We start from the raw sequence: 55692 nt of genomic DNA, 5'->3' as shown, positions 1-55692 counted from the left end.
CCAGCGCCGTGGTGGTCCTCCCCACTCCGTACGGGCGGTCGTCCACCGCGCGGACCGGCTGGACTTCGTACGCGGTCCCGGTCAGGAAGACCTCGTCGGCCCGGGCCAACTCCTCGGGCTGGATGCGCCGTTCGTGAACGGCGATCCCCGACTCCCGTGCCAGGGCTATGACCGTCTGCCGGGTGATGCCGTTCAGGAAGGTGTCCGCGATCGGCGTGTGCAGGGCGCCGTCGACGACCAGGAAGAGGTTGGCTCCGGTGGCCTCGGCCACGTAGCCGCGGAAGTCCAGGAGCAGCGCGTCGTCGTACCCGGCTGCTTCCGCCTCGTCGCGGGCGAGGGTGCCGATGTTGTACAGGGACGCGGCCTTGGCGCGGACCGGGGCCGTGTCGGGCGAAGGGCGCCGCCACCGCGATGTCTTGAGGCGGATCCCCTGATCCTGCGACGCGGCGGAGAAGACATGCGGCCATTCCCAAGCGGCGATGGCCACGTGCACGCGAGCCCCCGTTCCGGACACGCTGATCTGCTCGCTGCCCCGCCACGCCACGGGCCGGACGTACCCGTCGGAGATGCCCTGGCGTCGGACGGTCTCCCGCGCGGCGGCGTCCAACTCGGCGGCGGTGAAGGGGATGCGGAAGTTCAGTTCCTGTGCCGAGGCATGGAGGCGGAGGGCGTGCTCGGCGGATTTGAAGAGCCGGCCGCCGTAGACGCGTACGCCCTCGAAGACGCCGCCGCCGTAGTGGAGCCCGTGGGAGAGGACGTGCAGACGGGCTTCCCTCCACGGGGCGAACGCGCCGTCCAGCCAGATGACGCCGTCCCGGTCGTCGAACGGCACGAGGGTCATGACGCGTCCGTCGCTGGGGCGTAGTCGATGCGGACGGACCGCTCCAGCAGCCGGTGGAACTCCTCGGCCTCGGCGATGTCCGTGTGCCGTGACAGCACGAACGCCGGGTAGCCGGTGAAGTCCGGGTAGGGCCGCACCACGTCGCCGGGGAAGAGCATCTGGACGACGTGGTCGACGCGCGGGTCGTTGCGCAGTTCGTCCAGGCCGTGGATCGCGGTGATCCGCCCGAAGCCGCCGCACGGGACGATGTAGTTGGCCGCGGCACCGACGGGCGCCGGGCTGCCGTCGCCCGTGGACTCGGGCGCGAGCCCGGCCGCGATCCGCAGTGCCTGTGCCGCGAAGTCGACGCCGGTCACGTGGGAGGCGATGTAGTGGGACACCCCGGAGCCGCCGATGCGGGCGCCCAGTTCCAGCAGATACGGCGTCACGCCACCGCGCAGCCGCAGTTCCGTGTGGGTGGGCCCGTCCGTGACGCCGAGGGCCCTGTGCGCGGCGGCCACCTCGCGGCGGATGTCCTCCTGGACGTCCTCGGGCAGGGCGGCGGGAGCACGGTAGACGCTCTCCTCGAAGTGGGGCCCCTCGGGGTCGCCCTTGTAGCCGATGCTCAGGATCCGGACCTCGCCGCCGTGGGCGAGGGACTCGACGGCGAACTCGGGTCCGTCCAGGTACTCCTCGACGACCAGGCCGTCCACTCCGCCGAGCTTGGTCGCACAGATCTGCCGGACCTCCTCCACGACGGCCTCGAGGGTCTCGGGGGTCTCGGCCTTGGTGACGCCGAGACTGGAGAACCCGGTCGCGGGCTTCACGACGACCGGGAACGTCAGCTCCTTCGCCGCCTCCCACTCGCCGGGGCCGTTCAGGCGCACGAAGCGCGGCACGTTGAGGCCCGCCTCCGACAGCCGTTCCCGCATGAGGCGCTTGTCCTGTGCGCCGAGCGCGGCGTCGCGGCCGATGCCGGGCAGCCCGAGGAGTTCGGCGGCCTCGGCGACGAACGGCACGGCCGGGTCGTAGAGGGTGACGATGCCCTGGAAGGGGTTCGTCCCGTGGTGCTTGCGCAGGGTCTCCAGGGCGCCGGCCCTGTCCGCGTCGAGGTCCAGGGGCAGGACGTCCACCACCGCGGGCGGCAGGGCTCCGGAGACCGGCTCGTCGGGCCGCGGGACCAGTACGAGGTCGATGCCCGCCCGCTCGGCGCTCTCGAAGACCCAGGGCAGTGAGGTGCGCTGGTACACCAGCACGACGGTCGGGTTGTTCGTTGTCATCGCGGTGTTCCTTGCGTGGTGTGGACTGCGTCCCGCTCGGGTGCCACCCGTTCGGGCCGGGCGGGGCGGGGCCGGCCCACCGTGAGCCACACCCCGGCGGCGCAGAGGAAGATCAGGACGAGTACGAGCGGTCCGGGCGCCTCGGCCCAGCCCAGCGCCCACTCTCCCAGGCGCACCAGGAACGGTACGACGAGAGCGAGGGCCGAGGTGAACAGCGGCCCCTTGCGCAGGATCAGTTCGTGCGAGATGAGGAAGACGGGTGCGGTGAGGACCGCACCGAGGATCGCGATGCCGCCCCAGTCGGCCGGGCTGATATCGCCGAGCGGGACGAACACCACGGTCGCCAGCCCCAGCATGACCGTGCCCGCCCCGGTGATGGCGGGCAGCGAGGCCAGCGGGGGGAGGTCCGCCATGCGTTGCCGGTAGACGTACCCGTAGAGGGCGTAGGTGAAGGTGCCGCCGAGCGCCAGGAGCACCCCGCTCAGCAGGGTGCCCGAGCTTCCCGAGCCGCCGCCGTCACTCGCGGCCCCGTCGGCCAGCGCATAGCCGCAGGCCGCTGCCACGGCCAGCACCGTGCCCAGGATCTTGCGGCGCGTGGACGGTTCGCGAAAGGCGGCGATCCCGATCACGAAGGTGATGCACGGCAGCAGAGAGACGATCAGGCCGACACGGGAGGCTCCGATACGGCTGGTGCCGAGCAGCGTCCCCGAGTAGTACGCGAAGAAGCCGAGGAACGCCAGCAGCAGTACGCTCCGGTGGCGTGCGGCCCCTGCCCGGATGCCGGGCCAGGTGCGCGGGAACAGCGCGGCGACCGCCGTGATGACCACGAAACTGGCTGCCGTGCGCCCCGCCGCCACCGCCAGTACGGGAGCGCCGGTGACCAGATGCCCGGCGACGAGCCAGCCGGCGGCGAGCAGGGTGATCATCAGCGCCGAGAGGGCGGGCACCACAAGGCGCCCGCCCCCACGGCCGGTCGCGGAGGCGCCCGTCACCATTCCGCCTGTCCGAACGTCAGGGGCGGCAGCCGGTCCAGCCCCTGCTTGGCGCGCAGCAGTGCCCGCTGGTCCTCGGTGAAGCCGTAGCGCTGCCCCTTCTCACCGGCCGGGAGGTAGCGGCGGACCAGGGTCTTGGCCGCCGTCCGGTACGCGTCGTCGGTGGTGACCTCCGCCTCCAGCTTCTCGACCGTGGAGACGAAGTCCCGCAGCGCGTCGAGTGCCTTGGCCCGGTCCATGTGCAGGAGGCCGCCGTTGGCCGGGGAGCCGGTCAGCGCTCCGCGCTCGCGCAACCACGAGTAGAGGAACACTCCGGTGCCCGAGTCGAAGTTGCGCGTCGCGTCGTCCGCCTGCGGGTAGCGGAAGACCCGCTCCAGCAGGACCATGTCGATCTGCTCGTCGGCGAACGGGACGACGCCGCTCTCCGCGCAGGCGAGCACCGTCTTCGCATCGACCTTGATCTCTTCCAGCAGCCCGACGAACCAGTTCATCTTCAGTGAGATGTGCTGGTCGAACGGCCAGAGCCCCTGGTAGTGCATCGAGTCGTGCAGATAGCCCCAGATGGCGCGGGCCTCGAAGCAGACGTCGGCGTCCAGGCCCGTGGAGGCCCGGGGCAGCGACTCGGGGGTCAGGACGGCGGCTGCCCCCGGCAGCGCGTACGTCTCGTGGATCTTGCGCATCTTGTTGTAGAAGAACATGGCGTAGGGCTGCTCGGTGATCTTGTCGTGAGCGGCCACGTTCTCCGGGAAGAACACCAGGCAGTTGCCGTGCGAGAAGCCTGCGCTGCCGGTGATCAGGATCAGCGACTGGCAGTTGTTCTTGGGATGCGGAAACGAGTTCGCGAGTTCCGGCAGCGCGTCGGGTTCCTTGCGCAGGGCGAAGAAGCACTCCAGGCGCTTGCCCACGGGCGGCGCGCTGTTGGTGCTCTGCAGCGGCGCGAGGAAGAAGACGGCGGAGCCGTTCGCAGGGGCCCGGAGGGCGTCCCGCGAGCGGGCGAAGTGCGGACGGGTGTCGAGTCCGGCCGCGAGCCAGCCGTCGATGTCCGCCGCCAGCGCCTCTGCCTGGTCGTCCCGTTCCTGCCGCCGGTACCAGGCGCAGGCCTCGTCCCGGATCCGGGTGAGGAGACGGCGGTCGTCCTCGCCGGGCTCCGGAACCGTGCCGTCGTCGGCCTGGCGCCCCCGGAAACGGTCGACCCCCGGTATCAGCGATGCCGACAGCTCGGCGGCCTCGGAGAGAAGGTGTCCCGGTATCGGGGCGGTCGTGGTCGCCGTGGTCACAGTGCCGCCTGCACGGCGAGCGGCTTCGGGGTCTCCGCACCTGACACCGACGCCAGGACCTGGTGGATGGTGAAGACCATGGGTACGGGACCGAAGTCCCGCACCACGCGCAGGCCGTGGCGCTCGGCGGCGACGATCGTCGTGATGCAGCCCTCGAACCGCCCCTCGGCGCAGTCGATGGCCGCCCGGGAATTGCTGAGCACCTCGTGGACCTGCGCGTCGGCGGGCACGAGCCCCTTCGGCGCGGGATGCGAGGCGACGGTGGCGGGCGTTGCCGTGCCGCTGGTGGCGAGCACCATGTTGTGCGTCGGCATGACGAAGCTGTCGATCATGTGGAGCCGGTGCAGATTCCCGAACACCAGGGTGTGCAGCGCGGGATAGACGGCGCAGACGGTCAGTGCGTGGCGCCCGTCGTCAGGCACGGCTTCGAGTGCGGTCTCGATCGAGGAGTGCAGCTCCACGGTCCCCTCGACGCCGCGCCTGCGCAGCCACTCGTGGGAGGCGGCCTCCAGATTGGTGCCGTGCGGACCAAGGGTGTGCAAATGGTGGACGTGTTCCGGTCCGGCTTTTCCGTGCATCAAGGCCCCCGTTGCAGTTATGACGGCCTGAGTCGGTATCTCCTCACGGCCGGAAAGGGATCAAAGCAAACTCCCCATCGTCAGATCAAATGGTTTGGCCGGTGATTCCGGATGCTGGGATTGCGTGATCGGGCGTCGCCGCCCCCGGGGAGCCGGACCGGGTGAAGTCGGCGCGAGAGGAAGGGAGTTGGGCCGGTCCGGAGGGGAGCGGGGTGTCAGCCGGAGGTCCGGCGCCTGCGAGCGGCGGCGGCGTCGCGCCCGCACGCATACGCCAGCGGGCAGATGAGCTCCTCGACATCCGGCAGCCAGATGTTCAGCGCCGAGGGGCGCCGCACCCACTGCACCGGGCCGCGCCCGCCGATCCGCGTCGGCGGCGCCGCCACATACCCGCCCACACCCCGTGCCGCGAGGTCGAGCGTGCTCGCAGCCCAACCCAGGTGCCGTACGAGGTCGGGGACCTTGGCCGCCGCGCCCGGCTGCACGAAGAACAGCATCCGGCCGTCCGGGGTGGACGCCACCGGGCCCAGCGACAGCTCCAGCCGCTCCATCCGCGCCAGCGCCAGGCAGCCGGCGGACTCGGGAACGTCCAGTGCGTCGAACGTACGGCCCGTGGGCAGCAGGATCGACGCCAGCGGCTGCTTCGACCAGAGCCGCCGCGCCACGACCCCGCTGCTCGTGGCCTGCGCCGCCCAGTCGGGGCGGGCCGGATGCCCGCCCGGCGACGGGCAGTTGAAGTCCCCGCACGAACAGCGTTCCATTCCGCGGACGATCTCGAGCCATGTGCCGGGGAACACGTCCCACTGCCGCTCTTTCACATAGACCGCCGCGACGTCGAGGAGCAGGTCGCCGCGCTGCCGGGGGAAGCGGGGTGCGCCGTCGCCCACTTCCGCCCCGGCAGCCGTGATCGCAACCGCTCCCGGATCCGTACTCGCGCCCACGCCCGCGCCCAGGCCCGAGTTCACGCCCGTGTTCATGCCCACGCCGATGCCGGTCACGCGGCCGGTGCCGGTGACTCCCATGGTCTCGTCCACGTTCATGACAACTCCCGCTGCGCCGGGGAGTTACGGCTCTGCGGGGGTTGACCGGCGCATACGTTCCGGGGGGTGGGGCGCACAGAAGCACGCATGGGGGCGCGCGCGAGAGGGGTCCGCGAAGAGCGGGTACGGGGAAGTGCGGCGCTTTGCGCATCACCGGACATCCGGAAGGCCCCGCTCAGTTCGTGAGAATCCGTTTGGATAACCGAACGGCAGAAATATCACGAATTTACGAGATAACGGCAGGGAAGAGAACGGTAGCGTCGATGAAGGGGGTAGTGCCATGGCCGCCAGGCCACTCGTAGCGCGTCAGCCCAACGAACGACTCCAGGCGCTGATCCAGGAAGCCGCATGCTCCAACGCCGGCCTGGCACGCAGGGTCAACATGTGCGGTGCCGAACACGGGCTCGACCTGCGCTACGACAAGACGTCCGTCGCGCGCTGGCTGCGAGGTCAGCAGCCACGGGGCCGCGCCCCCGCCATCATCGCCGAGGCACTGGGCCGCAAGCTCGGGCGTACGGTCACCATCGACGAGATCGGCATGGCCAACGGCAAGAACCTCGCCTCCGGCGTCGGCCTGCAGTTCTCGCCCACGGTCGCCGGTGCGATCGAGCAGGTCTGCGAGTTGTGGCGGAGCGACGTCGGGCGCCGGGACTTCCTCTCCGGCTCCTCGGTCGCCGCCTCCGCGCTCGTCGAACCCAGCCGCGACTGGCTCATCACCGAGACGGATCCGCAAGTGGCGCGCACCGCGGGGGCGCGTGTCGGGCGGACCGACGTGGAAGCCGTACGTTCCATGACCGAGGCGCTCGTCGACCTCGACCACCGCTTCGGCAGCGGGCACGTACGGCCGGTGGTCGTGCACTACCTCAACAGCGTCGTCGCCGGACTGATCAGCGGCTCCTACCGCGAGAGCGTCGGCCGCGGCCTCTTCGCGGCCGTCGCCCGCCTGACCGAACTCGCCGGCTACATGGCCGTCGACACCGGCCAGCCCGGCCTCGCCCAGCGCTACTACATCCAGGCGCTGCGCCTGGCCCAGGCGGCGGGGGACCGCGGCTACGGCGGCTACGTGCTCGCGGCGAGCATGAGCCATCTCGCCGCAGCGCTCGGCAACCCGCGGGAGATCGCCCAACTCGCGCGCGCCGCCCAGGAAGGCGCGCGCGGGCACGTCACGCCGCGGGCCCAGGCCATGTTCCTCGCGGCCGAGGCGCGCGGGCATGCGCTCCTCGGGGACGTGAGCGCGTTCCAGGCCGTGGCCATGCGGGCCGAGTCGGCGATGGAGAAGGCCGATGGCTCGTCGGCGGAGGGCACGGGCGACGACCCGGTGTGGATCGCGCACTTCGACCACGCCTATCTGGCCGACGAGTTGGCGCACTGCCACCGCGACCTCGGCCAGGCCGAGGCCGCGGGGCGCAGGGCGCAGGAGGCGCTCGCCGGACACCCGGAGACGCGCGCACGACGGCGCGCCATCGGGCTGGCGCTGCTCGCCTCGGCCCAAGTGCAGCAGAGGGATGTCGAGTTGGCGTGCACCACGGGTACGCAGGCGCTCGAACTCCTCTCCGGGCTGCGCTCCAACCGCGGCACGGAATATCTGGAGGATCTGCAGCAGCGGCTCGCCCCGTTCAAGGACGAGCCGGTGGTACGGGAGTTCGGGGCCAGGCTGGACACGGTCGCGGCCTGACGCGGCCGCGACCGCGTGCAGGGAGAAAGACATCCGCCCACCCGCCCTTCACAGGGGCGGGTGGGCGGAGCCATGCGCGATGAACGGGGACGGATCCCCGTACGAGTCCGGGCTCAGGCGGTCGGCTCGGGCGTGGTGAAGTAGAGCGCGAAGGCGGCGATGATCTCCTCCTCGGTGATCTTGCCGTCCCCGTTGTCGTCGAGCGCGGCGGCCACCATGGCGCACACGTCCGACGGGACCCCGAGTGACCGCACCACGCGCTCGGCCTCCTCGGGGGTGATGACTCCGTCGCCGTCGGTGTCGGCGATCCGGATCACCGACCGCAGGAAGGGTCTGGCGATCTCGGCGAACCGCTTGGCGTTGTCGCTGAGGCGCTTGACCGCCCCGTTGACGAACTCCTCCCGCGTGACGTGCTGATCGCCGTCCGTGTCGGCGATCGCCGCCATCCCCTGCCAGAACGCCTCCGCCCCCTCGTAGAGGGCCTGCCCCTTCATCGAGCGGGCTGTCACGTCGAACTCCGCCAGCACGGCGGCAGCGGCGGCGTTGAAGTCCTCGCGGGAGATGTAGCCGTTGCCGTCCTGGTCGAAGGTGGCGAAGCGGCGGGCGATCTTTGCTTGGTATTCAGCGGGATCCACGGTCGGCCTCACGTTTGCGTCGGGTACCGGGGTCAGATAGTACGTACGTCCTGGCCGGAGGCGAAGTTCAGAAACGTGTGCCATGCATCAGCCGAAAAGTGGAGCCGTGGACCGTCCGGATCCTTGGAGTCACGGACGGCTACGGCTGCACCGGCGAGCTGAGTGAACTCGACACACTCGCCGCCCTGGCCGCTGCTGTAACTGGACTTACGCCACTCGGCGCCTCCGAGCGGGGCGCACTCGATGCAGTCCCCGCCCTGGGGGCTGCTGTGACTCGACTTGCGCCATCTGGTGCTCATAGCTCCTCCAGGAGTGAGGCAATAAGCTCCGCCGAGTCTCCTGGTGAGAGAGCGGCGGCCCGCAGAAGATCGTATCGGAACGCCGCCTGCTTGAACTCGTCCGGATGAGCCATGACTTGCGCGCTGCCCACCCCCTCGCTGTAGACGAAGTCGGCTCCCTCATCCATGTCGAGAAGGGTGAACGAACCGTCCAGCGAGGCTGGGAAACCTGCGCTGAAGGGCAGCACCTGAATGACCATCTTTGGGTCAAAGCGGTAATCCAACAGGCGTTGGAGTTGAGCCCGCATTGCCTCGTTGTCAGCGGGACGCCTACGCAGTGCGGCCTCATCCAGGACGACCCAGATGTCGGGTGCCTTTGGGCCGGTCAGGATGTGCTGGCGCTCCATGCGCGCCGCGACCAATCCGTCGAGATCGCGATGACGGCTCGTGCGCATGACGGCACGGGCGTAGTCCTCGGTCTGCAGGAGCCCGTAGAGCGTCTGCGCCTGGTAGGTACGGATCGCCGTCGCGGCTGCTTCGAACTCGACGTACTCGCGGAACCACGACGGCAGAGCCAGTCGGGCCACCAGCGGCCACAGCCGCCCGAACGAGCCGTCCGTCTCGAAGATCTTGTCGCAGCCGTCGGCGAACTCGTCCGTCGGGAAGCGCTTCGCCGTCTCGATGTAGCCCACCAGCGCACCCGAGCAGTACAGCTTTCCGCCGAGGTCCTTCTGCGTCATCTCCGTCTTCTCGCGGTGGCGGCGCACCTCCGAGCCGAAGAACGCAAGGGGGGACTTGGACGGATCGAGGTCGGTCGTGTTCGGCATGGCGGTCCCCCTTGGCGTACGGCACTGCAACAGTGGCCGCTGTCAGCGACCATCGTGTAGCCGAGAGTAGCCATCAGCGCCGACAGTGGTGATGTGAATCACGAAACCGAACGTGGCCTGCACATCAGCAGGTTGCCTCTGCCTCACAGCCCGCTCGCCGCGGCGCAGGCCCGCCGGCATGTCCGGGAGGTGCTCACGACCTGGGGGCTCGGCGGAGGGGAACTGGCCGAGACGGTCGAGCTGGTGGCGAGCGAGCTGGTCACCAACGCCGTACGGCACGCCGTGTGCCCGTGCGGCTGTACACGCGGGGTGATCGCGCTGGCGCTGTGGTGCGGGGACGGGCGGCTGCGGGTGGAGGTCGGGGATCCGGCGCGGACGCCGCCGAGGTGGCCGGAGGGCGTACCGGACACGGAGGGCTGCGGAGGGCGCGGCCTGGCGATCGTGGCCGCGCTGGGGAAGGAGTGGGGCTGCTACGAGCGGCCGGTGCGCGGGAAGGTCGTCTGGTGCGAGTTCGCGGCGAGCGAGGGCTGGGCGAAGGGCGAGGCGTACGCGGAGGGCGAGGGCTACGCGGAGAGCGGGCGCGCGGTCTCGTCGAGCGCGGAGTCGACGTCCGAATAGACCTCGAAGAGGCGGCGGACGCCGAGGGCGGCGAGGACACGGTTCACGTGGGAGCCGTCCTCCGCGCCTCGCGCGGGAAGGATCAGCCGCAGCCGGCCCTGGCAGGAGCGCATCAGTCTGCGGGAGGCGATGAGAACCCCGACGCCGCTGGAGTCGCAGAAGCGGACTCCGGAGAGGTCGAGCACGAGGCTGCGGCGGCCGTCGGCCACCGCCTCGTGCACGTGCTGGCGTACTGAGGGTGAGGTCACCAAGTCCATCTCGCCCGAGATGCTCAGTACCGCCCAGTCGCCTTGCTCGGCTTCCATCACCTTCAACGTCACGCGCCCGACGTCCCTTCGCTTGCGATCGCTATGCGGAAGCAGCCCTTCCGACTGCGGCTGCCCGACCGTTCCCCCCTGAAACTCACGACTCGCCCGTCGCTCGTCATGACCCTATGCGCAATCGGGAACACCAGTCTCAGAAGCGACGAGCAAAGTGACCGGATCTATATCAGCTTCGGTCGCCTCCGGGGCCACATTGCCCAAAGCACGTGCGATATGCGTAGAGCCCACTACATTCGATGGGAACGACGGCACAGGGATGGGGGCCGGATGGCGAACGACGCATCTCCCCGTTGGGACCGGAAGATGCAACAGCGACTGGTGCGCGGCGAGGCGGCCGCGCTCGGTGAGCTGTACGACCGGTTCGCCTCCCTTGTTCACGGCCTCGCCTATCGCGTGCTCGACGACGAGGACGCCGCCGACCGCGTCACCCGCGACATCTTCGTCCGGATCTGGGAGCACCCGGAGGAGTACGACGCCAACCAGGGCCCGCTGCGCTCGTGGATCGCCTCCATCGCCCACCGGCAGGCTGTGCGGCGGCTGCGCGAGACCGAGGCGCAGCACATGGGGGAGGGCGTGGCGCCCGACCGTATGGAGAAGAAGGTCAGGGCTGCGTCCGCCGCGGCGCGGGCCGACTACATCAGGAACTCCATGCCCGCGTCGCTGCGCGCCGCGCTGGAGTTGGCCTACTTCAAGCACCTCGACTACCGGCAGACCGCCGCCGATCTGGGCGTCACCGAGGACGAGGCCCGGCGGCGACTGCGACTGGGCCTGCAGTTGCTGTCCACGGCGCATCAGACGTCGGGGCACGCGCCGTCGCGGTCGCCCGGTCCGGGGAGCGCGCTGTGAGCGGCCCGTTCGGCCCCGACCGGCCCGATGAGCCGGAAAGCGGCTCCGCGGAGGAACGTCCACGCATACCACCGCCGCGGGCGGCGGCCGAGGACCGAGGTCCCCTGCCCGACCCGGAGTCGGTGATGCCGCCCGCGCCGCCCTCCCTGCCCCAGCCGACCCCGCTGCCGGTTCCGCCTGAGCCGGAGGTGCCTGCTCAGAAGGCCACTCCGGTGATTCCGTTCGACCACAAGATCCTCAAATCGCTGCTGGGCGCGTGGGCCCTGTCCGCGTGCTCCGTCGAGGAGGCCGCGGCCGTCGAGGCGCATCTGACGGACTGCGCGATGTGCGCCGACGAAGCCGTACGGCTGCGCGATGCGGTCGGCCTCCTGCACAAGGAGGACAACCTCGACCTCGACCCCATGCTGCGCACCCGCACACTGGCGGGGTGCCTGGGGCGGCGGCCGGCGCGTATCCCGGTGCCGGAATGGGCGGCGCCGTACGACGCGGAGACCGCGCGGCTGGACGCGCTGCTCAACGACATGGGCGAGTCGGAATGGCGAACTCCGGTGCGGCTGCGCTGGTACGAGGGCAGTCGCGGCGCCGAGCGCGAGGCCACGGTCGCCGCGGTGCTCGCGCATCTGATGGCGGTCGACGGAGCGGTGGCGGTGGCTCTGGGACTGGCCGATCCGCTGAGCGGGCTCGGGGAGTTCGCCGGACCCGGGTCCCCGCCCGCGTCACCGACCTCCCGCACCGAGGCGTACTGGCGGTCGGAGATGCCGGAACCGCCGGGCTCGGTGCGCGACCTGTGGCGCGACCAGGCCCGTGCGATGGTCCGCACGGTCGGCTTCGCGGGCGGCCCGGCCGCCGAACAGCAGGTGCCGTACGGGGAGTTCGGGCTGCCGCTGCGCGACTCCTTCCTGGACCGCGCCTTCGAGTGCTGGATGCACGCCTGGGACATAGCCGAGGCCGTGGACTACCCGTACGAGCCCCCGGCCGCGGCGCATCTGCACCTGATGATCGACCTGGCGGTGCGGCTGCTGCCGGAGACGCTCGCCGGGCGGCGCCGGGTCGGGCTCGCCGGTCCGGTGCACCGGCTGGGAGCGGCGGGAAAGCCGGGCCGCACCCTCCACTTGGAGGTGGAGGGCAAGGGCGGCGGCCACTGGTTCATCCCGCTGGACTCGCCGGGCGCGGCGGCCACACCGGAGGAGGAAGTGGCGCGGGTGGCGCTGGACGCCACGGAGTTCTGCCAGCTCGCGGCCGGGCACATCCTGCCCGAGGACGCGGCGGCGGGGCAGGATGGCGACCGGGAGGCGATCCGCGAGGTTCTCTCCGCCGCGGCGGCGCTGTCCCGTCTGTGACGCCGCATCCTGAGGCGGTCGTGCGGGACCGGCCGTGCGGAACCGGTCGTGCCGGGCGCGGACGGCCGTGCGGGAAGCGGTGACGTTGGGCGAGACGACCGGGCGAAGACGGCCGGGCGAAGCTGGACGGGCGAACCGGTCGCGTCAGGCGGCGGCTGTGCGGAACCGGTCGGTCAGGCGGTGGCCGTGCGGAACCGTCGGGTCAGGCGAAGACGACCGTGCGCGTGCCGTTGAGGAGAACACGGTGCTCGCTGTGCCACTTGACCGCGCGGGCCAGCGCCTGGCACTCCACATCGCGGCCGATCGCCACGAGCTGATCGGGCGTGACCCAGTGCCCCACCCGCTCGACCTCCTGCTCGATGATCGGGCCCTCGTCGAGGTCCGCGGTCACATAGTGCGCGGTGGCGCCGATCAGCTTCACGCCGCGGGCGTGCGCCTGGTGGTAGGGCTTCGCGCCCTTGAAGCTCGGCAGGAACGAGTGGTGGATGTTGATGATCCGCCCCGACAGGGCCTTGCACAGATCGTCCGAGAGCACCTGCATGTAGCGGGCGAGCACGACCAGCTCGACGCCCTCGTCCTCGACGATCCGCAGCAGCTCCGCCTCCGCGTCCGCCTTGTTCTCCCTCGTCACCGGGATGTGGTGGAAGGGGATGCCGTAGCCGGCGACGAGTTCGGCGAAGTCGGTGTGGTTGGAGACCACGGCCGCGATCTCCACGGGCAGCGCGCCGATCCGCGTACGGAACAGCAGATCGTTCAGGCAGTGCCCGAACTTGCTGACCATGAGGACGACCCGCATCCTCTCCTCGGGCCGGTGGATCTGCCAGTCCATCCCGAAGCGGTCGCCGATCGCGGCGAAACTGGCCCGCAGCTTCTCCAGCGTCACAGGCTGCTCGGCGGAGAAGTGCACCCGCATGAAGAACAGTCCCGTGTCATGGTCGCCGAACTGCTGGCTGTCCTCGATGTTGCAGCCCGTCATGAAGAGATAGCTCGACACGGCGTGCACGATGCCCTGTTTGTCCGGGCAGGAGAGCGTGAGGACGTACTGCTCGGGGTCGCGCGGGGCGGCGGCGGACTGGGACTCGTTCATGACCCCATAGCGTCGCACACCTGCGCCGCTCACCTGCACCGAGCCTGCTCCGGGACCGTTCCGCGAGCGTTCCGCGGGCCCGAACCGGAGGGCGGGTGCCGGGGGTGGGTGCCGAGGTCGGCGGGGGACGTCCCGCGCCGTGCCTCTAGACGGCCTCGGAGGCGATCTCGCGCTTCATGATCGCGAGTACGTCGAGCGTGAGCGGCGGTGTGTCCGGGTCCTCGCCGTCGTTGGTGGCGAGCCGTACGTGCGCCTCGCGGGCGGCTCGTACGGCCTCGGTCCACCCGTGGTGCGCGATGTACGCGCTCACAGGTGCGTCCGGGCCCACCTGGTGCATGATCCGCAGAACCCGCAGCACGGCGACGTCCACGAGGGCAGCCTCCTGCGAGTCCCGGAAGATGGTGCCGACGTATTTCTCGCCGGACCAGTTGTCCAGCCAGGTGTCCTCGACGAGCCGGTAGACGGCGTCGGTGACATCTCCATAGCCTTCGCGGCCGGCGAGCCAGCATTCCTGCTGGAAAACGGGGTCCGAGAGCATGTGCAGCGCGGAGCGCACATTGCTGCGCCAGCGCCACCACGGCATGTCGTTGAGTGGCATGCCGCCCATGGTGGTCGAGCGACGGCCGCGACGGGAAGACCTCTCCTTACCTTGCACAGTTCCCGATCGTACGTTCTTCACAAGTGGCTCGTGCACGGACCCTCGCTGTTCACTCCTGGGTTACGGGGCGTTGGCCGGACGTCACTCTTCCGTTATGAGGCGGGCGGAAGGGTTGTGCGGTATGACCGGACGGCGACGCTCCCCTTCCTCGCGCCCCAATCACCCCCCACGCCCCTCTCGTCCCTCCCGCAACGTCAAAGCTGCCGCGATCACCTCGGTCGCCACACTGGCGGCGGCTGCGGCGCTGCTGGCCGGATGCGGCTCGCTGTCCGGGGTCGCGCGCACGGCCAAGGACCCGATCGTGATCATGACGATGGCCCCGGAAGGGACCAAAGCCACCAACATGCCGGGCATGCCCGCAATGGCCCAGGCGTATGCGCGCTGGGTCAACAAGCGTGGCGGACTCGGTGGGCGCGAACTCAAGGTCATCGGCTGCAACGACCGCAACGAGTCGGTGAACGCGGGCCGTTGCGCACGACGGGCCGCCGCGGAGAACGTCGTCGCGGTCGTCGGCTCGTACAGCCAGCACGGCCGGTCCTTCATGCCGCAGCTCGAAGCCTCCGGAATCCCTTACATCGGTGGCTACGGAATAGCGGACGAAGAGTTCAACAGCCCGCTCTCGTACCCCGTCAACGGCGGGGTGGCCACGCTGCTCGCGGGCAACGGCCGCCAGCTCGCCCGTAGTTGTGACCAGGTCTCGCTCGTCCGGCCCGACACGATCGCGGGCGACCAGATGCCGTCCCTGATGAACGCGGGCCTGGAGCAGGCCGACCGGGATGCCGCCCACGACGTACGGGCGCCCGAGGACGCGACCGACTACACCCCGCAGGCCGAGCGCGCCCTGGCACGCGCGGGCGCCGACCCCGCTCTGTTCGGGACCGCGGACTACGCCGCGACATCGGACAGGGCGTGCGTCACCGCGGCGCTCGGGGACCGCACCGACAGCTTCTTCGACTCCTTCCGCCGCATCCAGGACGACAAGGGGAAGGTCACGATCGCCTCGGTGCTCGGCAGCGTGCAGCAGTCCCTGGTGACGCGGACCGGCGGCAGGTCGAGCCCGCTGGAGGGGGCTTACGTCACCGGGTGGTACCCGGCGGCGAGCGACGCGCGCTGGGAGCCGATGCGCCAGGTCATCAACGAGCACGCGTTCGGCGACAACCGCATCGACCCGGCGGACCCCGGCGTGCAGACGACCTGGATCGCGTACACGGTGCTGAAGGCGGCGATCGAGTCGCTGGACGGCCGCGAGGTCACGGCCAAGTCCGTACGCCGCGCGCTGGACGGCACCCTCGGCAACGGCGGCGTGGACACCGGCGGGCTGACGCCCAAGCTGAGTTGGCGGTACGAGGACATGCTCGCCGTGCGGGGCTTCCCGCGGATCACGAACGCGCGGGTCACCTACCAAGTGGTGCGCGGAGGGCAGCTGGTGCCGGTCGGGGGCGGCTCGGTGGACGTCGCGAAGACGCTGGAGGAGCGGGCGGAACCGGGCGAGTACGGAGGCTGAACGGCTCCACGGCAAGAGGAGTTGAGCGGTCCGGCCGCCTGCGAGCTGAACAGCAGCGCGGGCACGGTGGTTGAACTCCGATGGGGCGTCGGGTTGAACGGTCCGATGGTGCATCGGGGTTGAACGGCCGCGGGGACTACGGGGGTTGAACGGCCGCGGGGACTACGGGGGTTGAACGGCCTGGGGGCTGCGAGGGCTGAACGACCCGGCGAACCCCTGGGGTTGAACGGCTCGGCGCGTGCCGGGGGCTCAACGACGGCCCGGGGCGGCACCGTACGGCGGTGCCGCCCCGCGCCGTCTTCGGACCTAGGTCAGAGCTGGGTGACCTGGCGCTTGGTGAGGGCGTACTTCTCGGCGATGGAGTTCCAGAGCTGGGACGCCTGCTTCTTGGCGGTGGTGGCGTCCCCGCTGGCCCGGTTGCCGGCGGCCGTGTGGCCCGTGACCCGTGCCTTGCCGCCCGGGCAGGACTTCTTGCGGCCCTTGGCGACCTGATCCGCCCAGGCCGCGTAGTGGTTGTCGGCGGCGGCCGATGCCTTCCAGGCGCTCGTCAGCGAGGACGTGAGCGACGCGTGGTCGGGGAGCTTGTCGACGGAGATCTTGCCCAGGCGGGTCACGAGGCTGTTGCGCTGGCCCGCGGCGGAGCGGAGGTCCTGCGCGGCCTGGCCGAGGTTCCGGCACGACTTGATGCTCTCGACGGACCTGATGACGGTGGCGCGGCTGTTGTTGCTGTCGGAGAGGAGCCCGTCGAGCTCCTTGGCCTGGGACTCTGCCGGATCGGCCGCCGGTGAGGACTTGTTGCCGCCGTCACCGGCGTCGCTCGCCTGCGCGGTCTTCTCGGTGTCGTCCTTGCTGTCACCACCGCCGCTGAGTGCGGCACCGGCCGCGAGACCCGCGACGGTGCAGCCCGCGATGACGATGCCGATCAGGGCGAGCGGGGACAGCCGGCGGCGGCCGTGGCCCTCGGGCTCGTAGGAGTCGGGCGCGGGCGGCTGGTTGCCGTAGCCCTGGCCGCCGTAGCCCTGCTGGGTCGCGTACGGCGGCTGGGCGCCGGGCGGCTGCGCGCCCTGCGGCGGTTCGGCGAAGCGCGGCAGGTGCTGGGTGGCGGCGGGCGGCTCGGAGCCGGACCCGGCCGGGGTCGCGTCGCGGAACAGTCCGTCGAAGTCGGCGAGCGGCTGCCGGTCACCGGGCAGGCCGGGGCGGATGCCGAACGGTGCGGCCATGGGCGGGGCGGGGGCCCCGGCGGGGTCCTGCGGGGGCTGCGCGTGCGGCTGGGGCCGCTGCGCCGGGTCCGGGCCGGAGGCGCCGGGGACCGGGGGGATGAACTGAGTGGCCTCCGCGTCGGAATTGCCGCCGCCCTGGTGCTGGAGGGGCCGCCGGCCGAGGAACGTCGTGGATTCCGACGGTGCCTCGGCAGGCAGAGCGCCGCCGCCCGATATGGGCGGTATGTACTGCGTGGCGTCCGTGCCGGACACCGCGCCGCCGCCGGGCTGAGGCGGCATCTGCTGCGCCTGTTGCGGCGGGAAGGGCGTTCCCTCGGCGGGCAGGGGGAGCGGCTGCCCCAGCGGTGCGGACTGCCCGAGCGGTACGGGCAGGCCGGGCTGGGCGGCCAGTCCGGGCTGGGCGGCCAGTCCGGGCTGGGAGGGCAGGCCGGGCGGCGGGGTCGGCTGTGCGGGCTGCGTCCAGGCGCCGGGTTGCGCGGGCGTGGGCTGGTCGAACGGCGTGGGCTGGTCGAACGGCGTGGGCGCCCCGACTCCGGCGGGCGGAGCTGCGGGCGCCGACGGGTCGTGCTGCGGCGCCCAGGCGTTGGACTGCGGTGCGGCCGGACCATGCGGCGTGGCCGGGCTGTGCGGTGCGACGGGGCCGCCGTGCGGTGCGACCGGGCCGTGCGGCGCCTGCGAGGCGGGCGGGGCTTGCGGGTCGTGCGGCGCCTCCGCGGAGTCCGGGCCCCAGGGCTGACCCCATGGCTGCCCGGTCGCGGGCGAAGCCTGCTGCTCCGGCACCCACGGATCGCCACCGTTCGCGGGCAGCACGACGCCCTCATGGGCGTGCCGGGCCGCAGGGAGCTGCGACTCGTTCCCCTGTCCGCTGTGCGTCACCGGGACTCCTCATGCCTCATGGCGGAACGTGCCTACGGAAGCGTCGGTTCACGCTACCGGGTCGCTCGGGCGCTCTGCCACGGCCCCGTTCGCGCCACGGGTCCAGGCCTGTGGTGGTGCTGTGAGAGGTCGGTGCAGGGGGCTCCATGCGTGCTGCTCCGGGGCGTGGGACCCGGGTTTCGCCCGTCGATGAACCGGCCCGCGCGTCCCGGCCCGTGACGAAGAACTCCCTACCGCGCCTGTCTTCGGACTCCCCGGCGCGTGCGCTGCCGACCCCGGCGGAGCCCCGGGCCCCGAACTCCCCGCTGCCCGGCCGGTGTCCGGGCTCCGCCCTGCCCGGCCCGCGCTTCGGGTGCTGTGCCGGCCCGGCCCGTACGGCCGCGGTGCGCTCCGGGGTGGCTCCGCGGCCCCCGCTCAATGCGGTTGCGGGAGCGTTCCCATCCATGGCGAAATGTGGCTTCTGCTCGCTGCCGCGCGTACGGCACGCCACGTACGGCACGCCACGTACGGCACGCCACGTACGGCTTGTCACGAACGGCAGGGAGCAGCCACCCGGAGGCCAGTGACGGAGACATGCGCGATGAGCGATCACGGAAGCGTGCGGCGGGACGAGCAGTGGACCGAGTCGGGCGTACGGCTGCGCAGGGCCGGTTCCCGACCCGGGCGGTGGAACTGGCTGTTCCTGCCCGGCGGTCCCGGGCTGGGCTCCGAATCCGTGGCAGGCCTGGCGGAGGCGGCCGGGGTGCCGGGGACGGCCTGGCTCGTCGACCTGCCCGGCGACGGGTCGAACCGCGACGTGTCCGAGGTACCGGCCGAGCCGTACGCGCGCTGGCCCGGTGTCCTCGTCGAGGCGGCGCGGGCGCTGGACGATGTCGTCATGGTGGGCCACTCGACAGGAGGCATGTACCTGCTGTCCGTGCCGGAGCTCGAACCGCATCTTGCGGGCCTGGTCCTGGTCAGCAGCGCGCCGCACGCGGGCTGGCTGCCGGCATTCGCCGAGTACGCGGCGCGGCATCCGATCCCCGGGATCGACGAGGCGACCCGGCAGTACGAGCGGGAGCCCGGAGATCCGAACCTGCGGCGACTCGCTCTTGCCTCCGCGCCGTGGAACTTCACCGCGCCTTTCGTCCCGGAGGGACGCGCGTTGCTGTCGCGCTGCTCCTACAACCATGCCGCGGTGGCGTGGTCGGGCGAGCACTTCGACGACGAGTACCGCGCACGATGGGCACCCGCGTCGCTGCCCGTCCTGATCGTCAGCGGCGCCGAGGACCGGATCGTCGACCAGAGCCTGTGGCAGGACGAGCCCGCGTTCACCACGTCCAACATCCTCCGACGCAGGATCGGTTCGGCGGGGCACTTCCCCTGGGTCGAGAACCCGGCGGCCGTCCGTGCGGCGTTCGCCGACCTGACCGGGCGGCTCGGCGGCCCGGCGTAGACACCGCGCCTCCGGGCCTTCGCGATGCCGGGCCTCCGCGATGCCTCCGCGCCTGAGCTGCGCCTCCGCGATGCCGTGCCTCCGCCGCCGCGGCGGCACGGACGCACGCCCGACGGCTCCGAGGCAGGGCGCGGACGTGCGCGGCGTACTCCGGTCAGGGACCCGATCGAGGCATGCCGCCCATCCCGTCCCGCCACGTCAGGTCGCCGAGTAGCGTTCCCGCAGCTGGTACTTCAGGACCTTGCGCAGCGTCTCGTTGCGCGGCAGTGCGTCCACGATCTCCAGCTGCTCCGGGAGCTTGTGCACCGACAGCCCCTGGTCGCCCAGGTAAGAGGTGACGGCCTCCAGTGTGAGCGGCTCAGCGCCCTTGGGCTGCTCGACCACCGCACAGACCCGCTCCCCTCGCGCCGCGTCCGGCAGCCCGATCACGGTCACGTCGCCGACGGCCGGATGCTGGTAGAGGAGTTCCTCGATCTCCTTGGCCGAGATGTTCTCGCCCTTGCGGATGATGACGTCCTTCAGCCGCCCGGTGAGGACGAGATGGCCGTCCTCCCGTACGCGCCCGAGGTCGCCCGTGAGGAAGAAGCCGTCCGCGTCGAACGCGGCCGCCGTCTGGTCCGGGTCGGTGTAGCCGCGGCAGACCGCCTCGCCGCGAAGCCGCACCTCGCCGTCGACGACACGGATCTCCATCGCGGCGGGCGGACGCCCCTCGGTGTGCGCGAGTTGCTCCTCGGTGTCGTCCGGCGACCCCATGGTGATCATCGGCGCCTCGGTCATGCCGTAGCCGTGGGTCAGCCGGCAGCGCAGCTCGGTGACCACCTCGTGGTACAGCTCCGGGGGCTTCGGCGCTCCACCGCCCGCCAGCAGGCGCAGCGACGGGATGAGGGGGCGGGCGGGGTCCTTGCGCTGCTCGGCGAGGAACATCGCGTAGAAGGCGGTGGATCCGCCCGCGACCGTCACGCCGTGGCGCCGGTAGGCGTCGAGTGACGCCGGGAGCGCGAACTGCTCCAGGAGGACGGCCGGGAAGCCGTACAGGAGCATCATCACCAGGTAGTCGGGGCCGCCGATGTGCGCGTACGGGAAGGCGATCGAGCCGACGTCCGTGGTGCGCAGCCGCAGCGCGTGGGCGAGGCAGGAGCCTCCGGCGATCAGGCTGCGGTCGGTGTGCAGGACGCCCTTGGGGTCGGACGTGGTGCCCGACGTCCAGTAGATCCAGCGGACGTCGGTCCCGGAGGCCGGGGGCTGGGGCAGGAGTGCGGGATCGGTCTCGGGGAGCGCGTCGTACGCCTCCAGGACGCGGGGTGCGTCGGGGAGGCGGCGGGCCATCTCGGTGTAGTCGAATCCGCGCCAGGTGCCCGGCACCGCGAAGAACTCCGCCTTCGCCGTGCGCAGCGCGAACCCCACCTCACGGTCGCGGTAGACGGGGATGACCGGGCTCTGTACGGCGCCCAGGCGGGCGAGGGACAGCGAGAGCACGACGGTCTCGATACGGGTGGGGAGCTGCCAGGCGAACGAGGTGCCGGGCCGTACGCCCAGTTCGTACAGCCCGGCGGCCACCCTCTCCGCGCGGTCCCGCAGTCCGCCGAAGGTGAGCCTCCTGTCGTCCTCCACCGAGGTTCCGGCCTGGAGGAGGGCGGGTGCGTCGGGTGTGAGAACGGCGCGCCGTTCGACCAGCTCCCAGAGGGTTGCGCAGGCGGCCAGTTCGTGTGCGGTGGCCGTGGCCCGTTCGTGTGCGGTGGGCGTCGCGTCGTCGTGTGCGGTGGCTGTGGCGTCGTCCATGGACACTCCCCAGATCTGATGGACCGTCAGACCGCGTAGCCCGGAAGCGTACGGGTGTGCGCCTTGTCGGTCCAGAGGTCCGGGGCTAGCCTCGGTTTCTGACGGGTCATCAGAAATGTCCATCAGAAGCGAGGGGAGACGGCGATGGAGCTACCGCGGATCGTCAGCGTCGACGACCATGTGATCGAGCCCGCGCACCTCTTCGAGACCTGGCTCCCGGCCAGGTACCGCGACCGCGGCCCGAAGCCCTTGACCGCCGGCATCGGCGAACTGGCGTACATCGGCGGGAAATACGTCATCACCATGGACCCAGAGGGGCCGCCCACCGACTGGTGGATCTACGAGGACCTCAAATTCCCGTACAAGCGCAACATCGCCGCCGTCGGCTTCGACCGCGACGACATGACCCTCGAAGGCATCACCCGCGAAGAGATGCGGCGCGGCTGCTGGGACCCCGAGGCACGGCTCGCCGACATGGACCTCAACCACGTCGAGGCCTCGCTCTGCTTCCCCACCTTCCCCCGCTTCTGCGGACAGACCTTCGCCGAAGCGAGCGACAAGGAGGTCGCGCTCGCCTGCGTGCGCGCCTACAACGACTGGATGGTCGAGGAGTGGTGCGGCGACAGCGGCGGGCGGCTCATCCCGCTCTGCATCATCCCGCTCTGGGACATCGACCTCGCCGTCGCCGAGATCCGCCGCAACGCAGCCCGGGGCGTACGCGCCGTGACCTTCAGCGAGATCCCCACCCACCTCGGACTGCCCTCGATCCACTCCGGCCACTGGGACCCCTTCTTCGCCGTCTGCGAAGAGACCGGGACCGTGGTCAACATGCACATCGGGTCCTCGTCGCAGATGCCCGCCGCATCCCCGGACGCACCGCCCGCCGTCCAGGCGTCACTCAGCTTCAACAACGCCATGGCCTCGATGATGGACTTCCTCTTCAGCGGCGTCCTGGTCAAGTTCCCCCGGCTCAAACTCGCCTACAGCGAAGGGCAGATGGGCTGGATCCCCTACGCCCTGGAACGCGCCGACGACGTCTGGGAGGAACACCGGGCCTGGGGCGGGGTGCGCGACCTCATCCCCGAACCGCCGTCCACCTACTACTACCGCCAGATCTTCTGCTGCTTCTTCCGCGACAAGCACGGCGTCGCCTCGCTCGACGCGGTCGGACGCGACAACGCCACCTTCGAGACCGACTACCCGCACGTCGACTCGACCTTCCCGCACACCAAGGAGGTCGCACTCGACCATGTGAAAGGGCTCGACGACGAGACCGTCTACAAACTGATGCGCGGCAACGCGATCCGGATGCTCGGCCTCGACCTCGACCGGAACCGCCCCGCCGGAAAGCGGTGAGCGGCGCGTGGACCTGGCGTACAGCGAAGAGGAGGAAGCCTTCCGGCACCAACTCCGGGCCTGGCTCGGAAAGGCGCTGCCGGGGCTCCCGCCGAAGCCCGACCCGGCCGACTGGCCGGGCCGCAGGGCGTACGACCTGGGCTGGCAACGGGCGCTGTACGACGCCGGATACGCCGGACTCCACTGGCCGGCCGACGCGGGCGGACGCGGCGCCACCCCCACCCAGCACCTGATCTTCCTGGAGGAGACCGAGCGGGCCGGAGCACCGTACGTCGGAGCGAACTTCGTCGGCCTCCTCCACGCCGGGCCCACCATCGCCGCGGAGGGAACGGAGGAACAGCGGCAGCGCTGGCTGCCGCCCATCCTGCGCGGCGAGGAAGTCTGGTGCCAGGGCTTCAGCGAGCCCGGCGCCGGATCGGACCTCGCGGCACTGCGCACCCGCGCCGTACGCGACGGCGACACCTACGTGGTGACCGGTTCAAAGATCTGGACCTCGCACGCCGAAGTCGCCGACTGGTGCGAACTCCTCGTCCGCACCGACCCGGACGCGCCCCGGCACCGCGGCATCACCTGGCTCGCGATGCCCATGGACGCGGACGGGGTGACCGTACGGCCGCTGCGCACCCTGGCCGGGTCGACCGAGTTCGCCGAGGTCTTCCTCGACGAGGTGCGGGTCCCCGTCCCCTGCCGGATCGGCGCGGAGAACGACGGGTGGCGGGTCACCATGGTGACGCTCTCCTTCGAGCGCGGGACCGCCTTCGTCGGCGAGGTCGTCGCCTGCCGGCGGGTACTGGAGGAACTGGCGCGCACGGCACGGGCGAACGGACGGTGGGACGACGCCGTACTGCGACGCCGCCTGGGTCGGCTCGCGGCCGAATTCGCGGCCCTGTGGCGGCTGACGCAGTGGAACGTGAGCGCGGCCGAGGGCACGGGCGGGGTACCAGGGGTCGGCGGCTCGGTCTTCAAACTCCGCTACTCGCAGGCACGCCAGGAGCTGTACGACGCGGCGGCCGAGGTGCTGGGAGCGGCCGACGCGCTGGACGCCGGACACCCTTGGGTCGCCGACCGGCTCTCCTCGCTCTCGTACACGATCGCCGCGGGCACCTCGCAGATCCAGCAGAACATCGTCGCCGAGCGGATCCTCGGCATGCCGAAGGGGCGGTGAGCGCGGTGGACTTCCGGCTCACGGAGGACCAGGAGGCACTGCGCAAGGGGTTCCGCGAGCTGCTGGCACGCCGGTTCCCGCGGGAGCGGCTGAGGGCCGCCGCCGATCACGCGCCGTCGTGGGGGGCGGGGCTGGACCGGGGACTGTGGCGGGCCCTGGGCGAAGCGGGCCTCTTCGTGCTGCGGTTGGAGGAGGACGGGAGCGACGGCGGGCCGGACGGGGTGGGGGTGGGGCTGCCGGAGGCGGTGCTCGTCTTCGAGGAGGCGGGACGCGCGCTGCTGCCAGGGCCATTGGTCGCGACGCACCTGGCGGTGACCCATCTGTTGGGCGTGGGCGTGGGCTCGGATGCGGGCGCGGGCTTGGGCGTGAGCGCGGGCGCGGGCTTGGGCGCGGGCTTGGGCGTGGATGCGGGCGTGGGTGCGTGGGCGGCCGATTCCGGGATCGGGGCCGCGGGTTCGGCAGGGCGTGCGGACTCGGCCGGGGGCGCGCGTTCGTCCGGGGGCGCGGGTTCGTCCGATTCCGGGGCCGGGCGTATTGGTGGGGCCGCCGGTGGGATCGCCGGTGTGGAGGCTGCCGGTGCGGTCGTGGCCGCGGCCCGCGGCGAGGCCGTGGTGACCGCCCTCGACGTACGCGGCGCACGCGGCGGCGGTACGGCGCCGACCGCACTGATCGAGCACCTGTCATCGGCCGACGCCGTACTGGTCGTGGGCGAAGACGACACGGACGTACGGATGGCCGCAGTCGGCGAGTTCGCGACGAGCGGGCACGGCGCGCCCGATGCGCCCGTCGCGCGCGATGCGCATGGGGCCGTCGGCGAGACGGGGGCGCTGCACACCGTCGATCCCGCAACACCACTGCACCGGGTGGCCCTTGCCCCGCGGCGACGGGGAGGCGTGGCGGCCCGTGCCGAACGGAGTGCTGCGACGCAGCAGGCTCCCGCGCCGCGCAGCGCGGTGCTGCGGCGCGAGGCAGCCCTCCTCACGGCGGCCCAGCAACTCGGGAGCGCGTCGTGCACGGTCGGGACGGCCGTCCGCTACGCGGGCGAGCGGGAACAGTTCGGCCGGCCCATCGGAGCCTTCCAGGCCGTCAAACACCTCTGCGCGCAGATGCTGGTGCGGGCCGAGATCGCCCGTAGCGCCGTCTACGCGGCAGCCGTCACAGGCGACGCGTACGACATCGCGGCAGCCAAACTGCTCGCCGACGACGCCGCCGTACGCAACGCGCGCGACTGCCTCCAGGTGCACGGCGGCATGGGATTCACATGGGAAGCGGATGTCCATCTGCATCTCAAGCGCGCATGGGTGCGATCCGGCCAATGGCAGTCGGCGGCCGAGGCGGAGGAACTTCTTGCCGACAGCCTTGTCGGCAGAAGAATGTCCCGCCAGAAGGCGCCATCAACGGAATGTCCGAATGATTCGCATGAGTTCGGCTGAGTTCAGCCAGGAATGTCACTGAGCGTTGATATGGGGTTGTGTCCTATACGTGACTCGTCACAGGGGGGAGTCGCGGCACTGCTCCGGTACGCTGCGTCGGGTGCGAGTAGTTCTGATGCGCAACCATCCCGGTGTGGCCAGTGTGGCGATCCCGGGGTGCCGAATGTGCGCCGCTCGCGCCAGGTGGGGGCATGGAAAGCCCCTGCTGTGGAGTCCCCGAAACGCAAGCCGCACAGTATGCAGCACGCGTACTCCGTTGCGTCGGAATATGCCTGAAGCGCTTGTTGGGGTGACTGTACGTCAACCATGCTGTTCTTCTGCGGGATCACGGAGTGTGATCTCCTGGAGACGCGAGGCGATGTGTCCGCCGGTTCGGATGGTGTGAGCGGTGCAGGTGCTTCAGGTTCAGCTCGAGGTGCGGCCCGATCCCGCGGAAGTGGCGCGGGCCCGCCGGTGGGCCCGTTCGCGGCTCGCCGTGTCCGGAATAGCGCCGGATGAGCCTCTGGCCGAGACGCTGGTCCTGTTGATCTCGGAGCTGGTCACCAACGCCGTGGTGCACACCGGCTGTCCGGCGGTGCTGCGGATGCAACTGCCCGACTGCGCGGCGAACGGATCCGGCGTCGGCCCGGCAGGTCCGGACGTCCCCGGCGCCCGCACGGAACAGGGCCCCGGACCGGTGCGCGAGACCGTACGGGTCGAGGTCGCCGACCGCAGCGCCTGCGCACCGAAGCCGCGTCATGCGGAGGGCGACGACACCAACGGGCGAGGCCTGGAACTGGTCACCGGCCTGGCCGATCGCTGGGGCTGGTGCCCGGAGGCCGGCGGCAAGAGCATCTGGTGCGAGATCGACCGCGGGGAGCCGTGGGTGGGGCCGCAGCGCACGGGGTACGCGGACACGGCGGCGAACCCGGACGGGGAGTCGTCCGTTCCGCCGCTGGGTCAGTCCGTGGTGCGGCCGGTGGCACAGGCGCTGGGACACGTGCTCGGAGCCTGGGGTCAGTGCGCCGCGGGACCTTCGATGAGCTCGCGGCCCCTGGCCAGCCACTGACCCGCTACCGATCCGACGTCGGCCCGGCGTCCGCCCGACGTCGGCACGCTACCGATCCGGTGCCCATCGGGTGCAGACCGGCTGGCGACCGGGTGCTGACCGGCTGTTGATGACGTCGGGCCCGCGTGGCCGGGCGGTGACCGACGGTGGCTTCCGGCCGTTGTGTGCGGCGGAGAGGCCGCTCCGCCGCACAGGTTCGGGCAAAAAGTCGAGTCCGGCGAGAATCGAGTGCGGCAAAAACGGGCATAGTTCGCAAAGTCCAGACCAGGTGTTGACGTCCAGTGGTCACGTGATCACCCTTGTGGGGAACGATTCGTCGCGAGGGGACGTCGAGGGCGAACCGGCCTCCCGGCCGTGGTCCTCGGCGAGTGCGGGTCGTGGTCCGGTGCGGGCCGCTCGCCGCTCAGTGGCGCGGCGCCTGGGCGCTGGAGCCGGGTGGCGGTCGCTGTGCCGTGCTCGGGGCGCGCACGAGCGCACCGCCACCCGACCGGCCCGGGTCGCGCCATCACGGACCCTGCCATGTCGGCCGCGGCAATCCGAAGGTCAGCTGAGGCGCCGGTCCAAGGTCGTCGGAGGTCTGCGGCGTCCGAGGTGGTCGGAGGCGGTCGGAGGCGGTCGGAGTTCCGTGGCGATCCGAGGCTGCCGTAGGGACCGTGGCGAGCGGAGGCTCTCGGAGAAACCGTGGTGATCCGAGGTTGTCGGAAGACCGTGGTGATCCGAGGTTGTCGGAAGACCGTACCGATCCGCAGCTGTCGGGAGATCGTGGCGATCCGCGGCGGTCAGAGAATCGCCACGGGCGCGACCGGGGTTCCGGTTCCGCCCACGAACGGCTCGGGCATCGCCGACAGCAGGAACGCGTACCGCCTCTCCTCGGCGCAGGCTTCCGAAAGTTCCTCCAGATTCCAGTTCTGGCCCTGCAACATGCCCATGTCGACCAGGTGGAGGGCGTGCACGCCGAGCCAGAGATTCTCGATCTCCGGCGGGAAGATCTCGAAGGTGAGGGTGTCGTTCGCGACGGCGGCGGCATCGCGGGCGTGGAACCACTCGGGGCAGCGGATCGACAGGCCGGGTGACGGAAAGGCGTACCCGTGCTTGTCGCCCGACAGATACTGTCGCATCTGCCCGGTCCGTACGAGCGCGATGTCGCCCGAGCGGACACGCGTACCGGCCAACTCCTCGGCGGCTTCGAGGTCTTCGGGGGTGACCGCGTGGCCCCCGTCCAGGCGGTCGGTGCCGCGGGCGCGGGCAACGTCGAGAAGGACACCGCGCGACGCGATGTGCCGCGCCTTCTCGATGCCGCTGAACGACGACCGGCCGTGGCTGGTGATCGATCCGGCCGGGCGCCCGTTGTAGATCCTGCCCGCGTACGAGACATGGGTCAGCGCGTCCCAGTGCGTGGCGGTCTGGAGCGCCATCGTCACGGTGTCATCGCTGGTGGCAACCGTTCCGGGGCCGAAGATCTCCTGATTGACGGCGATCATGGTGTGAAGCGGATTGGTCCGGCCCGGGATCACGCCGGTCTGCACGCCGTCCTGCTGGAGCGGCAGCGCGAGGGGGATGCGGCGACCGGAGCGCACGGTGCCGGCGGCGGCGCGGACCACCTCGTCGGTGATCAGGTTGAGCGTGCCGATCTCGTCGCCCTCGCCCCAGCGCCCCCAGTTGTTCACGCGCTTGGCGATGTCGTGGAACTCCGGCGGCAGTGCCATGGATCCCCGCCTTCCTCGCCGTCCGGGCCGCGCGGCCGTCGGCATTCCTGAAGTGCCGAATCCCGTATGGGCTCGGCATTCCTGAAGTGCCGAATCCCGTACGGGGCTTGTGCTTGTGCCCCGCCTCTGCCAAAAATCTAACGGTCCGTCAGAAACTCCGGAAGGGGCGCGGCGTGGGGAACTTCCTGGCAGGCAAGGTCATCGCCGTCACGGGTGCTGGTCGCGGCATCGGACGGGCCGTCGCCCTCGCGTGCGCGGCCGAGGGGGCGAAGGTCGTCGTCAACGACTACGGCGTCTCCATCGAGGGCGCGGAGCCGACGAGCGATGTCGCCGAGGCCGTGGTCAAGGAGATCGAGGCCGGGAACTTCGGCACGCGCGGCAACGCGGGCAGCGACACGGGTGGAGCCGTGGGTGGGGCGGCAGACCGGGCCGCGAGCGGGGCGGCAGACAGGGGCTCGGGCGGCCGGGGCGCGGACCGCGACCCGGCAGTGGACGCGGGCAGGTCCGGCGGGTCGCGGGCCGGAGGCGAGGCAGTGGCCGTCGCCGACGACATCTCCACCATGGCCGGCGGAAGGCGCGTGGTGGAGACGGCACTTGCGCGGTACGGACGGATCGACGGCGTCGTGTGCGTCGCCGGGATCCTCCGCGAACGGATGCTCTTCAACATGAGCGAGGAGGAGTGGGACCCGGTGGTCGCCACTCACCTCAAGGGCACGTTCACGGTCTTCCGCGCGGCCTCCGCGGTCATGCGCAAGCAGGGCAGCGGCACACTGATCGGCTTCACCAGCGGCAACCATCAGGGCAGCGTCTCGCAGGCCAACTACTCGGCGGCCAAGGGCGGAATCATCTCCCTGGTCCGCAGCGCGGCACTCGGACTCCACAAGTACGGGGTGACGGCGAACTGCGTGGCACCGGTCGCGCGTACGCGGATGTCGGCGAACGTGCCCATGGAACTGAACGAGATCGGCGACCCCGAGGACGTCGCGGCGCTCGTCGTCTATCTCCTCAGCGACCGGGCGAGGGAAGAGAGGATCACCGGTCAGGTCTACACGATCGCCGGTCCCAAGATCGCGGTCTGGGCGCAGCCGAGGGAGTTGCGGTCCGCCTACGCGGACGGCTCCTGGACCCCCGAACGGATCGCGGACTTCCTTCCGGGATCGGTCGGAACCGACCCCATGCCGATGCTCGCCCAGTTGGAGGCGATGGCGCAGGCCGCCGCGGCCGCGAAGGCGAAGGCGGAGGCGGAGGCGACGGCGGCGGTGGCGGTGGAGAAGGCGGTCGTGGTGGAGAAGGCGGTCGCGGTGGAGAAGCAGGCGACACCGGAACACGCGGCGACACCGGAGAAGGGGGACAACCCCCGCCCGCCGCACGGGGTATGAGGGGAGAACGCCGTGGACTTCAGCTTCGGGCCCGATGACGAACGATTCCGCGCAGAGGCACGCGCCTGGCTCGACGCGCATCTCGTCGGCGACTTCGCCGACCTCGCGGATCCGGCCCGGACGGGCGAACTCACCGGCACGGCCGGGGGCACGGTCGCCACTGAGGTCATGTCCGCCGGTGCCACGCCCCCCAGGGCCCCCACCCCCACCCCCTCCGCCCCTGCCCCCTCCCTCGCCTCTTCAGCCCTCCCGTCCGCCCGGCTCCAGCGCACCGCATGGGAGCGTGAGCTCGGTGCCGATGGCTGGATCGGTCTCGGCTGGGACCGTGGCCACGGCGACTGGGGCAACCGCGCCGCCACCCTGACCCAACAGGTCGTCTGGGCCGAGGAGTACGCCCGCGCCGCAGCCCCGTCCCGGGTCGGCCACATCGGCGAGAACCTGCTCGCGCCCACCCTCATCGCCTTCGGCGACCAGGCTCAGCGAGACCGCTTCCTCCCACCCATTGCCCGCGGCGAAGAGCTGTGGTGCCAGGGGTACAGCGAACCGGGTGCGGGCTCCGACCTGGCCGGCCTCCGCACGGCTGCCGTACGCGACAAGGCCGACGGCACCTACCGCATCACCGGCCAAAAGATCTGGACCTCCCTTGCCCAGTACGCCGACTGGTGCTTCGTCCTCGCCCGGACGGAACCCGGGTCACAGCGTCATCGCGGTCTCTCCTTCCTTCTCGTGCCGATGGATCAGCCGGGCCGGATCGAGGTCCGGCCGATCCGTCAGATGTCCGGCGCCGCCGAGTTCAACGAGGTGTTCTTCGACGGGGCGGTGGCCGACGCCGAACACATCGTCGGCGGCCCGGGCAACGGATGGCACGTCGCCATGGGCCTCCTCGCCGTGGAGCGCGGGGTGTCGACCCTCGTCCAGCAGATCGGCTTCGCCGAGGAGTTGGACCGGGTCATCTCGTTGGCCGTCGGGACCGGAGCCGCGGAGGACCCGGTCCTGCGGGACCGGCTGGTACGCCAGTGGGCCGAGCTCCGCACCATGCGCTGGAACGCCCTGCGCACCCTCGGCACCGACCCGGGCACCGGCACCACCCCCCGCACCAACGGCACCAACCCCCGTACCAACCCCGGCACTCATGGCACCAGCCCCCACACGGCCACCGGGCCACGCACCGCCCCCGACCCCGGCGCCCCCAACGTCGCCAAGCTGCTGTGGGGCGGCTGGCACCAGCGGCTCGGTGAACTGGCCATGCAGGCACGGGGCGGGGAGTCGGCGTTCGGACCGGCGGACTGGGCCGCCGACCGCCCGTACGAACTGGACCCCCTGCAGCACCTGTTCCTCTTCTCCCGCGCCGACACCATCTACGGCGGCTCGGACGAGATCCAGCGCACCATCATCGCCGAGCGGGTGCTCGGCCTGCCGAAGGAACCCCGATGACGACGACGTATCAGCACTGGATCGGCGGCGCCTGGCGTGCTCCGGTCTCCGGCCACTACTCCGTCATCAACCCGGCGACCGAGGAGGCCGTCGGCCAGGCACCCGAGGCGTCGGACACCGACGTCGCCGATGCCGTCGCCGCCGCACGCGCCGCGTACGAGGAGTGGTCGCGCACCGAGCCCCGCGAGCGGGCGGCCGTGCTCGACCGCGTCGCCGACCTGCTGACCGAGCGCGGCAAGGACCTGGTGCCGCTCCTGCAGGCCGAGACGGGCTCCACCCTGCGCGTCGCCTCGACCATGCAAGTGCCCACCGCCGCCGACCGGTTCAGGCGCTACGCACGCGGCGCCCTGGAGCCGGGCACCATCCCGCTCGCACCTCAGCCCGTCCGGGCGAGCCCACTCGCGCCGGGCGGACTCATCGGCGCCGCGGCCGTACGCCGCCCCGTGGGTGTCGTCGGATGCATCACCTCCTACAACTTTCCGATCGTCAATCTCGCGGGCAAGGTCGCGCCCGCTCTGGCCATGGGCAATACGGTCGTCGCCAAGCCGGCCCCGCAGGACCCGCTGGGCTGCCTGGAGCTGGGCCCGCTGCTCCAGGAGGCCGGGCTGCCCGCGGGCGCGTTCAACGTCGTCACCGGCTCGGGCGCTACTGCCGGTGAGGCGCTGGTCGCCCACCCGGATGTCGACATGATCAGCTTCACCGGATCCAGCGCTGTGGGAAGGCGGATTGCCACGTCCGCGGGGGAGACGATGAAGCGCACCCTGATGGAGCTCGGTGGCAAGGGTGCGGCCATCGTGCTGGGGGATGCCGACGAGAGAGTGGTCAAGTCGGCGATCTCGGCAGTCGGTTCGACATGGTCGTTCCACAGCGGCCAGATCTGCACGGCGCCGACCCGCGTCCTCGTCCATCGATCGTTGTACGAGAAGGTCGTTGCCGCTCTTGAACACTACGCGGCGGCACTGACCGTCGGGGACCCTGTGGATAACTCCACGGTCGTCGGCCCGTTGATCTCCGCCGCCCAGCGCGACCGCGTCGAGGCGTACATCGCCGGAGCCCTCGACCAGGGCGCCCGCCTCGTCGCGGGCGGGAAACGCCCGGGGACGAAGACCGGTTTCTACGTCGCTCCTACCCTCCTCGCGGACGTCGCCCCCACCATGACCGTCGCGCAGGAGGAGTTGTTCGGCCCGGTCGTCGTCGCGATGCCCTTCGACGACGAGGAGGAGGCGGTGCGGATCGCCAACGGCACCCCGTACGGCCTCTACGACTACGTCTTCAGCGCCGACGCGGGCCGCGCCTGGGCCCTCGCCGCCCGCCTGCGCAGCGGCAATGTCGGCATCAACACCGTTCAGCGCCATCCCGAGACGCCGTTCGGCGGCTTCAAGGAGAGCGGAGTGGGCCGCGACGGCGGCTCGTTCGGCCTGCACGCCTACAGCGAGCTCCAGTCCGTCGTCTGGCCTTCCTGAGGCCGCAGACGCGGGGGAGCCGAGGACGCGGAAGAGGAAGGGAACGGCAGCCATGAGAGGTGTCATCTTCGACGGCCGGCAACCGCAGGTCGTCGACGACCTGGAGGTACGCGACCCGGGGCCCGGCGAGGTGCTGGTCGGCGTCCGCGCGGCCGGGCTCTGCCACAGCGACCTGTCCGTCGTCGACGGAACGATCCCCTTCCCCGTGCCCGTCGTGCTCGGTCACGAGGGTGCGGGCGTCGTCGAGGCGGTCGGTCCGGGCGTGCGGCACGTGGTGCCCGGCGACCACGTCGCCCTGTCCACCCTCGCCAACTGCGGTGCCTGCCCCGACTGCGACCGCGGCCGACCCACCATGTGCCGGTCCTCCATCGGACGGCCGGGCCGGCCCTTCTCCCGTGCGGGGAAGCCTTTGTTCAACTTCGCCTCCAACTCGGCCTTCGCCGAGCGGACGGTCGTCAAGGCGGTCCAGGCGGTCAAGATCCATCCGGACATCCCGTTCAGCTCGGCCGCCCTCATCGGATGCGGTGTGCTGACCGGTGTCGGGGCTGCCCTCAACCGGGCGCGGATCGCGGACGGCGACAGCGTCGTCGTCATCGGCGCGGGCGGCATCGGGCTCAACGTCGTCCAAGGCGCGCGGCTCGCGGGCGCGCTGACGATCGTCGCCGTGGACGCCAACCCGGCGAAGGAGGCGGTGGCGCGGCAGTTCGGGGCGACGCACTTCGTCGACGCCTCCGCCGTCCCCGACACCTCCGCCGCCGTGAAGGAGGTCCTGCCCACGGGCGCGGACCATGCCTTCGAGTGCGTCGGCAGCACCCGGCTCATCCGGCAGGCCGTCGATCTCCTCGACCGGCACGGCCAGGCGGTGCTGCTCGGCGTCCCGCCGGCCACCGCCGAGGCTTCGTTCCTCGTCTCGTCGATGTACCTGGACAAGTCGATCCTCGGCTGCCGCTACGGTTCGTCCCGCCCGCAGCACGACATCGCCCTCTACGCCGAGCTGTACCGGGCAGGACGCCTGTTGCTGGACGAACTCGTCACCGACACCTATCCGGTGGAGGATTTCGCCAAGGCCGCGGACGACGCGCACCATGGCCGGGTGGCCCGCGGTGTGCTGACGTTCGGGTCCTGAGACGGCCCGGGTCCCGAACGTACGGGCGTCAACTCCCCCCGGCCGCACGGAACGTACGCCGGTACGCCATCGGTGAGACGCCGAGCGCCGCCTGTACGTGCTGCCGCAGTGACGCCGCCGATCCGAAGCCGCACTCCCGGGCCACCCGGTCCACCGCCAGGTCCGTGTCCTCCAGCAAGTGCCGGGCACGTTCGATCCGTTGTGCCACTATCCACTGTCCGGGGCTGACGCCGACCTCCTCCCGGAACCGCCGGGTGAAGGTCCGTACGCTCATCGCCTCCTGCCGGGCCAGGTCCTGGAGCTGGATGGGCCGGTCGAGGCGCTCCAGTGCCCAGGCGCGGGCGGTGGCCGTCGTGGCCACCTGGGGTTCCGGAACCGGGCGCCGGATGTACTGCGCCTGCCCGCCGTCGCGGTGGGGCGGCACCACGCTGCGGCGCGCGACCTCGTTCGCGACCGATGTGCCGTGGTCCAGCCGCACGATGTGCAGGCAGAGGTCGATCCCCGAGGCGACGCCGGCGGAGGTGAGCACGTCGCCGTCGTCGACGAACAGCACGTCCGGGTCGACGTCGATCTTCGGGAAGAGCCGCTGGAAGTGGTCGGCGTTGCGCCAGTGGGTGGTGGCGGGCCGCCCGTCGAGGAGCCCGGCCGCGCCAAGCACATAGGAGCCGGTGCAGATCGACACCATGCGGGTGCCCGGGCGTACATGCGCGAGGGCGGCGGCCAGCGGCTCCGTCAGCGTGCCCTCCTCGTACACCGGACCCAGCTCGAAGGAGGACGGGATCACGACCGTGTCGGCCTCCGCCAGGGCGTCCGGGCCCAGGCCGACGGTGATCGAGAAGTCGGCGTCCGTACGGACCGGTCCCGGGGTGAGCGCGCAGGTGACGACCTCGTAGAGGGGCCAGCCCCCGGGGGACCGGGTCTTTCCGAAGATCCGGTACGGGATGCCGAGTTCGAACGGGATGACCCCGTCCAGGGTGAGCACGACGACGCGGTGGAGGCGCTCGGCCGCGGCACGTGCGCCCGGCGCCGTACGCGGGGCTCTCGCCATGGTGACCTCCTGCTTTCTCGCCCGGCCCTCGCACCGCATGGATCCGGTCCCCAGGGCACGGACCCGGCCCGGCCCACGGCGTGCATGGCCCGATCCTAGCGAACCATGACCTTCGGGCCACTCGAACGATCGATCGGGGCCACCGATGCTGGTCCGGTGACTCAAACGCCTCGGATCCCCGCACGCCCCGGGCAGCGCGACCCGCACGCCCCCGCCCGGCGCACGCCGCGCGTCCACCGCGCCTGGTGGGTCGTGGTCGCCGCGTTCGTCGCACTCGTCGGTGCGGCCTCGTTCCGCGCGGCGCCGGGCGTGCTGATCGACCCGCTGCACGCGGAGTTCGGCTGGTCACGCGGCACGATCTCGGGTGCCGTCTCGCTCAACCTCGTGCTGTACGGGCTGACCGCGCCGTTCGCCGCCGCCCTGATGGAGCGCTTCGGCATGCGCAAGGTCGTCGCCTCCGCGCTGCTGCTCGTCGCCGCGGGCAGCGGACTGACGGTCTTCATGGACGCGAGCTGGCAGCTCATCCTGTGCTGGGGTGTCCTGGTCGGTCTCGGCACCGGTTCCATGGCGCTGGCGTTCGTCGCGACCGTCGTCAACCGCTGGTTCGTCGCCCGCCGCGGCCTGGTGACGGGTGTGCTCACGGCGGGCAGCGCGGCCGGACAGCTCGTCTTCCTGCCGCTGGTCGCCTGGGCCGCCGAACGCTACGACTGGCGTACGGCGACGCTCGCCGTCACCTTCGCGGCCCTCGCCGTCGTCCCCCTCGTCCTCTGGCTGCTGCGCGACCACCCGCGGGACGTGGGCACCACGCGCTACGGCGAAGGGCCCGAGGAAGCCGCGGCAACAGGCGCCGTGGCCGGAGGCGGCGCCGTACAGGAGGCGGTGCCGATGACGGCGGGCGGCGCGGCGGCCCGCGCCCTCGGCGCCCTGCGCTCGGCCGCCCGCACGAAGACCTTCTGGCTGCTCGCCGGCACGTTCGCCATCTGCGGGGCGTCCACCAACGGCCTGATCCAGACGCACTTCGTGCCCGCCGCGCACGACCACGGCATGCCGGTCACGGCGGCCGCCGGGCTGCTCGCGGTCATCGGCGTCTTCGACCTGGTGGGAACGGTCGCCTCGGGCTGGTTCACCGACCGGTACGACTCGCGCCGCCTGCTCGCCGTCTACTACGGCCTGCGCGGTGTCTCCCTGATGTTCCTGCCGATACTGCTCGCGGACACGGTCCACCCGCCGATGCTGTTCTTCATCGTCTTCTACGGCCTGGACTGGGTGGCCACGGTGCCGCCGACGGTCGCGCTGTGCCGCGAGCACTTCGGCGACGACGGCGCGATCGTCTTCGGCTGGGTGCTGGCGTCCCACCAGGTCGGTGCGGGCCTCGTCGCCCTGACGACGGGGGTGATCCGGGATGTCACGGGCTCCTACGACACGGCCTGGTACACCTCGGGGGCGCTGTGCGCCGCTGCCGCCCTGATGGCTCTGGTGATCCGCCGCCGGCCGGAGGCGGTGCGGACGGAACCGGTACCGGCGGTCCCGGCCTGAGAGCGGTGAAGCCCGCCGTAGCCGTCAACTCGGCGGCGGTGCCTCACCCTTCGCTCAGGGACGGTCAGCCGCTGAAACCTCCGAAGATCCCCCGGTGGAAGAGCAGCGGTCCCGCCGCCGCTGCCGCTTCGTCCGTGCCGAGGGCCTCGACGCGGCCCACGACGATCAGATGGTCGCCGCCGGTGTGGACGGCGTGGACCGTGCAGTCGATCCATGCCGGTACGCCGTTCAGGCGCGGCGAGCCCGTCACCGGCGCGGCGTCGTGGGCCACGCCCGCGAACTTGTCGGGCCTGCGCTCGCTGCTGACCGCGAAGTCCCTGCACAGCCCGCCCTGTTCGGCGCCCATGATGTTTACGCAGAAGACACCGGCGCGGGCGATCCGCGGCCAGGTCGTGGACGTTCTGCCGACCATGAAGGCGATCAGCGGAGGATCGAGGGAGAGCGAGGCGAAGGACTGGCAGGCGAAGCCCGCAGGGCCCTCGCCCGGCGGGAGACCGCCTCGCGCGTTGGCAGCCGTAGTGCTGACGGCCGCAGCGTTGCCGTCCGTTGCGCGGCCGCCCGCAGGGTTGCCGCCCGCAGCGGTGTCGCCCCTCGTGCCGGGTGCCGTGATGACCGTGACGCCGCTCGCGAAGTGGCCGAGCACGCGCCGGAATTCGGCCGGGTCGACGGGCAGCCGCTCGTCCTCCCGCACGGCTCGCAGATCGGGCCGGGGGAGCGGGTCGACCGGATGACGCGCGGCCGACACCGGCGAGCCGACCGAGCGCAGATAGCGCACGGCGGTGGCCGCCATGCCTGCGTGTCCCATCATGCGGTCCATTGAAGCTGATGACCCGTCAGTTTTCTAGTCCGTTGCCCAGGGGAACGGGGCGAGGTCCGGCTCGACCCAGCCGGTCCGGGCCTCCGGGCGGGCCAGCGTCCCGGAGCGATAGAAGCGGCCGAGCAGACGCTTGTCGAGCAGTGCGGGGTTCCGGCCGACGAGGTCGGGGAAGGACCGCGTGTCCTCCTCGGCCGCGTGGTGCGCGACCAGTTCCACCCAGGCCCTGCTGACCGTGGCGTTGTACTTCTGCGGGGCGCCCGCATAGCGCGCAGTCCGCCGGATGCCGTCGCTGATCAGGTCGATCGCCGCGGGCATCCCGACGTGGTGGACGGCCAGCCAGGTCAGCCGGATGTGCTCGCGGTGGCCGAAGTGCTCGGCGGAGGCCATGACATCGGCCATCAGCTCGCCGAAGACGGGATCGGAGCCTTCCACGGGCCTGCTGTTCTCGTGCGCGCGCACGGGGTCCGGGTCACCGGGGCTCGGGGCACCGGGGTTCGGGGGTCCGGGGTTCGGGAGGCTTGAGTTCGGGTGGTCGGGGTTCGTACGTTCCGTGGTCATGAAGTCACCTCCGACAGGGCCCGGATGACGGCGTGGAAACCGGCGACCGCCTCGGCGGGCAGCCGGCCGATCGCCCGCTCCTCCAGCCCGGTCACCGTCCGCCGGATCGTGTCCGCGGTGAGCCGGCCCGACGGTGTCAGCTCGATGACGACGACCCGGCGGTCGCCCGCGCGGGTGCCGCGCGTGATGTGGCCGCGCCGCTCCAGCCGGTCCAGCACGCTGGTCAGCGTCGTGGGGCGGGTGCCCGCCGCGGCGCCGAGCCGGGAGACGGTCCGGCCCCGGCCGTCGGAGAGGATCGCCAGGGCGTTGATCTCCGAGGCGGTCAGATCGAGATCGACCAGCTCCGCGGCGAGGACCTGCAGCGTCGCATGGGTGGCGCGCTGCAGGGCGAGCAGCGGAGAGCCCTCGGCGGCATCAGGTGCGAGTTCGCGTTCGGATGCGGGTTCAGGTATCACGTTTTCGGAATATACGAGATCGTAGTACCTGGAGGGAAGGGGATACCGCGGGGCGGCATGTCAGGGGTGCGCGCTTTCGCGCGGGAACATCAGGTGCTCCGGGTCCCTCGCGTTGCGTCGTGCGCGCATCACTCCGCTGCACGACCATCTCTTGGACAGCACGACGAAGCCGTCAGCGTCCGCGGGACGCGGGACGACCTGTCATGGCGATGCCGGTGCCTGGCACCAGGGCGGCGATGACCTCGTGTCCCCGCCGCAGCCATGACAGCCCGGACATGACGGTCAGGCGCTGCTCGCCGGCTCTCGACCGGCTCTCGTCCGGCAGTCGACGCCAGTCCGGTCGTCCGTCAGATATGCGTCCACCTTCAAGCCGCTGCGGCCAGAGCTTCTTCGAACTGTCCCGATGTCAGGGGCCGGAGAGAAGCGTCTGTGTCCACATGGCGTCGGTTCACGCGTGCACCGCGTGCACCGCGTGCACCGCGTGCACCGAGCGACCCCGGGCCCTCACGGCATCACGGATGCGGGAACCTCTCCTCAGCGCCCCCGATACACCGGTGAGCGGCGTTCGACGAACGCCGCCACGCCCTCCTGCGCATCGGCCGTCGTCATGTTGATCTCCTGAGCCGTCGCCTCCGCGTCGAACGCGCCGCCGCGGTCGGTGTCGAGCGAGGCGTTCACCAGCCGCTTCGTGAGCGCGAGCGCGCGCGTCGGCCCCACGGCCAGGCGCTCGGCCCATGCGCGAGCGGTCTTCTCCAACTCCCCATCGGCCACTACCCGGTTGACCATTCCCAGCCGCTCCGCGTGCGAGGCGGACACGGAGTCACCGAAGAACATCAGCTCCTTGGCCCGCTGCGGCCCGACGAGCCGGGGCAGCAGATACGCACCGCCGCCGTCCGGTACGAGCCCCCGGCGCACGAACACCTCGATGAACCGCGCCGATTCCACGGCGAGTACGAGATCGCAAGCCAGCGCGAGATGGGCGCCCAGGCCCGCGGCAGTGCCGTTGACCGCGGCGATCACCGGCTTCTCGCAGTCCAGGACCGCGGCGACGAGTCGCTGCGCACCGCGCCGGATCGTACGGGCGACGTCGCCCGCGACCCGCTCGCCCGCGACCCGCTCGTCCGCCGCCCGCTCTCCGGCGCTCGCGGGGCCGCCGCGCAGGTCGGCCCCGGCGCAGAACCCCTTCCCCGTACCGGTGATGACGACGGCTCGTACGTCCGGGTCGGCGGAGGCCGCGTCGAGCAGGGAGATGATGCGTTCCCGCTGGTCCCAGGTGACGGCGTTCATCGCCTCGGGGCGGTTCAGCGTGATCCACGAGACGCCGTTGTCAGTGGTGTGAAGTACCAATGTCTCCAAGGACTTCTCGGGGGAGGCAGTCATGCTGGAGCTCCTTGTCGTCGTGCCGTGTCTTTCCCGCGCGGGGGGCGGGAAAGACACGGCGCACCGGTCGCCGCGCGCGATGCCGCGTGGCCGGTGCGGCGCATGGTGGCGCGGTGTCGCCGGTGCGGCGCATGGTGGCGCGGTGTCGCCGGGCGCGGACCGTGGTGGCGCGGTGCGTGGTGGCGCGGCGTGTTGTGGCGCGGTGCGCCCGCGCTGCCGGGCGGGCGGTGGACGTCGGCTTTACGCCGTCGGCGTGCGCGTGGTTCACCGGCACACGGCCAGCGCGTCGAGAGCCACCGCGCCCTGGCCCCGGTCCAGGACGACCAGAGGGTTGATGTCCAACTCGGCCAGGTCGTCGCCCAGTTCGAGAGCCATCCGCTGGACTCGCAGCACGACTTCGACCAGCGCGTCGACGTCCGCGGGCGGCCCGCCGCGCACGCCCTCCAGCAGGGCGTGGCCGCGGAGTTCGCGCAGCATCGCGCGGGCCTGGTCCTCGCCGAACGGCGGCACGCGCACGGCGGCGTCCCGCAGCACCTCGACGAGGACGCCGCCCAGGCCGACCGTCACCGTGGGCCCGAAGAGGCTGTCGTGCGTGACGCCCACGACCATCTCCACGCCCCGCTCGATCATCTGGCAGACGAGCACCCCGTCCAGCTTGATCCCCTCCTGGCGCGCGATGTCGGTCAGCTCGCGATAGGAGTCCCTGACCTGACTCGCCGAGGTCAGTCCGATCCGGACGAGGCCGAGTTCGGTCTTGTGGGCGAGCCGGGCGGCCGAGGCCTTCATCACGACCGGGTAGCCGACGAGTCCCGCGGCCCGTACGGCGGCGGCCGCGCTGGTCACCAACTGCTCGCGGGGCACACGGATCCCGTACGCCCGCAGAAGCTGCTTCGCCGCGTGCTCGCTCAACTGCTCGCCGGGGCGCAGGAGGTCGCGCGCCTTGCGGGCCGACGGGGACGGGGTGCGGGGCGCGTCGTCGAAGGGGGAGCGGTAGCCGGAGACGAACCGGTGGTGGCCCAGGTAGGCCCGGACCGCGGTGATGCAGTTGGCGAACGTACGGAAGGTCGCGACGCGGGAGGAGCCCAGCAGGATGCGGCGGTAGGCGTCCTCCGTGCCGACCGGCGAGCCCCACACCACGCACACCTGCTTGTCCGTGGCCTCCGCCGCGTCCACCAGGTCTTGGGCCAGCTTGTCGCTCATGGGCGGGAAGGGCCCGGTGATGGGGCAGACGAGGACACCCACGGCGGGGTCGGCGAGGATCGCGTCGATGATCTTCCGACCGCGCCAGTCGCCGACCGGATGGCCGCCGCTGTCGACGGGGTTGGAGACGCCGAGGTAGTCGGGTATCCACTGGTGGAGTTCGGTCTGCTTCTCCGAGGAGAGGTCCGGCAGATGCAGGCCGGCTGCCGCGGCTAGGTCCGCGAAGTGGGCTCCCGTGCCGCCGGAGATCGAATAGACGGCCACGCCGTCCGCGCGCGGAGGGCGCGCCCGCGCCAGGAGCGCGGAGGTGTCCTGGAGTTCGTCGAGTCCGTTCACCCGGATCACGCCGAACTGCCGCATCGCCGCGTCCACCACCTCGTCGGCACCGGTGAGTTTGCCGGTGTGGGAGGCGGCCGTCCTGGCGCCGGTCTCGGTGCGGCCGACCTTGACGGCCACCACGGGCACCTTGTTCCGCGCGGCCCGGTCGGCGGCCAGAAGGAAATCCCGGCCGTCCTTGAGCCCTTCCACATACGCGGCGATGGCGCCGACCTCGGGCTGCGAGGCGAAGTACGAGATGAAGTCGGCCGTTTCGAGGTCGGCCTCGTTGCCGGTGGGTGCCCAGTGGGAGAGCCGTATGCCCAGTTCCTGGAGGGCGAAGACGGGTCGCCCCTGGTGGCCGGACTGCGTGATGAGGGCGATGGCGGGGCCTTCGAGGTCGTCGCGGAACTCCTCGAACGCGTTGAGGTTGGTGTTGGGGCCGAGCAGCCGGAGCCCTGAGCGCTGTACGGCGTCCGCGAGCCGCGCCTGCGCGATGGCGCCCTCGCCACCGGTCTCGGCGAAGCCGGAGGCGAATGCCACCGCGAACTTCACCTTGGCGGTGGCGAGTTCCGCGATCACGGGAAGCGGGTCGGCGACGAGGAGGACCGCGAGGTCGACCGGTTCGGGCAGGTCGGCGACGGAAGGGAGGCAGGGCAGGCCGAAGACGGTGGAGCGGCCGGGGTTCACGGGGTGCAGGCGTGCCCCGACCCGCTCGGACCAGTCGATCAGCCGGCGGGTGATGCCCGTGTTGGGACGCCCTTCGCTGTCGGACGCGCCCACGACGACCATGGACGCGGGCCGGAAGAACCGGTCCAGGTCGGGTACGGGCGCGTGCAGCGGACGCCCGCTGACATCCCTGTCCTCGCCGGGATCCGCGGTACCGCGTACCGTGGCTCCGGAGTGCTCGCCGCAGGCCACTACGCGCGCCGGGCGGGAGTGAGTGGTGAGGGTGCCGTGAGTCGAACCAAGCATCGTTCTCGCCCCGCTCCTGCTCAATGGCCGATGGGTTCGCGCAACAACTGACGCACTGTCAGGTTACTGAACTGACAACCCGTCAGGAACAGCTCGGAGCGAGAAACCCGAGCGAGAAACCCGAGCGAGAAGCCCGAGCGGAAACCGGAGCGACGGGAAACCGGAGCGAGCAGCCGGAGCGAGAAGGCCGCGTCGACCGCGCCGTCATGCCCCGGGGGCGACCGAGGTCAGATCCAGATCCAGTCCGTCGGCGTGGCCGCCGTCCAGCCGGAGCGCGGCGCCGACCGACAGGGGAAGCTCGTCGATGCCCAGCAGTCCCGTCGTGAGACGGGTGGTGAGCCGGTGCCACTGGGCTGCGTGCCGCAGCATCGCGTGATCGCTGCCCCTGATCTCGAAACGGCACACCGGCGCCCCCGCGGCCCTGGCGCGCTCGGCGAGGGCGCGGGAGAGCCAGGGCTCCGTCACACGGTCCCGGTCCGAGTGCAGGATCACCGTGGGGACACCGGCCAGGTGCTCGACCGGTTCGTCCGCCGGACACCAGGGCGCGAGGGCGATCACCGAGCGGACCCGGGGATGGTCCGCGACGCGCAGGGCGGCCCGGCCGCCCATGGAGTGGCCGACCAGGACGACGGGCACCGGACCGCAGCGGCGCGCGATCTCCTCCAGGGCGTCGAGCGCATCGCGCACCGCGTCGGCGCGATCGCCGTTCCAGCCGCGATGCCGGTAGCGGACCAGACCGGTTGCGACGCCGTGCCGGTCCGCCGCGGACCGCACCCCGTGGACGAACGGCAGCATGCGCAGAGCCGGAAGATTCCATCGCGACGGGCGGCCGAGACCGTCCTCACGTCCGCCGTGCAGAAAGAGGACGACCGCTTCCTCGCGACCGCCCGTACTCTTCATGGCGAGTGCCTGATGGTCCATGCTCACGTCCCGTCCGTCCTCTGCAAGCGTGCCGTGGTTCGACGTCTTTCCGGAAATCCCCGCATCACGACACATCGTCCGCCATCCCCCTCCCGCGAAGCCGGACGGCCCCCGCCCATGGCGCGGGAACCGTCCGGCGGTATTCGGGGGCCTTCCGTCGACGAGAGCCCGACGCGCCCTTATCCGGGCATGAGGACGGTGTCGATGATGTGCACGGTCGCATTGGAGGTCCGGACGTTGCCGCAGACGACGTCGGCGGCGTCGTTGACCTTGTAGGACTTGCCCGAACCGGCGGTGGTCAGCCTGGTCTTGGCCAGCGTCTCGTACGAGCCGTTCTCCAACTTCTTCGGCGTCACCTTCTCGCCCACCACATGGTTGGTAAGGATCTTGGTCAGGGTCGCCTTGTCATTGAGCACCTTGTTCAGGTCCGCCTTGGGGATCTTGGCGAAGGCATCATTGGTGGGGGCGAAAACCGTGATGTTCTCGGCACTGTTCAGCGTGTCGACCAGGCCCGCCTTCTTGACGGCGGTGACCAGGGTGGACAGGGCGGGGTTGTTGGACGCGGCGGTGGCGACCGGGTCCTGGGCCATCCCCTTGAAGCTGCCCGCGCCGCTCTGGGGCACGGTCGAGCACGCGGCGCCGAACGGCTGGTCACCGGCCGGTACCGACCCGTCGGCCTTGGAACCCGCTCCGCCCTCCTCCGACTTGTCGGCGGGTGCGGACGCGGCCGAGTCGGACGCCTTGTCCTTGCTCTCCTCGGAACAGGCGGCCAGAGACAGCGGGAGAACCGCCGCTGTGGTGACGGCAACGGCGATGCGGCGAATTCGGGTCGTGCGCGCGCTGTTCATTCCAAAGTCTCCTGACGTGTCGGCTTCGTGAAAACACCGAAAGGGTGGGAACGGAGGTCACCGCGGTCACCGGCGTTTTCTCCGGTCATGGCGATGGCGCGGCTCCCGCTGAAGATCGGCTCACGCTCACGAGTCGGCTCACGCTGACAAGTCAGCTCACGGTGACGACGACGGAGTGCCGGCCCGTCGCCCCGTCCGGCACGGTCCCGGCCCGTTCCTCGGTCTGCGTCTCACCGGTGCGGTCGGTGGCGCGTACCTCCAGCCGGTGGGAACCGGGCGTGGCCTCCCACTCCCACAGCCACTGCCGCCAGGTGTCCACCCCGGCCTCCTCCGCGAGCCGCGCATCGTGCCACCGGCCCCCGTCGACGCGCACCTCGACGCGGTCGATGCCGCGGTGCTGGGCCCACGCGACACCGGCGACCGGCACTGTTCCGGTCTTGAGGCGCGCGAAGGAACCGGGTGTGTCGATGCGGGACTCCGTCTTGATGGGAGCCTCTCGGGCCCACTTCCGCTTGACCCAGTAGACGTCGTACGCGTCGAACGTGGTCAACTCCAGCTCCCGCAGCCACTTGCAGGCCGAGACGTATCCGTAGAGGCCGGGCACCACCATGCGGACCGGAAAGCCGTGGGTGAACGGCAGCGGTTCGCCGTTCATGCCCAGCGCGAGCATGGCGTCACGGCCGTCCATGACGGTCTCGACGGGGGTGCCGATCGTCATGCCGTCCACGGAACGGGAGACGAGCTGGTCGGCCGGGCCGCCCCGCGACGGCGGTTCGATCCCGGCGTCCTTCAGGAGTGGGGCCAACGGCACGCCGGTCCAGCGCGCGTTGCCGACGTACGGCCCGCCGACCTGGTTGGACACGCACGTCAAGGTGATGTCCCGCTCGACCAGTTCGCGTTCCAGCAGATCGCGGTAGCGGAGTGTCAGGGGGCGGCGTACACCTTGGCCGTGGATCCGCAGCTGCCAGCGTGTGGCGTCGATCTCGGCATCCTCACCGTCCTCGCGGGTTTCGCCCTCGCGCAGCGCACGGCTCCCGAGCGCTTGCTCGAACCTTGCCGTGTCACCGGCCCCTGCCGCGGACGTGGACCTTGGCCGGCCCCCTGCCGCCCCCGTTGCTCGCGCATTGCGCCGTAGGCGCGAGACGAGAGCGGTAGTCGAAGGGCGGCGGGAGTTCGGCCAGGCATGCGGGAACCTCGCCGTGTCACCAGCCCCCGCCGTGTCACCAGCCCCTGTCGCGGGCGCGGGCGCGGGCGCGGGCCTCGGCCGGGCTCCCTGCCGCGACGATGCTCCTGCTTTGCGCCGCAGGCGTGAGACGAGACCGGGCGCGGGTGGAGCCGTTGGACATCCGTGGTGGTGGGGCGGTCTGCCTCGATGGGTTGGGAGTTGTTGCCCGGATGGTGGTCCGGTGGTGGGTGTTTGAGCATCCGGGCGGGCGGGGTCCTGGCTGGGTCGGGTGTCCGGCGGTGCGGTCGTCGTGGGGTTGCGCGGCAGACCGGGCATGGTGTTCTCGCCTGGGGCGTCGGTTGAGCCGGTCCTGGCAACTCGTTGTCGAAGTGCTTGACCGGAGGCAAGTAATTCCACAACGAGAGCGGAAAAGGCACACCGCCCCGAGCCTCCGCCGGAACCTCGTCGTGTCACCGGGCTTTGTCGCGGTCGCGGGCCGTGGCCGTGCCCCTTGCCGCCCCGATGCTCGTTCTTTGCGCCGTAGGCGCGGGACCAGAGCGGTGGTCGAGGGGCGGCGGGAGTTCGGCCGGGCATGCCGGAACCCGCCGTGTCACCAGCCTCTGTCGCGGACGCGGGCCTCGGCCCAGCTCCCTGCGGCCCCCGATGCTCCTCCTTTGCGCCGCAGGCGTGAGACGAGACCGGGCGCGGCGGAGCCGTTGGACATCCGTGTCGGTGGGGCGGTCTGCCTGATTCGGGTGGGGCGTTGACCCGGTGATGGTGCCGGATCGGGGCCCGACCGTGCCCGATCCCCTTCACCGCAGCGCCGAACGACCCTTACGACCGGCGGTCCTTGCCGCCGGTCGCAATCCAGGGGCGGTCCTGAGCCGCGCTGCCCTCCGCCGCGCTGCCCTCCGCCGCGCTGCCCTGCCCTGCCCTGCGCGGCGCGGCGCTCTGCGCCCCTACGCCGACGGGAACGCGACGAGCGCCAGTGGCTGCGTCGTCGGTTGTTCCGAGCCGCCGGCGGGCTCGACCGTGATGCCCATGCCCGAGGCCCCGTGCACCTTCCCTTCCATCAGCGCTGCCGCGGTCGAGTCCCCGGACGGGCCCCCGGAGGAGTCCAGCAGGCCCGCGGACCGCATCCGCTCTCCGTCGTCGAACCAGAGCTGGTAGACCTTGCCGTCGCTCAACTGCGGCATTCCGTGGGCGAAGAACGCCGCCCTGTCCTCGCTGCGCGACATCACGACCGTGCCCCTGGCGCCCCGGCCGAGCCCCGCGGCCCGGCTCACGGCGTCCGGCGCCGACAGCACCCTCGACAGCGCGTCGGTCCGCTCCCGGGCCTGGCGGACCTCGTGGCGGGCGTCCCGCGCCTCCTGGTGCTGCCACAGCGCCACCCCGCCCACCGTGGCCAGGGCCAGAGCGGCCGCGAGCGCGAGGCGCGGCAGCGATCCTGTGGCGAACCGGCCCGGACGGCCGCGCCAGGACCGTACGAGCACGTTCGGCGCTTCCTGGCGGACGGTGGTGATCCGGCGCAGCACCCGTTCCTTCAACTCGGCCGGCGCGACGCGGGCCACCGTGAGGGCCAGCCGGTCGGCCGTCTCCGACAACTCCCGTACCTCCTGCGCGCAGGCCTCGCAGGACCTCACATGGCGCTCGAACGCCGCGCGCTCGTCCGCGGACAGGGCATGTACGGCGTATGCACCGGTCAGCGTGTGCAGTTCGGTGGTGGTCATGCGGTCCCCCCCAGGCAGTCGCGCAGGCGGGTCTTCACGGTGCCCAGCGGTGCGCCGAGCAGCTCCGCGACCTCCCGGTAGGTCAGGCCCCGGTAGTAGGCCAAGGTCACGGACTGGCGCTGCAGTTCGGTGAGCGTCTTCATACAGCGGCGCACCTGCTGCCGCTCCAGGCGCGCTTCGACCTGTTCGCTCACTTCGTCGTAGGCGGGTGCCTGGTCGAGCAGGGCTGCCCGGTGCTCCCGGTTGGCGGAGGCCGTCGTCGACCTGATGCGGTCCACGGCACGGCGGTGCGCCAGGGTCAGGACCCAGTTCATGGCGCTGCCGCGGTCGGGACGGTAGCGGGCGGCGGTTCGCCACAGTTCGACGAACACCTCCTGCGCCACCTCCTCCGACTGGGCCGGGTCACGCAGGATGGTGATCACAAGGCCCAGGACCGGGCCGCTCACGGCGTCGTAGAGCTTCCCGAATGCCTCCTGGTCGCCGCGTGCGACCAGGGAGAACAGCGCGGAAAGGTCCGATGCCTGGGTGGTGGGTGTGGATCCAGCGATCCGCAGCGGTTCGCTCACAGCACTGCCTCCGCATACACGGCAGGGGCCATGTCTTCCTCCGGACTTCACGATGACGAGGGGATTCCGGGAGCAATTCGGGACCGCGGGCCGATCGGATGGGTGGAGGCGGCATCGATCCGGCACCGATGCGCGATGCGCACACCGGTCTTGATGCGCACGCCGGTCTTGATGCGCACGCCGGCTTCACCGTGACCGTTCGTCCCTATGCTGCTCTTCATGGCCGAGGAGCACTTCAAGGACGGAACGCTGTCGGGTGAGGGTGCCTGTCGCGACGGCGAGCGGCACGGGCCGTGGACGTTCTATTTCAAGAACGGCACGGTGAAGGCGCAGGGTGCGTACAACGCCGGGAAACTCGACGGCGAGTGGGTCTGGCACCGCGGGGGCGGCAGCCTCTTGCAGCGGGGCGCGTTCGTGGACGGCATGCAGCACGGCCGGTGGCGCCGCTGGCACGCCACAGGCAGCCTTCTGGACGAGGGCACGTACAACCTCGGCAGGAAAACCGGCGAGTGGATCACCTACGACGAGGCCGGTGAACCGGTGAAGCGGAAAACCCACCGCTGACCCGATCCGGAATTGCGGCCCTGCCGACCGGCCGGGACATCGCATCCGCCGGTCGGTCCCACAACATCGGGCCTCCTCCGCGCCCGCGGGAATTCCCCGACGCGCACGCCAGGACGCGCGCGCCGCGCGCCGAATGTCATACGGCGCCATACGCGGTGCATGAATTACCGTCGCACCCATGGGGCAGCGATGGACCGAAGGGCCGCTGGCCGGTGTCATTCTCGCGCTGGTGCTGACATATTCCGCGCTGTTCAGCGCGGAATGGCTGGATGTTCTCACCGCACTGATCGCACTGGTCGCCTGTCTGGCCGTCGCGCTGCGGCGCCGGCATCCGGTGGCGGCGCTCGCAGTCACCGTGGTCGCGTCCCTGGCCTATGCCGCACTCGTCGACGGAACCGTCTTTCCCGCCGCGCTCACCGTGATGGTGGCCCTGTACGAAGTCGGCCTCCGATGCTCGCTGAAAGTCTCGGTCGCGCTGACCGCAATGACCGTCGCCGTCGTGTATTTCGCCGCGACCTTGATCCCGGACATCGAGCGGTTCCGGCTCGACAACGGAATTCAGCTCGGCTGGTTCGTCGCCGCGAGCGCCGTCGGTCTGGCGATGCGGAATCAGCGCCGGTTCGGGCAGGCCATGGAGGAGCGCGCTCTGCGCGCCGAACAGACCCGCGAAGCGGAGGCGCGTCACCGGGTCGACGAGGAGCGGCTGCGCATCGCCCAGGAATTGCACGACGTCGTGGGCCACAGCATTGCTGTGATCAATGTGCAGTCGGGGGTGGCGGCGCATGTCCTGAACAGCGACCCGCAGGCCGGAAGGGACGCACTGCTGCGCATCAACCGCGCCAGTGCCACCGCACTCTCCGAGATCCGCAGCACCCTGCGCCTGCTGGAGGACGGGCATGAGATCGTGCCACCCCGCCCGGATCTCGGTCTGGGCGACCTCGGCCGCCTCGTCGAGGAGACGCACGCCGGGGGGCTCCCGGCCGCGTACGAGGTCACGGGCACCCCGCGGGATGTGCCCTCCGTCGTCGGGTTCAGCGTCTACCGGCTCGTACAGGAGAGCCTCACCAACATCATCAAGCACGCCGGCCCGGTCCACCGGGTCCGCGTCCGGCTGATCTACGCCCCGGAATCCCTCCGCATCGAGATCACCGACGACGGCGCCGGGGCGTCGTCCGCGGCGGCCGCGGCGAGCGATGGCACCGGCAGAGGCCTGGCGGGCATGCGGCAGCGCATCGAAGCCGTCGGAGGCCGCCTCGAAGCGGGTCCGGGTACGGACGGGGGATTCCGCGTCACGGCGGAGATTCCGGTGGATCCGGCCTGACGGGGCGAGCCTGCATGGGGCGAGCCCGTACGCGGCCTCGGGCCCGCTCCGTATCGCCCTCGCGCCCCGCCGCATGGTCACCCGCCTCTCGCGCCCGGTCCGCCTTCGCCCCAGCGCCCCGCCGCCTACGCCCTCGCGCCCTCGCGGCCCCGCCGCCTACGCCCTCGCGCCCTCGCGGCCCCGCCGCCTACGCCCTCGCGCCCTCGCGGCCCCGCCGCCTTCGCCCTCGCGCCGCAGATGCTCCCGCACCCCCCTCCGCACACGACCTCCGGCCGTCCCGGAGACGCTTCCGGCCACGCGGCCGGATTCGGTGTCCCCGGACGGGGCAGGACCGGAAACGGGAGGTCGCAGCGGTGCGCCGACCGCTCGGCCGCCTCGTCCCGGTGTATCCCGGGCGCATCGCGGCAGCTCGGGTGAGACTTGAATTGGCAGAAAGGCGACGGTCATGGACTGGGAGGACTTCGCGGAGCGCATGGCCGCGATGGCGCGGGATCTGCTCGCGCAGGACTCGGTCGAGGCGACGCTGGAGCGGATCACGGAGTCCGCGGTCGAGAACGTGGAGGGCTGCGAGGCCGCGGGCATCCTGCTCCTCCGGGACAAGCATGTGGAGACGCTGGCCCCCACCGACGGGCTGGTGATCCACTCCGACCAGCTTCAGGAGCGGCTCAGGGAAGGCCCGTGCTTCGACGCCGCCCGCGAGCGCGAGCAGGTGTACCGGATCAAGGACTTCACCGAGCCGCAGGAGCAGTGGCCCGAATACGCTCGGCAGGCGCGTGACCTGGGCATCGGCAGCATGATGGGGTTCCTCCTCTACACCCTCGACGAGGATCTCGGCGCTCTGAACGTGTACTCGCGCAAGCCCGCGGCCTTCACCAAGGGCAGCGAGACGGCCGGCTGGCTGCTCGCGTCGCACGCCGCGGTCGCCTTTTCCAGCGCCCGTACGGCCGACCAGCTTCAGCAGGCGCTCGACACCCGGCACACGATCGGCGAGGCGATGGGCATTCTCAGGGAGCGCTACGACCTCGGGGGGCAGGACGCCTTCCGTCTGATGCGCCGCCTGTCCCAGGAGCGCAACGTCAAGCTCCGGGAGGTCGCCCGGCGGATCTGCGAGACCGGAAGCATCGACGGCGAACCGCCGCCCGGCTAGCCCGCACGCTCACGCGGCCAGGGAACGGGCCTGAAAGGAGCCCGGAGCGAGCCCCGGAAGGGGCCCGGACGAGGCCCGGAAGGGGCCCGGACGAGGCCCGGAAGGGGCCCGGACGAGGCCCGGAAGGGGCGGCCCTCCCGGCACGCTGTCCGGACCGGGAGAGCCTGGCCATCGCGTTCCCCCGGGGGATCGGACGACGGCTTGCGCAGCGGGTACCCAAGAAGTTCCGCCTTACTTGCCCTGTCCGGCTTGTCGCATTCACCGCCGTTATCTTCTCTTCTCTCTCTCCCCCCGAGCCGGCGAGCAGCCCCGAGAGCCGCCCCGCCGCCGGCCCTCAGTGCCCTCGCCCGCGTCGCCGTCGCCGGTCCTCGCGGTCGAGGGCGTCGGCGATCCGGCGGGCGTCGAGGGCGAGTTCGCGCAGCATCCCGCTGATCGGGTTGGTGTAGCCGGTGAAGTGGAGGCCGGGGGTCGCGGGCCGGCGCCCGTGGGTGCGCGGGAGCCCCCGCTCGTCCAGTACGTCCAGGTGCCCGGCCAGTTCCTCCAGGCCGCGCCGGTAGCCCGTGGCCGCGACGACCGCGTCAGGTGTGAGGACCGTGCCGTCCGTGAGGACCACCTTGTCGTGGTCGAACGACGCGACGGCCGCGACCGGTTGGACCTTCCGCTTGCGGACGGCCTTGATCAGGCCCGCGTCCAGAACGGGAATCGCACCCTCCGTGACGCGCGAGGAGAGCCCGGAGTCCGGCCGCGGCAGACCGTACGCGCCGAGGTCGGGCACCGTCATGGGCACCATCCTGCGCGCCGCCCGGTCGACCGCCCGCCGCGGCAGCCGCCGCACCAGAATGCCGGTGCGCTGCGCGGGCCAGCCCAGCACCGTCCGGCGCACGATGTGCGGTGCGGTGCGCACCGCGAGGCGTACGGGGGAGGCGCCGCCCTCGGCCAGGTCGACGGCAATGTCCGCGCCGGTGTTGCCGGTTCCGACGACCAGCACGTCCCGGCCGCTGTACGGCCGGGCGTTCCGGTAGTGGGCCGCGTGCAGCAGTTCCCCGCGGAAGGTGTCGCGTCCCGGCCAGTCGGGGACGTACGGCGTGTGGTTGAAGCCGGTGGCGACCACCACCGCGTCCGCCGCCAGCTCCCGCCCGCCGGTCGCCCGCAGCAGCCAGCGGGTTCCCGTCTCCGCCCCCTCGGCGGGCCGCTCGATCCGGGTCACCTCGACGCCGGTGACGATCTCCAGCCGGTGGTGCTCCGCGTAGTCCTCCAGGTACCGCACCATGTCGTCCCGCCCGATCCAGCGGCCGTAACCGCGGGGTATCGCCAGTCCGGGCAGCGCGGACAGCTTGCGGGTGGTGTGCAGTTCGAGCCGGTCGTAGTGCCCGCGCCACGAGGCGCCCACCGCGCCGGACTTCTCCAGGACGACAGAGCGCAGCCCGCGTTCGCGGAGGGCGGCCGCCATGGCGAGGCCCCCGGGTCCGCCGCCGATCACATAGACGGGAGTGCCGGTTGCGGCGGTCGTGGGCGGCGTAGGGGTTGTGGGCGGCGTGGCGGTCGTGGGCGGCGTGGCGGTCGTGGGGGTGATGTCGGGCATGCGCGTGAGCGTAGGTGCCGGGGTTGTCGTGTGTCGGTCAACCTCATACCGAATCGGTTGCGGATGCATCACGGACCGTGATCGGTGACGGCCTCTTGCGTCCGGCCGCCCCCATCCGCTGAACTGACGTACCGTCAGAAACAAATGAGGGGGTGGCGTCCCGGTGCAGACGATCTGGCTCAGCGGAGCCGAATGGCTCGCCGTGCTGCGCATCGGCCTCGGCCTGTGGTGGCTGGAGAGCTGGCGGCACAAGGACAAGAAGGGCTGGTTCGAACGCGGTACGGGCATCGCCTGGGCAGCGAGCGTCGCCGCCGACCACCGCTGGGCCGTCGTGCGGCGCGGCTTCGAGCGGGTCGTGAAGCCGCGCCCGAAGCTGATGGCGTACGTCGTCGTGTACGCCGAACTCGCCCTCGGCCTCGGCCTGATCCTCGGCTTCCTCACCCCGGTCGCCCTGGTCGGCGGGCTCATCCTCAATCTGCTCTACCTCGTGCTGATGATCCACGACTGGGCCGAGCAGGGCCAGAACGCGATGATGGCGCTCATCTCGCTGGCCGCCCTCTTCGCCATGGCCTGGCAGACCTGGTCGCTCGACGCCGCGCTGGGACTGTTCCGGTGAGCGCCCCGCGGTACGACCTCCCCGAGACCGACGCGTTCACCCAGCCCTACTGGGACGCCGCGACCGAGGGGCTGTTGCTGATCCGCCGCTGCGCCGACTGCGGCGCGGCTCACCACTATCCGCGCGAGTTCTGCCCGCGCTGCTGGAGCGAGAACGTCACCTGGGAGCGGGCGAGCGGACGCGCCACCCTCTACACCTGGTCGGTGGTCCACCGGAACGACCTGCCCCCGTTCGGCCACCGCGTGCCCTACACCCCCGCCGTCGTCGACCTCGCAGAAGGCCCGCGGATGATGACCGAGATCGTCGGCTGTCCGGAGTCCGAGCTGCGGATCGGTATGGACGTCCGCGTGGCCTTCCGTACGGGCGAGGCGGTGTCCGTCCCGGTCTTCCGGCCCGTCTGAACCGAGGTTCCGGCAGGTGAACCCGGCCTCACCGCGCTGCGTTGCCGGGACGGACGAGCGGCGGGAGGTCCTGCGGGCCTCCGTCCGCTCGGTGTCAGGGGAGCCGTAGGCCGCGGAGAGCGGCGTCGAGATCGCGCATGAACTCTCCCGCGCGCCCGCCTCCGGGAGGCGCAGCGGGCAGACGGCCGAGCACCACGGTGACCGCTGTGGGCGCGTGATGACGCGCCCATTCAAGGGTCCCCGCAGTGACGCGCCGGTCTTCCCCGGATCCGGACGCCAACTCCTCTGCTCGTGCCGCATGCGCTGCCGCACCGAGAATGTGCTTCACCTGATGAGCGCTTGCCTTGGGGTGAAGGTACGCAGCGGCGGCCGCATGGCTGGCCGCTCGTGCCGCGTCGACCGCAGCGGGTGAAGCGGCTTCTTGTGCCGCTTTGTACGCCGTCCACGCGCTGTCCCGCAGAGCGCCCGTGCGCCGGCCGCCCCCGGCGAAAGCGTCTGCCGCATCGATGGCGTCACGTGGGCGCGTGTCAGCAGGAAGGCTCTCTTCGAAGATCGGCAGCGCCCTGCGCGCGCAAGCAGCCGCGTAACCCGCGATCTCACGAAGTTCGTGTTCGCTCAGCTCGATCCGGTCCGATTCAGTGGGCACGGCCCCAAGTTCACCATGCTCGGTATCGATCCGGTCACCGCTGCTACGGGAGCCGTCGGCCGCGGCTCTCGGCCACGCGCAGGGCGTCGTGCAGGGACTCTGCCAGGCGGTACGCGACGAAGCGCAGCTCCACCGGACGCGGAGGCTCGGCAGCGGACAGCATCAGGCGGCTGTGCGTCAGGATCTCGGACGCCAGGTCGAGTTGGAGCTCCTCGATGTCGTCCGCCAGATCGGAGATCCGGCCGTCGCCGTCCGAGATGAGATAGCAGGGCTTGCCGTCCGGGCTGGGCCACGGCAGCAGGCGCGGTTCGGTGGGGTGGTTTTCCGTCGTCACAGCCTCAACCCTCACGGCAGTTGCGTACCGTGACCAGGGGAACACGGTGCACAACGGCGGGATGTGGGGAGAGTGGTGAGCGCTGTGGGATCGGGTCAGGAACCGACGCACGCGCGGAGGCATGTGGGCGAGCTGATCAAGAACTTCCGGAAGCGGGCCGCACTCACCCAGAAGGAACTCGCCGAACGGCTGCTCGTCTCGGAGTCGCTGGAAGGCGCCTACGAACGCGCCGAACGCATCCCGAGCCGCGACTACCTCCTCCGCGCCGACCAAGTGCTCGGCGCGCAGGGCGCGTTGGCGTCCTGCGTGGAGATGATGGAGGAGGAGAAGTACCCGCCGGAGTTCGTGGACTGGGTGAAGCTCGAAGCGGACGCTGTGAGCATCGGCGCGTACGAGAGCCTGCTCGTGCCGGGCCTGCTCCAGACGCCCGAGTACATCCGCGCGCTGTACCGCGTGCGCGTTCCGGTCCTGGAAGACGAGGAGATCGAACGGCTCGTGGACGCGCGGCTGGAGCGGCAGACGGTGCTGAGCCGCAAGCCGTTGCCCATCCTCAGCTTTGTGGTCGAGCAGTCGGTTGTGGAGCGGCCCATTGGCGGCGTCGAAGTGCTCAGGAAGCAGTTGTGGCATCTGTTTGAGTGCATGCGCAATATGCACAACGTCACCCTGACGGTGATGCCTACGCGTCGGCACGAACACGCCGGACTGCGTGGTCCTGTGGCTCTCTTGAGCACTGCCGAAGGGCGGAACTTGGCGTATGCAGAGGGACAGGGCGGAGGTACCTTGATCTCGAAGCCGGAGGAAGTCAATCTGTTGTTCGAGCGCTACAGCACCCTCCGAGCTCAGGCCCTCACGCCGTGGGAGTCTGTGGACTTGATCGAGAGGACCGCGAGCGCGCTATGAACTCCGAACTGGCCTGGTTCAGGAGCAGTTACAGCGACAACGAAGGCGGCAACTGCGTCGAGGTCGCGTCCGACTGGCGCAAGTCCAGCCACAGCGACAACGAGGGCGGCGCCTGCGTCGAGGTCGCCGCAACCTCCGGCATCGTCCACGTACGCGACTCCAAGGACCGTTCCGGTCCGGCGCTGACCTTCTCCGGCGACGCCTGGGCCGACTTCCTCGCGATGGTCAATGACTCCCCGCAAGCCACCGCCTGACCGCCACCCCCCTCACGGCCACAGCAGGTCCCGCACCCAGCCGTCGCCGTCCCTCCGGTAGCGGAGGCGGATGTGGCGGCGCTGCGGGTCGCCCTGGAAGAACTCGACCTCCTCCGGCTCCAGCACGTACAACGTCCAGCTCGGGACCGGTGCTTCGGGTTCGCGGCGGGCGCGGTCCCAGGCGGCGGCCGAGGCGCGTTCCAGCTCCTCGTACGAGTCCAGGACCTCGCTCTGGCGGCCGACGAGTGCCGCCGCCAGAGCGCCGGGTGAGCGCCGGTGGAGGTCCGCCGCGCTCTCCTCGGGGCCTGCGGCCGTGACGCGGCCGAGGACGCGGACCTGCCGGGCGACCGTCGGCCAGTAGAAGCCGAGGGCGGCGTCCGGGCGTTCGGCCAGCTCCCGGCCCTTGCGGCTCGTGCGGTGCGTGCCGAAGTGCCAGCCGCGGTCGTCGGCGTCGTGCAGCATCAGCGTGCGCAGGGACGGGCGGCAGTCGGCCCCCGCGGTCGCCAGCGTCATCGTGTGCGGCTCCGGCGCGCCCGCTTCGGCGGCCTCGCGCAGCCACTGCTGGAAGAGCGGCAGGGGTTCGCCGGGTGCGGTCACCGGGTCGAAGGTGGGGAGTTCACCGTCCCAGACGCGCAGGGAGCGCAGGAGGTCGCGGAAGGAACGCTGCTGTTCGGAGGCCATGCGGCAGCCTAACGGGCGTCGTCCGGCCCAGCCGCGAGCGTCGGGTCAGCGCGTGCCGAGGACGACCGTGCCCGAGGAGCAGAACCAGCCGCCCGTACCGGAGGCGACCGCCAGCTCGGGCAGCCGCCCGCCCGCTTTGCGTACCTGCCGTTCGCCCGCCTCGCCCCTCAACTGCCGTACCGCCTCCACCAGAAGGAAGAGTCCGCGCATGCCGGGGTGGCAGGCGGAGAGGCCGCCGCCGTCGGTGTTCACGGGCAGTTCGCCGTCCCGCAGCAGCCGTCCCTTCTCGACGAACGCGCCGCCCTCGCCCTTCGCGCAGAAGCCCAGGTCCTCCAGGGTCACCAGCGTCATGTAGGTGAACGCGTCGTAGATCTCGGCGAGGTCGACGTCCTCGGGGCGGACCCCGGCGCGTTCGAAGGCGAGGCGGCCGGAGACGGCGGCGGGGGAGACGGTGAAGTCCTCCCACTCGGACATGGTGCTGTGCGAGAGGTGCTCGCCGGTGCCGAGGATCCACACCGGTGCCTTTGCCGTGTCCGG

At 71.3% G+C, this 55692-nt stretch carries 53 protein-coding genes and 2 pseudogenes (2 of these 55 only partly in view); 23 read left to right on the top strand and 32 right to left on the bottom strand.

The features are described 5' to 3' along the window. From ACGFNH_RS18890 to ACGFNH_RS18865, 6 genes are all read right to left on the bottom strand, one after another. On the bottom strand, positions 1 to 841 hold the 5' portion of the coding sequence (locus ACGFNH_RS18890; RefSeq protein WP_393655043.1) for a branched-chain amino acid aminotransferase. 89 nt of this gene lie to the left of the window's left edge; the window shows 841 of its 930 coding nt (coding positions 1–841); it begins with the start codon at positions 839 to 841; its stop codon lies beyond the left edge, outside the window. Further along, the gene (locus ACGFNH_RS18885; protein WP_393655041.1) at positions 838 to 2100 is read right to left on the bottom strand and encodes an ATP-grasp domain-containing protein; all 1263 of its coding nucleotides are present in this window, start codon (positions 2098 to 2100) and stop codon (positions 838 to 840) included. Before ACGFNH_RS18885 ends, ACGFNH_RS18890 begins: the two co-directional genes overlap by 4 nt. Then, a complete protein-coding gene (locus tag ACGFNH_RS18880) occupies positions 2097 to 3095 on the bottom strand; it encodes a DMT family transporter (RefSeq protein WP_393655039.1) in 999 nt (332 codons plus the stop codon). Before ACGFNH_RS18880 ends, ACGFNH_RS18885 begins: the two co-directional genes overlap by 4 nt. Continuing rightward, entirely contained in the window at positions 3089 to 4369 is a 1281-nt protein-coding gene (locus ACGFNH_RS18875; RefSeq protein WP_393655037.1) for a DUF6421 family protein, read from the bottom strand. Before ACGFNH_RS18875 ends, ACGFNH_RS18880 begins: the two co-directional genes overlap by 7 nt. Next, on the bottom strand, positions 4366 to 4911 hold the full coding sequence (locus tag ACGFNH_RS18870) for a bacilysin biosynthesis protein BacA (RefSeq protein WP_393655035.1): 546 nt from the start codon (positions 4909 to 4911) through the stop codon (positions 4366 to 4368). Before ACGFNH_RS18870 ends, ACGFNH_RS18875 begins: the two co-directional genes overlap by 4 nt. A gap of 251 nt (positions 4912 to 5162) precedes the next feature. Further along, a complete protein-coding gene (locus ACGFNH_RS18865) occupies positions 5163 to 5984 on the bottom strand; it encodes a bifunctional DNA primase/polymerase (RefSeq protein WP_393655033.1) in 822 nt (273 codons plus the stop codon). 280 nt (positions 5985 to 6264) lie between these two features. On the opposite strand from ACGFNH_RS18865, the gene ACGFNH_RS18860 reads away from it, so the two are divergent. Continuing rightward, entirely contained in the window at positions 6265 to 7659 is a 1395-nt protein-coding gene (locus ACGFNH_RS18860) for a transcriptional regulator (RefSeq protein WP_393655031.1), read from the top strand. A 113-nt stretch (positions 7660 to 7772) separates the two neighbouring features. On the opposite strand, the gene ACGFNH_RS18855 is transcribed toward ACGFNH_RS18860, so the two are convergent. The 3 genes from ACGFNH_RS18855 to ACGFNH_RS18845 are packed head-to-tail and all read right to left on the bottom strand — an operon-like array spanning position 7773 to position 9399. After that, positions 7773 to 8294: an EF-hand domain-containing protein gene (locus tag ACGFNH_RS18855; RefSeq protein ID WP_393655029.1), complete on the bottom strand. Its 522-nt coding sequence runs from the start codon at positions 8292 to 8294 to the stop codon at positions 7773 to 7775. 32 nt (positions 8295 to 8326) lie between these two features. Then, complete coding sequence (locus ACGFNH_RS18850) at positions 8327 to 8593, bottom strand: DUF397 domain-containing protein (RefSeq protein WP_393655027.1); 267 nt, start codon at positions 8591 to 8593, stop codon at positions 8327 to 8329. Then, positions 8590 to 9399, bottom strand: a complete 810-nt coding sequence (locus ACGFNH_RS18845) for a Scr1 family TA system antitoxin-like transcriptional regulator (RefSeq protein WP_393655025.1) — start codon at positions 9397 to 9399, stop codon at positions 8590 to 8592. Before ACGFNH_RS18845 ends, ACGFNH_RS18850 begins: the two co-directional genes overlap by 4 nt. A gap of 93 nt (positions 9400 to 9492) precedes the next feature. Between ACGFNH_RS18845 and ACGFNH_RS18840 the strand changes: the two genes are divergently transcribed. Beyond that, positions 9493 to 10017, top strand: coding sequence for an ATP-binding protein (locus ACGFNH_RS18840; protein WP_393655023.1), 525 nt, complete (start codon positions 9493 to 9495; stop codon positions 10015 to 10017). Here the strand turns inward: ACGFNH_RS18840 and ACGFNH_RS18835 are convergent. Further along, on the bottom strand, positions 9963 to 10337 hold the full coding sequence (locus tag ACGFNH_RS18835) for an STAS domain-containing protein (RefSeq protein ID WP_393655021.1): 375 nt from the start codon (positions 10335 to 10337) through the stop codon (positions 9963 to 9965). The two genes, ACGFNH_RS18840 and ACGFNH_RS18835, sit on opposite strands and share 55 nt — an antisense overlap. Before the next feature lie 270 nt (positions 10338 to 10607). Here ACGFNH_RS18835 and ACGFNH_RS18830 point away from each other — a divergent pair, with 270 nt between their 5' ends. Both ACGFNH_RS18830 and ACGFNH_RS18825 read left to right on the top strand, forming a co-directional pair. Beyond that, a complete protein-coding gene (locus ACGFNH_RS18830; RefSeq protein ID WP_393655019.1) occupies positions 10608 to 11186 on the top strand; it encodes a sigma-70 family RNA polymerase sigma factor in 579 nt (192 codons plus the stop codon). After that, positions 11183 to 12526, top strand: a complete 1344-nt coding sequence (locus tag ACGFNH_RS18825; RefSeq protein ID WP_393655017.1) for a maleylpyruvate isomerase family mycothiol-dependent enzyme — start codon at positions 11183 to 11185, stop codon at positions 12524 to 12526. The genes ACGFNH_RS18830 and ACGFNH_RS18825 overlap by 4 nt, the downstream gene beginning before the upstream one ends. A 202-nt stretch (positions 12527 to 12728) precedes the next feature. On the opposite strand, the gene purU is transcribed toward ACGFNH_RS18825, so the two are convergent. Continuing rightward, positions 12729 to 13613 (bottom strand): formyltetrahydrofolate deformylase, encoded by an 885-nt coding sequence (purU, locus tag ACGFNH_RS18820; RefSeq protein ID WP_393655015.1) that lies wholly within the window; start codon positions 13611 to 13613, stop codon positions 12729 to 12731. 145 nt (positions 13614 to 13758) lie between these two features. After that, a complete protein-coding gene (locus ACGFNH_RS18815; RefSeq protein ID WP_393655014.1) occupies positions 13759 to 14211 on the bottom strand; it encodes a hypothetical protein in 453 nt (150 codons plus the stop codon). A gap of 181 nt (positions 14212 to 14392) precedes the next feature. Here ACGFNH_RS18815 and ACGFNH_RS18810 point away from each other — a divergent pair, with 181 nt between their 5' ends. Beyond that, positions 14393 to 15775, top strand: coding sequence for an ABC transporter substrate-binding protein (locus ACGFNH_RS18810; RefSeq protein ID WP_393655012.1), 1383 nt, complete (start codon positions 14393 to 14395; stop codon positions 15773 to 15775). 311 nt (positions 15776 to 16086) lie between these two features. On the opposite strand, the gene ACGFNH_RS18805 is transcribed toward ACGFNH_RS18810, so the two are convergent. Next, positions 16087 to 17871 carry a hypothetical protein gene (locus ACGFNH_RS18805; protein WP_393655010.1) on the bottom strand — a complete coding sequence of 595 codons (1785 nt, stop codon included), beginning with the start codon at positions 17869 to 17871 and terminating at the stop codon, positions 16087 to 16089. Positions 17872 to 18451: 580 nt separating this feature from the next. Here ACGFNH_RS18805 and ACGFNH_RS18800 point away from each other — a divergent pair. Next, complete coding sequence (locus tag ACGFNH_RS18800) at positions 18452 to 19306, top strand: alpha/beta fold hydrolase (protein WP_393655008.1); 855 nt, start codon at positions 18452 to 18454, stop codon at positions 19304 to 19306. A gap of 198 nt (positions 19307 to 19504) precedes the next feature. Here ACGFNH_RS18800 and ACGFNH_RS18795 read toward each other — a convergent pair whose 3' ends face one another. Then, positions 19505 to 21085: a class I adenylate-forming enzyme family protein gene (locus ACGFNH_RS18795; RefSeq protein ID WP_393655006.1), complete on the bottom strand. Its 1581-nt coding sequence runs from the start codon at positions 21083 to 21085 to the stop codon at positions 19505 to 19507. 144 nt (positions 21086 to 21229) lie between these two features. Here ACGFNH_RS18795 and ACGFNH_RS18790 point away from each other — a divergent pair, with 144 nt between their 5' ends. The 5 genes and pseudogenes from ACGFNH_RS18790 (at position 21230) to ACGFNH_RS18770 (ending at position 26087) form a co-directional block, all read left to right on the top strand. Further along, positions 21230 to 22441 (top strand): amidohydrolase family protein, encoded by a 1212-nt coding sequence (locus ACGFNH_RS18790; RefSeq protein WP_393655005.1) that lies wholly within the window; start codon positions 21230 to 21232, stop codon positions 22439 to 22441. Between the two features lie 7 nt (positions 22442 to 22448). Further along, positions 22449 to 23606, top strand: coding sequence for an acyl-CoA dehydrogenase family protein (locus ACGFNH_RS18785; protein WP_393655003.1), 1158 nt, complete (start codon positions 22449 to 22451; stop codon positions 23604 to 23606). After that, positions 23603 to 23908 (top strand): annotated as a pseudogene (locus tag ACGFNH_RS18780) (acyl-CoA dehydrogenase family protein); the annotation flags it as partial. The gene ACGFNH_RS18785 and the pseudogene ACGFNH_RS18780, both read left to right, overlap by 4 nt. A 138-nt stretch (positions 23909 to 24046) precedes the next feature. Next, positions 24047 to 25039: an acyl-CoA dehydrogenase family protein gene (locus ACGFNH_RS18775; RefSeq protein WP_393655412.1), complete on the top strand. Its 993-nt coding sequence runs from the start codon at positions 24047 to 24049 to the stop codon at positions 25037 to 25039. 388 nt (positions 25040 to 25427) lie between these two features. Next, complete coding sequence (locus ACGFNH_RS18770; RefSeq protein ID WP_393655001.1) at positions 25428 to 26087, top strand: ATP-binding protein; 660 nt, start codon at positions 25428 to 25430, stop codon at positions 26085 to 26087. 779 nt (positions 26088 to 26866) lie between these two features. Here ACGFNH_RS18770 and ACGFNH_RS18765 read toward each other — a convergent pair. Further along, positions 26867 to 27793, bottom strand: coding sequence for a cyclase family protein (locus ACGFNH_RS18765; RefSeq protein ID WP_393654999.1), 927 nt, complete (start codon positions 27791 to 27793; stop codon positions 26867 to 26869). Positions 27794 to 27966: 173 nt separating this feature from the next. Here ACGFNH_RS18765 and ACGFNH_RS18760 point away from each other — a divergent pair, with 173 nt between their 5' ends. From ACGFNH_RS18760 to ACGFNH_RS18745, 4 genes are read left to right on the top strand one after another with little or no spacing between them, the layout of a single operon-like run. Beyond that, on the top strand, positions 27967 to 29172 hold the full coding sequence (locus ACGFNH_RS18760; protein WP_393654997.1) for an SDR family NAD(P)-dependent oxidoreductase: 1206 nt from the start codon (positions 27967 to 27969) through the stop codon (positions 29170 to 29172). A gap of 12 nt (positions 29173 to 29184) precedes the next feature. After that, on the top strand, positions 29185 to 30606 hold the full coding sequence (locus tag ACGFNH_RS18755) for an acyl-CoA dehydrogenase family protein (RefSeq protein ID WP_393654995.1): 1422 nt from the start codon (positions 29185 to 29187) through the stop codon (positions 30604 to 30606). Beyond that, the gene (locus ACGFNH_RS18750; RefSeq protein ID WP_393654993.1) at positions 30603 to 32069 is read left to right on the top strand and encodes an aldehyde dehydrogenase family protein; all 1467 of its coding nucleotides are present in this window, start codon (positions 30603 to 30605) and stop codon (positions 32067 to 32069) included. The genes ACGFNH_RS18755 and ACGFNH_RS18750 overlap by 4 nt, the downstream gene beginning before the upstream one ends. Before the next feature lie 52 nt (positions 32070 to 32121). Then, positions 32122 to 33195 carry a Zn-dependent alcohol dehydrogenase gene (locus ACGFNH_RS18745; RefSeq protein ID WP_393654992.1) on the top strand — a complete coding sequence of 358 codons (1074 nt, stop codon included), beginning with the start codon at positions 32122 to 32124 and terminating at the stop codon, positions 33193 to 33195. 28 nt (positions 33196 to 33223) lie between these two features. On the opposite strand, the gene ACGFNH_RS18740 is transcribed toward ACGFNH_RS18745, so the two are convergent. Next, positions 33224 to 34243, bottom strand: coding sequence for a GlxA family transcriptional regulator (locus tag ACGFNH_RS18740; protein WP_393654990.1), 1020 nt, complete (start codon positions 34241 to 34243; stop codon positions 33224 to 33226). Positions 34244 to 34348: 105 nt separating this feature from the next. Here ACGFNH_RS18740 and ACGFNH_RS18735 point away from each other — a divergent pair, with 105 nt between their 5' ends. After that, entirely contained in the window at positions 34349 to 35779 is a 1431-nt protein-coding gene (locus tag ACGFNH_RS18735) for an MFS transporter (RefSeq protein WP_393654988.1), read from the top strand. Positions 35780 to 35843: 64 nt separating this feature from the next. Here ACGFNH_RS18735 and ACGFNH_RS18730 read toward each other — a convergent pair whose 3' ends face one another. From ACGFNH_RS18730 to ACGFNH_RS18680, 11 genes and pseudogenes are all read right to left on the bottom strand, one after another. After that, positions 35844 to 36587 (bottom strand): flavin reductase family protein, encoded by a 744-nt coding sequence (locus tag ACGFNH_RS18730; RefSeq protein WP_393654986.1) that lies wholly within the window; start codon positions 36585 to 36587, stop codon positions 35844 to 35846. 33 nt (positions 36588 to 36620) lie between these two features. Next, positions 36621 to 37154: a hypothetical protein gene (locus ACGFNH_RS18725; RefSeq protein ID WP_393654984.1), complete on the bottom strand. Its 534-nt coding sequence runs from the start codon at positions 37152 to 37154 to the stop codon at positions 36621 to 36623. Further along, positions 37151 to 37609, bottom strand: a complete 459-nt coding sequence (locus ACGFNH_RS18720; protein ID WP_393654982.1) for a MarR family winged helix-turn-helix transcriptional regulator — start codon at positions 37607 to 37609, stop codon at positions 37151 to 37153. Before ACGFNH_RS18720 ends, ACGFNH_RS18725 begins: the two co-directional genes overlap by 4 nt. Positions 37610 to 38143: 534 nt before the next feature. Continuing rightward, positions 38144 to 38989, bottom strand: coding sequence for an enoyl-CoA hydratase/isomerase family protein (locus ACGFNH_RS18715; RefSeq protein WP_393654980.1), 846 nt, complete (start codon positions 38987 to 38989; stop codon positions 38144 to 38146). 264 nt (positions 38990 to 39253) lie between these two features. Continuing rightward, the gene (locus tag ACGFNH_RS18710) at positions 39254 to 41479 is read right to left on the bottom strand and encodes an acetate--CoA ligase family protein (protein ID WP_393654978.1); all 2226 of its coding nucleotides are present in this window, start codon (positions 41477 to 41479) and stop codon (positions 39254 to 39256) included. 204 nt (positions 41480 to 41683) lie between these two features. Further along, the gene (locus tag ACGFNH_RS18705; protein ID WP_393655410.1) at positions 41684 to 42400 is read right to left on the bottom strand and encodes an alpha/beta hydrolase; all 717 of its coding nucleotides are present in this window, start codon (positions 42398 to 42400) and stop codon (positions 41684 to 41686) included. Positions 42401 to 42579: 179 nt separating this feature from the next. After that, positions 42580 to 43248, bottom strand: coding sequence for a fasciclin domain-containing protein (locus ACGFNH_RS18700; RefSeq protein WP_393654976.1), 669 nt, complete (start codon positions 43246 to 43248; stop codon positions 42580 to 42582). A gap of 151 nt (positions 43249 to 43399) precedes the next feature. After that, positions 43400 to 44227 (bottom strand): annotated as a pseudogene (locus tag ACGFNH_RS18695) (molybdopterin-dependent oxidoreductase); the annotation flags it as partial. Between the two features lie 1145 nt (positions 44228 to 45372). After that, positions 45373 to 46143, bottom strand: a complete 771-nt coding sequence (locus ACGFNH_RS18690) for an anti-sigma factor domain-containing protein (protein ID WP_393654974.1) — start codon at positions 46141 to 46143, stop codon at positions 45373 to 45375. Next, entirely contained in the window at positions 46140 to 46691 is a 552-nt protein-coding gene (sigK, locus tag ACGFNH_RS18685) for an ECF RNA polymerase sigma factor SigK (RefSeq protein ID WP_393655408.1), read from the bottom strand. The genes ACGFNH_RS18690 and sigK overlap by 4 nt, the downstream gene beginning before the upstream one ends. Positions 46692 to 46756: 65 nt before the next feature. Beyond that, complete coding sequence (locus ACGFNH_RS18680) at positions 46757 to 46888, bottom strand: hypothetical protein (RefSeq protein WP_393654972.1); 132 nt, start codon at positions 46886 to 46888, stop codon at positions 46757 to 46759. 40 nt (positions 46889 to 46928) lie between these two features. Here ACGFNH_RS18680 and ACGFNH_RS18675 point away from each other — a divergent pair, with 40 nt between their 5' ends. From ACGFNH_RS18675 to ACGFNH_RS18665, 3 genes are all read left to right on the top strand, one after another. After that, positions 46929 to 47273 carry a toxin-antitoxin system YwqK family antitoxin gene (locus ACGFNH_RS18675; RefSeq protein WP_393654970.1) on the top strand — a complete coding sequence of 115 codons (345 nt, stop codon included), beginning with the start codon at positions 46929 to 46931 and terminating at the stop codon, positions 47271 to 47273. Between the two features lie 178 nt (positions 47274 to 47451). Further along, entirely contained in the window at positions 47452 to 48594 is a 1143-nt protein-coding gene (locus tag ACGFNH_RS18670; RefSeq protein WP_393654968.1) for a sensor histidine kinase, read from the top strand. A gap of 445 nt (positions 48595 to 49039) precedes the next feature. Then, positions 49040 to 49741 (top strand): GAF and ANTAR domain-containing protein, encoded by a 702-nt coding sequence (locus tag ACGFNH_RS18665; protein ID WP_393654966.1) that lies wholly within the window; start codon positions 49040 to 49042, stop codon positions 49739 to 49741. A gap of 334 nt (positions 49742 to 50075) precedes the next feature. Here the strand turns inward: ACGFNH_RS18665 and ACGFNH_RS18660 are convergent, their stop codons facing one another. Next, on the bottom strand, positions 50076 to 51323 hold the full coding sequence (locus tag ACGFNH_RS18660) for a flavin-containing monooxygenase (protein ID WP_393654964.1): 1248 nt from the start codon (positions 51321 to 51323) through the stop codon (positions 50076 to 50078). A gap of 163 nt (positions 51324 to 51486) precedes the next feature. Between ACGFNH_RS18660 and ACGFNH_RS18655 the strand changes: the two genes are divergently transcribed. Both ACGFNH_RS18655 and ACGFNH_RS18650 read left to right on the top strand, forming a co-directional pair. After that, on the top strand, positions 51487 to 51939 hold the full coding sequence (locus ACGFNH_RS18655; RefSeq protein ID WP_393654962.1) for a DoxX family membrane protein: 453 nt from the start codon (positions 51487 to 51489) through the stop codon (positions 51937 to 51939). After that, positions 51936 to 52340, top strand: coding sequence for a Zn-ribbon domain-containing OB-fold protein (locus ACGFNH_RS18650; RefSeq protein ID WP_393654960.1), 405 nt, complete (start codon positions 51936 to 51938; stop codon positions 52338 to 52340). Before ACGFNH_RS18655 ends, ACGFNH_RS18650 begins: the two co-directional genes overlap by 4 nt. Positions 52341 to 52434: 94 nt before the next feature. Here ACGFNH_RS18650 and ACGFNH_RS18645 read toward each other — a convergent pair whose 3' ends face one another. Next, the gene (locus ACGFNH_RS18645; protein WP_393654958.1) at positions 52435 to 52986 is read right to left on the bottom strand and encodes a putative immunity protein; all 552 of its coding nucleotides are present in this window, start codon (positions 52984 to 52986) and stop codon (positions 52435 to 52437) included. Between the two features lie 43 nt (positions 52987 to 53029). Then, a complete protein-coding gene (locus tag ACGFNH_RS18640) occupies positions 53030 to 53320 on the bottom strand; it encodes a hypothetical protein (RefSeq protein ID WP_393654956.1) in 291 nt (96 codons plus the stop codon). Between the two features lie 123 nt (positions 53321 to 53443). On the opposite strand from ACGFNH_RS18640, the gene ACGFNH_RS18635 reads away from it, so the two are divergent. Then, positions 53444 to 54220, top strand: a complete 777-nt coding sequence (locus ACGFNH_RS18635; protein WP_393654954.1) for a Scr1 family TA system antitoxin-like transcriptional regulator — start codon at positions 53444 to 53446, stop codon at positions 54218 to 54220. Beyond that, positions 54217 to 54474, top strand: coding sequence for a DUF397 domain-containing protein (locus ACGFNH_RS18630; RefSeq protein ID WP_393654952.1), 258 nt, complete (start codon positions 54217 to 54219; stop codon positions 54472 to 54474). The genes ACGFNH_RS18635 and ACGFNH_RS18630 overlap by 4 nt, the downstream gene beginning before the upstream one ends. Positions 54475 to 54486: 12 nt before the next feature. On the opposite strand, the gene ACGFNH_RS18625 is transcribed toward ACGFNH_RS18630, so the two are convergent. Both ACGFNH_RS18625 and ACGFNH_RS18620 read right to left on the bottom strand, forming a co-directional pair. Then, a complete protein-coding gene (locus ACGFNH_RS18625; RefSeq protein ID WP_393654950.1) occupies positions 54487 to 55155 on the bottom strand; it encodes a pyridoxal 5'-phosphate synthase in 669 nt (222 codons plus the stop codon). Positions 55156 to 55200: 45 nt separating this feature from the next. Next, on the bottom strand, positions 55201 to 55692 hold the final stretch of the coding sequence (locus ACGFNH_RS18620; RefSeq protein ID WP_393654948.1) for an acetyl-CoA acetyltransferase. 753 nt of this gene lie beyond the right edge of the window; only the last 492 of its 1245 coding nucleotides appear in the window; its start codon lies beyond the right edge, outside the window — the gene reads right to left on this strand; the stop codon is at positions 55201 to 55203.

The sequence above is a fragment of the Streptomyces sp. NPDC048639 genome (assembly GCF_043199075.1).
Classification (GTDB): domain Bacteria; phylum Actinomycetota; class Actinomycetes; order Streptomycetales; family Streptomycetaceae; genus Streptomyces.
This window is presented reverse-complemented; position numbering and strand designations above follow the sequence as displayed.

Coding starts and splice junctions, on each gene's coding strand:
- ACGFNH_RS18885 (WP_393655041.1), bottom strand. CDS start 2,100: ATGACAACGAACAACCCGACCGTCGTGCTGGTGTACCAGCGCACCTCA.
- ACGFNH_RS18880 (WP_393655039.1), bottom strand. CDS start 3,095: ATGGTGACGGGCGCCTCCGCGACCGGCCGTGGGGGCGGGCGCCTTGTG.
- ACGFNH_RS18865 (WP_393655033.1), bottom strand. CDS start 5,984: ATGAACGTGGACGAGACCATGGGAGTCACCGGCACCGGCCGCGTGACC.
- ACGFNH_RS18860 (WP_393655031.1), top strand. CDS start 6,265: ATGGCCGCCAGGCCACTCGTAGCGCGTCAGCCCAACGAACGACTCCAG.
- ACGFNH_RS18850 (WP_393655027.1), bottom strand. CDS start 8,593: ATGAGCACCAGATGGCGCAAGTCGAGTCACAGCAGCCCCCAGGGCGGG.
- ACGFNH_RS18845 (WP_393655025.1), bottom strand. CDS start 9,399: ATGCCGAACACGACCGACCTCGATCCGTCCAAGTCCCCCCTTGCGTTC.
- ACGFNH_RS18830 (WP_393655019.1), top strand. CDS start 10,608: ATGGCGAACGACGCATCTCCCCGTTGGGACCGGAAGATGCAACAGCGA.
- purU (WP_393655015.1), bottom strand. CDS start 13,613: ATGAACGAGTCCCAGTCCGCCGCCGCCCCGCGCGACCCCGAGCAGTAC.
- ACGFNH_RS18815 (WP_393655014.1), bottom strand. CDS start 14,211: ATGCCACTCAACGACATGCCGTGGTGGCGCTGGCGCAGCAATGTGCGC.
- ACGFNH_RS18810 (WP_393655012.1), top strand. CDS start 14,393: ATGACCGGACGGCGACGCTCCCCTTCCTCGCGCCCCAATCACCCCCCA.
- ACGFNH_RS18800 (WP_393655008.1), top strand. CDS start 18,452: ATGAGCGATCACGGAAGCGTGCGGCGGGACGAGCAGTGGACCGAGTCG.
- ACGFNH_RS18795 (WP_393655006.1), bottom strand. CDS start 21,085: ATGGACGACGCCACAGCCACCGCACACGACGACGCGACGCCCACCGCA.
- ACGFNH_RS18790 (WP_393655005.1), top strand. CDS start 21,230: ATGGAGCTACCGCGGATCGTCAGCGTCGACGACCATGTGATCGAGCCC.
- ACGFNH_RS18765 (WP_393654999.1), bottom strand. CDS start 27,793: ATGGCACTGCCGCCGGAGTTCCACGACATCGCCAAGCGCGTGAACAAC.
- ACGFNH_RS18750 (WP_393654993.1), top strand. CDS start 30,603: ATGACGACGACGTATCAGCACTGGATCGGCGGCGCCTGGCGTGCTCCG.
- ACGFNH_RS18745 (WP_393654992.1), top strand. CDS start 32,122: ATGAGAGGTGTCATCTTCGACGGCCGGCAACCGCAGGTCGTCGACGAC.
- ACGFNH_RS18740 (WP_393654990.1), bottom strand. CDS start 34,243: ATGGCGAGAGCCCCGCGTACGGCGCCGGGCGCACGTGCCGCGGCCGAG.
- ACGFNH_RS18735 (WP_393654988.1), top strand. CDS start 34,349: ATGACCTTCGGGCCACTCGAACGATCGATCGGGGCCACCGATGCTGGT.
- ACGFNH_RS18730 (WP_393654986.1), bottom strand. CDS start 36,587: ATGATGGGACACGCAGGCATGGCGGCCACCGCCGTGCGCTATCTGCGC.
- ACGFNH_RS18725 (WP_393654984.1), bottom strand. CDS start 37,154: ATGACCACGGAACGTACGAACCCCGACCACCCGAACTCAAGCCTCCCG.
- ACGFNH_RS18715 (WP_393654980.1), bottom strand. CDS start 38,989: ATGACTGCCTCCCCCGAGAAGTCCTTGGAGACATTGGTACTTCACACC.
- ACGFNH_RS18710 (WP_393654978.1), bottom strand. CDS start 41,479: ATGCTTGGTTCGACTCACGGCACCCTCACCACTCACTCCCGCCCGGCG.
- ACGFNH_RS18705 (WP_393655410.1), bottom strand. CDS start 42,400: ATGGACCATCAGGCACTCGCCATGAAGAGTACGGGCGGTCGCGAGGAA.
- ACGFNH_RS18700 (WP_393654976.1), bottom strand. CDS start 43,248: ATGAACAGCGCGCGCACGACCCGAATTCGCCGCATCGCCGTTGCCGTC.
- ACGFNH_RS18690 (WP_393654974.1), bottom strand. CDS start 46,143: ATGACCACCACCGAACTGCACACGCTGACCGGTGCATACGCCGTACAT.
- ACGFNH_RS18675 (WP_393654970.1), top strand. CDS start 46,929: ATGGCCGAGGAGCACTTCAAGGACGGAACGCTGTCGGGTGAGGGTGCC.
- ACGFNH_RS18670 (WP_393654968.1), top strand. CDS start 47,452: ATGGGGCAGCGATGGACCGAAGGGCCGCTGGCCGGTGTCATTCTCGCG.
- ACGFNH_RS18665 (WP_393654966.1), top strand. CDS start 49,040: ATGGACTGGGAGGACTTCGCGGAGCGCATGGCCGCGATGGCGCGGGAT.
- ACGFNH_RS18660 (WP_393654964.1), bottom strand. CDS start 51,323: ATGCCCGACATCACCCCCACGACCGCCACGCCGCCCACGACCGCCACG.
- ACGFNH_RS18630 (WP_393654952.1), top strand. CDS start 54,217: ATGAACTCCGAACTGGCCTGGTTCAGGAGCAGTTACAGCGACAACGAA.
- ACGFNH_RS18625 (WP_393654950.1), bottom strand. CDS start 55,155: ATGGCCTCCGAACAGCAGCGTTCCTTCCGCGACCTCCTGCGCTCCCTG.